This window comes from Enterobacter cloacae complex sp. IR53030 (assembly GCF_049238365.1).
Classification (GTDB): Bacteria; Pseudomonadota; Gammaproteobacteria; order Enterobacterales; family Enterobacteriaceae; genus Enterobacter; species Enterobacter kobei.
In genome coordinates, this window is sequence record NZ_JBMKHA010000010.1 from 115,344 (window position 1) to 165,732 (window position 50,389).

At 56.4% G+C, this 50,389-nt stretch carries 48 protein-coding genes (1 of these 48 running past the window's edge); 12 read left to right on the forward strand and 36 right to left on the reverse strand.

All coding sequences use genetic code 11. The annotated features are described in order from the left end of the window. Both pbpC and ACOTXR_RS12470 read right to left on the reverse strand, forming a co-directional pair. Positions 1 to 287 carry the 5' end (the start) of a peptidoglycan glycosyltransferase PbpC gene (gene pbpC / locus ACOTXR_RS12465; RefSeq protein WP_058691207.1) on the reverse strand. Its footprint begins 2,041 nt before the window's first position, so 287 of the gene's 2,328 nt are visible here — the first part of the coding sequence; the start codon lies at positions 285 to 287; its stop codon lies beyond the left edge, outside the window. 1 nt (position 288) lies between these two features. After that, positions 289 to 5,241 carry an alpha-2-macroglobulin family protein gene (locus tag ACOTXR_RS12470; protein WP_078309312.1) on the reverse strand — a complete coding sequence of 1,651 codons (4,953 nt, stop codon included), beginning with the start codon at positions 5,239 to 5,241 and terminating at the stop codon, positions 289 to 291. A 287-nt stretch (positions 5,242 to 5,528) separates the two neighbouring features. Here ACOTXR_RS12470 and ACOTXR_RS12475 point away from each other — a divergent pair, with 287 nt between their 5' ends. From ACOTXR_RS12475 to ACOTXR_RS12490, 4 genes are all read left to right on the forward strand, one after another. Further along, on the forward strand, positions 5,529 to 7,073 hold the full coding sequence (locus ACOTXR_RS12475) for a PTS transporter subunit EIIC (RefSeq protein WP_050862355.1): 1,545 nt from the start codon (positions 5,529 to 5,531) through the stop codon (positions 7,071 to 7,073). Between the two features lie 12 nt (positions 7,074 to 7,085). After that, positions 7,086 to 8,453 (forward strand): 6-phospho-alpha-glucosidase, encoded by a 1,368-nt coding sequence (locus tag ACOTXR_RS12480; protein WP_023331083.1) that lies wholly within the window; start codon positions 7,086 to 7,088, stop codon positions 8,451 to 8,453. Between the two features lie 90 nt (positions 8,454 to 8,543). Next, a complete protein-coding gene (gene sseA, locus ACOTXR_RS12485) occupies positions 8,544 to 9,389 on the forward strand; it encodes a 3-mercaptopyruvate sulfurtransferase (protein ID WP_058691205.1) in 846 nt (281 codons plus the stop codon). Beyond that, positions 9,389 to 10,159 carry a MurR/RpiR family transcriptional regulator gene (locus ACOTXR_RS12490; protein ID WP_014884822.1) on the forward strand — a complete coding sequence of 257 codons (771 nt, stop codon included), beginning with the start codon at positions 9,389 to 9,391 and terminating at the stop codon, positions 10,157 to 10,159. Before sseA ends, ACOTXR_RS12490 begins: the two co-directional genes overlap by 1 nt. Before the next feature lie 16 nt (positions 10,160 to 10,175). On the opposite strand, the gene sseB is transcribed toward ACOTXR_RS12490, so the two are convergent. From sseB to trmJ, 11 genes are all read right to left on the reverse strand, one after another. Next, entirely contained in the window at positions 10,176 to 10,952 is a 777-nt protein-coding gene (gene sseB / locus ACOTXR_RS12495; RefSeq protein ID WP_058691204.1) for an enhanced serine sensitivity protein SseB, read from the reverse strand. Between the two features lie 96 nt (positions 10,953 to 11,048). Continuing rightward, entirely contained in the window at positions 11,049 to 12,335 is a 1,287-nt protein-coding gene (pepB, locus tag ACOTXR_RS12500) for an aminopeptidase PepB (protein WP_045268352.1), read from the reverse strand. 53 nt (positions 12,336 to 12,388) lie between these two features. Beyond that, positions 12,389 to 12,589, reverse strand: a complete 201-nt coding sequence (gene iscX / locus ACOTXR_RS12505; protein WP_014171178.1) for a Fe-S cluster assembly protein IscX — start codon at positions 12,587 to 12,589, stop codon at positions 12,389 to 12,391. Position 12,590: 1 nt separating this feature from the next. Further along, a complete protein-coding gene (fdx, locus tag ACOTXR_RS12510; RefSeq protein WP_003860652.1) occupies positions 12,591 to 12,926 on the reverse strand; it encodes an ISC system 2Fe-2S type ferredoxin in 336 nt (111 codons plus the stop codon). A gap of 1 nt (position 12,927) precedes the next feature. Further along, positions 12,928 to 14,778 carry a Fe-S protein assembly chaperone HscA gene (gene hscA, locus ACOTXR_RS12515; protein ID WP_058691203.1) on the reverse strand — a complete coding sequence of 617 codons (1,851 nt, stop codon included), beginning with the start codon at positions 14,776 to 14,778 and terminating at the stop codon, positions 12,928 to 12,930. A 14-nt stretch (positions 14,779 to 14,792) separates the two neighbouring features. After that, positions 14,793 to 15,308 (reverse strand): co-chaperone HscB, encoded by a 516-nt coding sequence (hscB, locus tag ACOTXR_RS12520; protein WP_003860657.1) that lies wholly within the window; start codon positions 15,306 to 15,308, stop codon positions 14,793 to 14,795. Between the two features lie 76 nt (positions 15,309 to 15,384). Continuing rightward, positions 15,385 to 15,708, reverse strand: a complete 324-nt coding sequence (gene iscA / locus ACOTXR_RS12525) for an iron-sulfur cluster assembly protein IscA (RefSeq protein WP_003860659.1) — start codon at positions 15,706 to 15,708, stop codon at positions 15,385 to 15,387. A gap of 13 nt (positions 15,709 to 15,721) precedes the next feature. Then, positions 15,722 to 16,108, reverse strand: coding sequence for a Fe-S cluster assembly scaffold IscU (gene iscU, locus ACOTXR_RS12530; RefSeq protein ID WP_003860661.1), 387 nt, complete (start codon positions 16,106 to 16,108; stop codon positions 15,722 to 15,724). 24 nt (positions 16,109 to 16,132) lie between these two features. Further along, a complete protein-coding gene (iscS, locus tag ACOTXR_RS12535; RefSeq protein WP_008502157.1) occupies positions 16,133 to 17,347 on the reverse strand; it encodes a cysteine desulfurase in 1,215 nt (404 codons plus the stop codon). 116 nt (positions 17,348 to 17,463) lie between these two features. Next, a complete protein-coding gene (gene iscR, locus ACOTXR_RS12540) occupies positions 17,464 to 17,955 on the reverse strand; it encodes a Fe-S cluster assembly transcriptional regulator IscR (RefSeq protein ID WP_008502158.1) in 492 nt (163 codons plus the stop codon). Positions 17,956 to 18,191: 236 nt separating this feature from the next. After that, positions 18,192 to 18,917: a tRNA (cytosine(32)/uridine(32)-2'-O)-methyltransferase TrmJ gene (gene trmJ, locus ACOTXR_RS12545; protein WP_008502159.1), complete on the reverse strand. Its 726-nt coding sequence runs from the start codon at positions 18,915 to 18,917 to the stop codon at positions 18,192 to 18,194. 131 nt (positions 18,918 to 19,048) lie between these two features. Here trmJ and suhB point away from each other — a divergent pair, with 131 nt between their 5' ends. Continuing rightward, positions 19,049 to 19,852 carry an inositol-1-monophosphatase gene (suhB, locus tag ACOTXR_RS12550; RefSeq protein WP_003860668.1) on the forward strand — a complete coding sequence of 268 codons (804 nt, stop codon included), beginning with the start codon at positions 19,049 to 19,051 and terminating at the stop codon, positions 19,850 to 19,852. A 60-nt stretch (positions 19,853 to 19,912) separates the two neighbouring features. Here the strand turns inward: suhB and ACOTXR_RS12555 are convergent, their stop codons facing one another. Together ACOTXR_RS12555 and ACOTXR_RS12560 are read right to left on the reverse strand one after the other, a co-directional pair. After that, the gene (locus ACOTXR_RS12555) at positions 19,913 to 20,893 is read right to left on the reverse strand and encodes a nickel/cobalt transporter (RefSeq protein ID WP_058691202.1); all 981 of its coding nucleotides are present in this window, start codon (positions 20,891 to 20,893) and stop codon (positions 19,913 to 19,915) included. Beyond that, positions 20,884 to 21,522, reverse strand: a complete 639-nt coding sequence (locus tag ACOTXR_RS12560) for a DUF1007 family protein (RefSeq protein WP_058691201.1) — start codon at positions 21,520 to 21,522, stop codon at positions 20,884 to 20,886. Before ACOTXR_RS12560 ends, ACOTXR_RS12555 begins: the two co-directional genes overlap by 10 nt. A gap of 125 nt (positions 21,523 to 21,647) precedes the next feature. On the opposite strand from ACOTXR_RS12560, the gene csiE reads away from it, so the two are divergent. Further along, complete coding sequence (gene csiE, locus ACOTXR_RS12565; RefSeq protein WP_058691200.1) at positions 21,648 to 22,922, forward strand: stationary phase inducible protein CsiE; 1,275 nt, start codon at positions 21,648 to 21,650, stop codon at positions 22,920 to 22,922. Here the strand turns inward: csiE and ACOTXR_RS12570 are convergent, their stop codons facing one another. Then, the gene (locus ACOTXR_RS12570; RefSeq protein WP_023338677.1) at positions 22,923 to 24,062 is read right to left on the reverse strand and encodes a 3-phenylpropionate MFS transporter; all 1,140 of its coding nucleotides are present in this window, start codon (positions 24,060 to 24,062) and stop codon (positions 22,923 to 22,925) included. It lies immediately after the preceding gene. Positions 24,063 to 24,234: 172 nt separating this feature from the next. On the opposite strand from ACOTXR_RS12570, the gene ACOTXR_RS12575 reads away from it, so the two are divergent. Next, on the forward strand, positions 24,235 to 24,657 hold the full coding sequence (locus ACOTXR_RS12575) for a DoxX family protein (RefSeq protein WP_014884830.1): 423 nt from the start codon (positions 24,235 to 24,237) through the stop codon (positions 24,655 to 24,657). Positions 24,658 to 24,711: 54 nt separating this feature from the next. Here ACOTXR_RS12575 and glyA read toward each other — a convergent pair whose 3' ends face one another. Beyond that, positions 24,712 to 25,965: a serine hydroxymethyltransferase gene (gene glyA, locus ACOTXR_RS12580; protein WP_008502165.1), complete on the reverse strand. Its 1,254-nt coding sequence runs from the start codon at positions 25,963 to 25,965 to the stop codon at positions 24,712 to 24,714. 304 nt (positions 25,966 to 26,269) lie between these two features. On the opposite strand from glyA, the gene hmpA reads away from it, so the two are divergent. Continuing rightward, positions 26,270 to 27,460 (forward strand): NO-inducible flavohemoprotein, encoded by a 1,191-nt coding sequence (gene hmpA / locus ACOTXR_RS12585; protein WP_058691199.1) that lies wholly within the window; start codon positions 26,270 to 26,272, stop codon positions 27,458 to 27,460. An 83-nt stretch (positions 27,461 to 27,543) separates the two neighbouring features. Here hmpA and glnB read toward each other — a convergent pair whose 3' ends face one another. The 5 genes from glnB to purL form a co-directional block, all read right to left on the reverse strand. Beyond that, complete coding sequence (glnB, locus tag ACOTXR_RS12590) at positions 27,544 to 27,882, reverse strand: nitrogen regulatory protein P-II (protein ID WP_003860685.1); 339 nt, start codon at positions 27,880 to 27,882, stop codon at positions 27,544 to 27,546. A 65-nt stretch (positions 27,883 to 27,947) separates the two neighbouring features. Next, complete coding sequence (glrR, locus tag ACOTXR_RS12595; protein WP_014884832.1) at positions 27,948 to 29,285, reverse strand: two-component system response regulator GlrR; 1,338 nt, start codon at positions 29,283 to 29,285, stop codon at positions 27,948 to 27,950. After that, entirely contained in the window at positions 29,272 to 30,009 is a 738-nt protein-coding gene (qseG, locus tag ACOTXR_RS12600; RefSeq protein ID WP_023337635.1) for a two-component system QseEF-associated lipoprotein QseG, read from the reverse strand. The genes glrR and qseG overlap by 14 nt, the downstream gene beginning before the upstream one ends. A gap of 1 nt (position 30,010) precedes the next feature. Then, on the reverse strand, positions 30,011 to 31,438 hold the full coding sequence (qseE, locus tag ACOTXR_RS12605) for a two component system sensor histidine kinase QseE/GlrK (RefSeq protein ID WP_127341134.1): 1,428 nt from the start codon (positions 31,436 to 31,438) through the stop codon (positions 30,011 to 30,013). A gap of 532 nt (positions 31,439 to 31,970) precedes the next feature. Then, positions 31,971 to 35,858, reverse strand: a complete 3,888-nt coding sequence (purL, locus tag ACOTXR_RS12610; RefSeq protein WP_023331091.1) for a phosphoribosylformylglycinamidine synthase — start codon at positions 35,856 to 35,858, stop codon at positions 31,971 to 31,973. Between the two features lie 268 nt (positions 35,859 to 36,126). On the opposite strand from purL, the gene mltF reads away from it, so the two are divergent. After that, positions 36,127 to 37,677: a membrane-bound lytic murein transglycosylase MltF gene (gene mltF, locus ACOTXR_RS12615; protein WP_014884836.1), complete on the forward strand. Its 1,551-nt coding sequence runs from the start codon at positions 36,127 to 36,129 to the stop codon at positions 37,675 to 37,677. Here mltF and tadA read toward each other — a convergent pair. From tadA to murQ, 4 genes are read right to left on the reverse strand one after another with little or no spacing between them, the layout of a single operon-like run. Beyond that, positions 37,565 to 38,104 (reverse strand): tRNA adenosine(34) deaminase TadA, encoded by a 540-nt coding sequence (gene tadA / locus ACOTXR_RS12620; protein ID WP_072205429.1) that lies wholly within the window; start codon positions 38,102 to 38,104, stop codon positions 37,565 to 37,567. The genes mltF and tadA overlap by 113 nt on opposite strands. A gap of 24 nt (positions 38,105 to 38,128) precedes the next feature. Further along, positions 38,129 to 38,764: a phosphatidylglycerophosphatase C gene (gene yfhb / locus ACOTXR_RS12625; RefSeq protein ID WP_023331092.1), complete on the reverse strand. Its 636-nt coding sequence runs from the start codon at positions 38,762 to 38,764 to the stop codon at positions 38,129 to 38,131. Between the two features lie 3 nt (positions 38,765 to 38,767). Then, positions 38,768 to 40,129, reverse strand: a complete 1,362-nt coding sequence (locus ACOTXR_RS12630; protein ID WP_014884839.1) for a PTS transporter subunit EIIC — start codon at positions 40,127 to 40,129, stop codon at positions 38,768 to 38,770. 11 nt (positions 40,130 to 40,140) lie between these two features. Then, on the reverse strand, positions 40,141 to 41,034 hold the full coding sequence (gene murQ / locus ACOTXR_RS12635; protein ID WP_047344907.1) for an N-acetylmuramic acid 6-phosphate etherase: 894 nt from the start codon (positions 41,032 to 41,034) through the stop codon (positions 40,141 to 40,143). A gap of 118 nt (positions 41,035 to 41,152) precedes the next feature. Here murQ and ACOTXR_RS12640 point away from each other — a divergent pair, with 118 nt between their 5' ends. After that, complete coding sequence (locus ACOTXR_RS12640) at positions 41,153 to 42,001, forward strand: MurR/RpiR family transcriptional regulator (protein ID WP_014884841.1); 849 nt, start codon at positions 41,153 to 41,155, stop codon at positions 41,999 to 42,001. Between the two features lie 56 nt (positions 42,002 to 42,057). Further along, entirely contained in the window at positions 42,058 to 42,318 is a 261-nt protein-coding gene (locus ACOTXR_RS12645; protein WP_014884842.1) for a YfhL family 4Fe-4S dicluster ferredoxin, read from the forward strand. Here ACOTXR_RS12645 and acpS read toward each other — a convergent pair. From acpS to ACOTXR_RS12690, 9 genes are all read right to left on the reverse strand, one after another. Next, positions 42,315 to 42,695: a holo-ACP synthase gene (gene acpS / locus ACOTXR_RS12650; RefSeq protein ID WP_014884843.1), complete on the reverse strand. Its 381-nt coding sequence runs from the start codon at positions 42,693 to 42,695 to the stop codon at positions 42,315 to 42,317. The genes ACOTXR_RS12645 and acpS overlap by 4 nt on opposite strands. Further along, positions 42,695 to 43,426 carry a pyridoxine 5'-phosphate synthase gene (pdxJ, locus tag ACOTXR_RS12655; RefSeq protein ID WP_058691196.1) on the reverse strand — a complete coding sequence of 244 codons (732 nt, stop codon included), beginning with the start codon at positions 43,424 to 43,426 and terminating at the stop codon, positions 42,695 to 42,697. Before pdxJ ends, acpS begins: the two co-directional genes overlap by 1 nt. 54 nt (positions 43,427 to 43,480) lie before the next feature. After that, entirely contained in the window at positions 43,481 to 44,188 is a 708-nt protein-coding gene (gene recO / locus ACOTXR_RS12660) for a DNA repair protein RecO (protein ID WP_058691230.1), read from the reverse strand. A gap of 18 nt (positions 44,189 to 44,206) precedes the next feature. Then, the gene (gene era / locus ACOTXR_RS12665; protein WP_058691195.1) at positions 44,207 to 45,112 is read right to left on the reverse strand and encodes a GTPase Era; all 906 of its coding nucleotides are present in this window, start codon (positions 45,110 to 45,112) and stop codon (positions 44,207 to 44,209) included. Beyond that, a complete protein-coding gene (rnc, locus tag ACOTXR_RS12670) occupies positions 45,109 to 45,789 on the reverse strand; it encodes a ribonuclease III (protein WP_010434072.1) in 681 nt (226 codons plus the stop codon). The genes era and rnc overlap by 4 nt, the downstream gene beginning before the upstream one ends. A 222-nt stretch (positions 45,790 to 46,011) precedes the next feature. Then, a complete protein-coding gene (gene lepB / locus ACOTXR_RS12675) occupies positions 46,012 to 46,986 on the reverse strand; it encodes a signal peptidase I (protein WP_014884846.1) in 975 nt (324 codons plus the stop codon). A 16-nt stretch (positions 46,987 to 47,002) separates the two neighbouring features. Further along, positions 47,003 to 48,802: a translation elongation factor 4 gene (gene lepA, locus ACOTXR_RS12680; RefSeq protein WP_014884847.1), complete on the reverse strand. Its 1,800-nt coding sequence runs from the start codon at positions 48,800 to 48,802 to the stop codon at positions 47,003 to 47,005. 154 nt (positions 48,803 to 48,956) lie between these two features. Next, the gene (locus ACOTXR_RS12685; protein ID WP_042889558.1) at positions 48,957 to 49,346 is read right to left on the reverse strand and encodes a S24 family peptidase; all 390 of its coding nucleotides are present in this window, start codon (positions 49,344 to 49,346) and stop codon (positions 48,957 to 48,959) included. Continuing rightward, positions 49,346 to 49,585: a hypothetical protein gene (locus tag ACOTXR_RS12690; protein WP_421767039.1), complete on the reverse strand. Its 240-nt coding sequence runs from the start codon at positions 49,583 to 49,585 to the stop codon at positions 49,346 to 49,348. Before ACOTXR_RS12690 ends, ACOTXR_RS12685 begins: the two co-directional genes overlap by 1 nt. Positions 49,586 to 49,684: 99 nt before the next feature. Here ACOTXR_RS12690 and ACOTXR_RS12695 point away from each other — a divergent pair, with 99 nt between their 5' ends. Then, positions 49,685 to 49,951, forward strand: coding sequence for a DinI family protein (locus tag ACOTXR_RS12695; protein WP_023296458.1), 267 nt, complete (start codon positions 49,685 to 49,687; stop codon positions 49,949 to 49,951). Between the two features lie 179 nt (positions 49,952 to 50,130). Here the strand turns inward: ACOTXR_RS12695 and ACOTXR_RS12700 are convergent. Then, the coding region (locus ACOTXR_RS12700) for a hypothetical protein (protein ID WP_421767040.1) at positions 50,131 to 50,389 on the reverse strand (259 nt) is incomplete at its 5' end.

Genomic DNA, 50,389 nt, shown 5'->3' on the forward strand with positions numbered 1-50,389 from the left:
GGGTTTACGCCGGGATGATCCCAGAACCAGCGATCTTCATACTGGATTAGCGCCTCAAGATAGCGGGGAGAGACCTCTTCAATGGTCACCGGATAGCGCCAGATGCCCTCCGCGTCAGCAAAACGCCACAGCGGCGTGCCGTTCTCATCCACCACCACCCGGGCGGGGTTAACCTCTTTCAGAGGTAACGGCCACAGGCGGTCGGCGGCGAAAACCAGCCCCCATAAAATGAGAAGCGCTCCCGCCAGCCAGAGCCAGCGGGAGCGTGTCAGACGTGCTTTCAGCATATTACGGAACAACAATCAGCGGGCCGCTGGCCGCACCCGTTGCCCGCCACTGCGGAACGTACATAGACTCCACCATCGGGACCGGCACCTGGTAAATTCCCGGTGTGACGGCGCGCGCCAGGTAAACCAGTGTGACCGGCTGACCTTCGTTGACCGGCACAGCGGCCACAAAGCGGTCGTCGCGGAACTCCATATGCTGAATATCCGCCTGCTGCATCTGGCTCAGCAGGTTTTGCACCTCGCTGCCGCTGTCCTGCAGGCTGGCGCTGCTGCTCGCCAGGTTCTGGTTTTCCAGCTCCAGACCCGCCGGGAGAAGATCCACCACCAGTGCATCCGGCACGTTCTGGCTGGCTTTCACCTCAAGCCACACCAGTACCAGTTCACCGCTCTTCAGAGATGAGAGCGATTTACTGCTGCCGTCGGTTGCCAGGATATGACGTTCAACCTGCAGCACGTTCGAGCTCGGCTGAGGCGCATATTCCGGATAACCCGTGCTGTCCAGGCGAACCCACAGTGGCGAAGTGCCGGTATTGGTCACCTGCAGCGCACCAAGCTGGTCGCCGTTGACGTTTTGTACCAACGATGTATCACCGCCTGAGGCGGTATCAGACAGCGAGGTTTTCGCCTGCCATGCACCTGACAGAGTTTGCAGCGAACGTCCGGCCAGGAAGAGGGCATTACTCTCCTGAGTAGACAGCCAGCGCTGGCTGAAAGCCTGTTCAGACAGCGCATTCAGCAACGTATTTTGCGCATCCGGCAGCAGCTTGTACTCTTCCAGCAGGGAGAGCATCAACGCGTTATCGCGCAACTGACTACCGTAATCGGCCATCCAGTTTTTGCTGTCGTTACGCGGCGTTTTGAGCGCCAGGTCCAGTGCCTGCTGGCTGCGTGGGGCATCGCCCATCAGTTTGAGCGCCATACCCAGCTGCATCAGCGGCAGCCCGGAAGCAGCCTGAGCGTGACGATCCCAGATTTCGCGCAGCGCACCCAGCGGTGCTTTTTGCTGGCGCGCCAGCACCAGAGCGGCATAAGCCTGTACGGCAAATTTGCTGGCCTGGGTGTCGTCGCTGTAGCGAATGGACATCATGCCCGGATCCTGCAGGTAGCGCAGCAGGCGGCTATTGGCGTTATTCACGGCTTCGGCAGGCACGCTGTAGCCTTGCTCGCCTGCACGCACCAGGAAGTCAGTGACATAGGCGGTTAACCAGTACTCTTCCGGGCCGTTTTTATCCCACAACGCAAAACCGCCCTCCTCGCGCTGCATCTGCAGCAGACGCGAGATCCCAATATCAATGGCAGCACGGCGCTTGTCATCCGTGTCGCCCTTAATACCAAGCGCGGTGAGCTGCGCCGCGTTGGTGTAGAGCGACGGGAACAGGCCACTCGTGGTTTGTTCCAGACAGCCATACGGATACGCCTGCAGTTCACGAATATAGCGCGCCAGGTTGAGCGGTGGTTTACCGCTCAGCAGGAGTTGCCCCTCCAGAGTGGCGGGAGAGAAACCGCTACTATGCTGCGCCGGTGCGGTCCAGGATTCACCCGGGTTCAGCATCGCTCCGGTATTGACCGTCTGTGCCGGGAATGCCGGACGTACACCGATTTTCCAGCTTTTCTGCTGCGGTGCGAAGGTTTCGCCCGGAAGCTGCAGGCCGGTAACCTGTGCCGTCACCTCACCGTCGCCATAGCCTTCCAGCGCACGTACTGGAATAAACAGGGTGCTACGCGCGCCCGGCGGCAGCTGAACCGGCTGCGGCGGCGCGCCCTCCAGGGACAGTTTGCCTGTCGCAGTCAGGGCAACGTTCAGCGTTTGCGGCTGGTCGGTAAGGTTGGTCAGATCCAGCGTCAGGCGCGAGGTATCTCCACTCGCCAGGAAACGCGGGGTATTCAGCTCGGTAATGACCGGTGCGGCCACCACAACTTTGCTTTCACTGCTGCCAAAATCATCTTCCGTCCAGGCCTGTGCCATCAGGCGCAGCTCGCCGTTGAAGTCCCCAATCGGCAGCGTAACGGTACCTTCCCCGTTAGCATCCAGCATAACCGGCTGAGCCTGCTGGGCAATAATGGTGACGTGGTTCACCGGCGGTTTGCCGCCGCGCTTCAGTTCATCGCCATCACCGCCGAAGCGCAGCGCCGCCATGCGGCCCTGTCCTTCAATGACCTGGCCGTAGATATCGTAGATATCCGCGCCGTAGCGCTTCTGGCCGAAGAACGCCTGCCACGGATCTGGCGTAACGTAATCGGTAATGTTCAGCACACCGCTGTCCACTGCCGAAACCAGCACGTTCACTTTCTGTGGAACCGCCCCCTCTTTCACGCTGGCTTTCACCTTCACAGAGAGCGTCTGATTTGGCCGCATTTTCTGCGGGTTATCGAGCGCAATGTTCAGGCGACGATTTTCGTCTCCCATCGGCAGATGCAGCAGACCAACCGCGCGTTTCGGCGTAGCGGATTTCGATTTATCCCCAGGGCGCACCACCAGTGTGCTGAGGTAGAGATCGTGACGTTTCCAGGCTTTATCGACCGGAATCGAGAGATCGAGCCCGTTTGCCGGTACGTCGATCTCTTTCCACCACAGCGGCCCTTCGCTGGATTCGATCATGGCATAACCCTTGCCTGCGGCGGGTGCAGCGATATGCAGCTGGATGGTATCGCCTGGCTGATAAGCGGGTTTATCCAGCTTCAGCGTCACGCGGTCAGGGCGTGCTGCCCCCGTGCCATCGCTGTTATCCTGCCAGCTGTATCCCGCCCAGAAGCGCACGCTACTGACCATCTCATCAGGCGCTTTCACCTCCAGACGGTATGAGCCCCACTCCACCGGGAAAGTGACCTTGCCGGTTTCATCGGCCTTGAGGCTAAGCTCCTGTTCACCTTCAACCAGATCCTTTTGATCGAACTGAGACTGCCAGCCTTCGCTCTCAGACCAGTTCCAGAAGTAGTCGCGGCGCTCGCGGATCAGGCGCACCTGTAAGCCGGATACCGCTTTTTTCGCCCCGCTGGCATCGGCATAAACGATGTCAAAGCTGGCATTACCGTTTTCGTCAACAATGGGTTGGTTGACGGTGGTATCCGTGCGGTAGTCGTATACGGCCTTGCTGGCGAACTGAGGACGGATACCCGGCAGTTCAGCCGCCGGCCAGATGGCCTGCTCAGCGCGACGCGTCACCGGGCGACCGCCCGACTCCAGCAGGCTGGCCTGCAGGATCAGCTGTAGCGGCGAGTGCACTTCTTTCCACTGGCTTTCAGTCGTAACCTGCCCGCGCCCCTGTTCGTCCAGCGTAAGCTGCACTTCATCCAGACTGCGGCTCAGGTTTTCCTCAGCGATGTCCCCAAACTGGAAGCCTGGCAGTGCAGGCACGGCCTCACGCAGTGGGCGGAGGAAAAGCTGGCCCTGCAGTGAATTCCCATTAGCGGGCGCACCGTACAGGTAATAGCCCACTACGTTAAAGTCCACGTCATCCTGCGGGGAAACCGGTGCTTTTTGACCCGTCAGATTCAGCGCCATACGCTCAGGCATGAAATCTTCCACGTGGAAATCCCACAGACGCTGCTGGTTATCACCTGTGTTCGCGCGGATATGCCACATGCCGGTCTGCGCACCGCTATCCAGCGGATAGTTAAAACGATAGAGCCCGTTTTCTGGCTTAACGACCATCGTGCGCGCCACCTGTCCATCCGGACGCAACACGTCAAGCTTCACAGGCTGGTCGGGGAGCGGCTTTCCGTCGCTGTCGCGCAGTAAGCCGTTGAGGATCACGGTTTCACCCGGACGATAGAGATCGCGCGGACCAAACATAAAGAACTGCTTGCTGTAGCCCGGATTACCGGCGATATCAAACTCCGCCAGATCGAGCGCCGGAAGTTTGAGATCAAGCAGCGTGGTCTGGCCATCTTTGCTCGCCAGAATCAGCGCGGCCTCTTTGTCGGTTTCAAGCGTCGCATGACCGTCCGCATCGCTTTTCGCCTCGGCAAGGGTCTGCCCTTTGTCATTCAGCAGCGTGACGGTGACACCGGACTGCGCCGCACCGTTTTCCAGACTCTGGGTAAAGATGTCCAGGCGGTTGTGGTAACGGTGAGCGGATAACCCGACATCGCTCAGGGTAAAGAGGGTTGCGGCATTGCTGTAGTTGTAGTGTCCGGCCTGGTTCATGACCGCGATATAGACGCCAGACTGCTGGAGCGGCTTGATATCCTTGAGCGGCAGGAGCAGTTTTTCACGGGTATTGCGCGCCGGATTGAGATCAAAGCGACCGGTATAAACCAGTTCCGCCATCTTCAGCAGGTTGTCGGATTCCCAGTTGGTCAGGGAGTTACGGTACTCCCACTGACTGACAAAGGAAGCCAGCGATTCCGGCTTCACGCGGTAGAAATTGACGTCCACATTGTTGACGTTGAGCGCCATCACCGGCAGCCCTTCCACCACTTTGCCCGGCAGCAGCGATCCGCGGCTGGCAAAACCGACCGTCGGTTCGACATCCCGGGTGGTGATCGCTTTTTCATAATCAATGTCGAACGTTGCTTTGTTCAGCGCCTGTAAACCACGTTCGACGGTGACAACCAGATTACGGTTGGGCTCCAGATGACGCAGGCGAAGCTCTTTCAGGTTAGGCGCAAGTTCCCACGCCCCGTCAACCTTGCCACTTTTCTTATCCACGACATGCACTGTTTTCGCGAAATCCTGGTCGGGATTCAACGGAACAGAGAAGGTCAACACCAGCGTGGCGGCGCCGTCCAGCTGTACTTCAGAGGCATCCAGTAGGGTTAATGCTTTGCCCTGGCTCTGTGCCGCCAGTTTTGCCAGTTTTTCTGCATCAGGCTTTTCAGCCGCTTTCGGGGTTGATGTGGTGGATGCTGCGGGAGCCGCAGTCTGAGATTTATCGTCGCTGTTGTCACAGCCGACAAGCGTAAATGTGGTAAGCAGCGCGAGAGAGATCGCGGCTAAGCGAAACGGTTTCATCCTTTGTCCCTGGCCTGAGGGGGCCTGTTGGTCGTCGTCCGGATAAGTATTATCCGCAAGTTTCGTTTATACAAAAAGTCCAATTTTAGAATCTTGAAAGCGCCTCGCAGAATCGCCATGTCCGGCGGCGTGGAGGTGGAACCGCGATCACAGAGCATAACGTCACATGTTACCTTTCACGTCATTTGTTTTTAAAACAATAAGATAGCTGGATAAAAGCATCAGGAGCCTGCTAGTTTTATGACCATGACGCACCCCGAGTGCGCGGTTCAATAAGAGAGAAAGCCATGAAACGAGCCGTGAACGCCCTACAAAATTTCGGAAAATCATTGTACGGTCCCGTACTTATCTTACCGATCGTCGGTCTGTTTATCGCCTTTGGTAACGTATTGGGTAACGGCAACCTGGCCGAGTACCTGCCGTTTCTTGGCCATCCGCTCATTCAGAGTATCGGCCAGCTGATCGCCAAATCCGCCGTGTCGGTGCTGGTCAACCTGGCGCTGGTGTTTGCCGTCGGGATCCCGATTGGCCTGGCCACGCGCGATAAAGGCTACGCGGCGCTGATTGGTCTGGTGACCTTCGTGGTGTTTATCAACGCCATGAACGTAACGTTACAGCTTCAGGGTGAGCTGGCGCCTGCCGGGCAGATGAAAGCCGCGGGTCAAAGCATGGTGCTTGGCGTTCAGGTGCTGGAGATGGGTGTTTTCGCCGGGATCCTGACCGGGGCGCTCTCCGGCTACCTGTACAACAAATATTCCGGCGTACAGTTTAACGGTGCGATGGCGATTTACTCCGGCCACTGCTTTGTCGCGATTGTGATGCTGCCCGTCTCCATGCTGCTCGGCGTGGTAATGAGCGAACTCTGGCCGTACGCTCAGCACGGGATTAGCGCGCTGGCGCTGGCCATTAAAGGCTCAGGCCCGTTCGGCGTAGCCATTTACGGTTTCCTTGAGCGCATTCTGGTACCGACTGGCCTGCATCATCTGGTTTATACCCCGTTCCTCTATACCGAACTCGGGGGGACGCAGGAGGTGTGCGGCGCAACCTATCAGGGCGCGCGCAATATCTACTTCGCCGAAATGGCCTGCCCGGAGGTGAAGCAGCTCAGCAGCACTGTGGTGTGGGACGCGCGCGGCATCAGCAAAATGTTCGGCCTGCCCGCCGCCGCGCTGGCGATGTATATGACCGCAAAACCGGAACGCAAAGCCGTTGCGAAAGCCATTTTGATCCCGGCGGCGCTGACCTCGCTGCTGGTCGGCGTCACCGAGCCGATTGAGTTCTCCTTCCTGTTCGTCGCACCGCTGCTGTTCGTGGTTCACGCGGTGCTGACCGGCATCGGCATGATGCTGTTCTCGCTATTTGGCGTTCACGCCATCGGTGCCAACGGGATCATTGATTTCATTCTCTACAACCTGCCGCTCGGCACGGAGAAATCCAACTGGCCAATGTACATCCTGGTAGGGCTGATCATGTTTTCCCTCTACTTCACGGTGTTCCGCTTCCTTATTCTGCGCTTCAACATGAAGACCCCAGGCCGTGAGGATGAGGATCAGGAGACACGTCTCTACAGCAAGCAGGAGTACCAGGCGAGGGGCAATAACGACGGGCTGGGTGAGTCCATCGTAGTGGGACTCGGCGGCAGGGAGAATATTGAGGTTGTGGATAACTGCTATACCCGCTTACGCGTCACGGTGAAGGACGTCGACATCATCGACGAGCCGCGCCTGAAAGCGACCGGCGCGAAAGGGGTCATCAAACAAGGTAACAACGTTCAGGTGGTCTACGGGCTGCATGTCAAAAAAATGCGAGAAGCCGTTGAGACGTTTCTCTGAAAGGAGCTAAAGATGTTTACACCCCCCTTTATTCTGTCGATTGCCGGTGGCGGCAGCACCTACACGCCGGGTATTGTGAAAAGCCTGATGGTACGTCTGCATGACTTCCCGCTGGCCGAAATCCGCCTCTATGACATCGACGAGGCGCGTCAGAACACCATCGCGCCGGTGGTTGAGAAAGTGATTCGTGACCACAGTGAAAGCATCAAATTCACCGTCACCACTGACCCGGAAGTGGCGTTCAGCGGCGCACATTTCGTCTTCGCCCAGATGCGGGTCGGTCAGTATAAAATGCGCGAGCAGGATGAGAAGATCCCACTGCGGCACGGCGTGGTCGGCCAGGAGACTTGCGGTCCCGGCGGCCTGGCGTACGGACTGCGCACGATCCTGCCGATGGTCGAGCTTATCGATCGGGTGGATCGCTACGCGCATGAAAAAGCCTGGATCGTGAACTACTCCAACCCGGCAGCGATAGTGGCGGAAGGCGTGCGCCGCCTGCGCCCGAACGCGCGGGTGCTGAACATCTGCGATATGCCCGTCGCCGCAATGCGCAATATGGGCGCCATTCTGGGCGTGGATCGCCACAAGCTGGAGGTGGACTATTTCGGCCTGAACCACTTCGGCTGGTTTACCCGCGTGCTGGTGGACGGCGAAGACAAGCTGCCCGAACTGCGCAAACATATCGCGAAGTTTGGCCTGTTGACGGAAGACGCCGCCAAAACCGATCCGCAACATTCCGATCCCTCCTGGGTGAAGACCTGGCGCAACATCAAGCCCGTCATGGATAACTTCCCGGAGTACCTGCCGAACCCGTATCTGCAGTATTACCTGATGCCAAACCAGATTGTGGAGCATCAGAACCCGGACTATACCCGCGCTAACGAAGTGATGGACGGGCGTGAGAAAAAACTCTTTGCTGCTGCGCAAGAGTACAAGCGCACCGGGATCCTGCCGGATGCCTTCCACGTGGGCGTCCACGGCGAGTTTATCGTCGACGTGGCCTGCTCGCTGGCCTTTAACCTGCGCAGCCGCCATCTGGTGATGGTGGAAAACCGCGGGGCGATTACCAACCTGCCATACGATGCGATGGTGGAAGTGCCCGCCTATATCACCTCCGAAGGACCAGAGCCTGTGCGCATCGGTCGGGTGCCGCTTTTCCATCAGACCCTGCTGCAACAGCAGCTGGCATCCGAACAGCTGCTGGTGGAGGCGACCATCGAAGGCAGTTATGAGAAAGCCCTGCAGGCCTTCACCCTGAACCGCACCGTGCCGACCATGGCGCACGCGAAAGCAATTCTGGATGAGATGATCGAAGCCAACCGCGACTACTGGCCCGCGCTGCAAAAGGCCTGGCAGAATGGCGAAACGGTGAAAAAATAGGGGCTTGCTCGCGAGTTGAACGTGGTTTGCTTGTCGGTGTCATAAAAAACACCGACAATCCTTTTTTACGGAAAAGAATGGAGGCATCCCATGTCCACCTCATATTTTGTCGCCGCCGACTGGCTGATTGAGCACGGCGACGACCCGGAAGTCCAGATTATTGACGCGCGGATGGCCCCTCCGGGGCAGGAGCACCGCGATGTTCCCGGTGAATACCGTGCCGGCCATCTGCCTAGCGCGGTATTTTTTGATATTGAAGCCCTCTCCGATCACAACTCTCCCCTGCCGCACATGCTGCCGCGCCCGGAAGCCTTTTCCGTGGCGATGCGCGAGCTGGGCGTGAGCCGGGACAAGCATCTGGTTGTTTACGATGAGGGCAACCTCTTTTCCGCACCGCGCGCGTGGTGGATGTTAAAACAGTTTGGCGTAGAGAAAGTATCAATTCTGGCAGGCGGTCTGGCGGGCTGGAAGCGTGATGACCTGCCGCTTCAGCAGGGTGATGTCACGCTGCCGGAAGGTGATTTTGATGCCACATTTGACGCACACGTCGTCAAACGTCTGACTGACGTACTGGTCGTTAGCCACGAGAAGACGGCGCAAATTGTCGATGCCCGTCCTGCTCCTCGCTTTAATGCCGAAGCGGATGAACCGCGTCCGGGTCTGAAGCGTGGACATATTCCGGGCGCGCTGAACGTGCCGTGGGGCGATCTGGTTTTTGAAGGGGAGCTGAAAACCACCGATGAACTGCGCGCCATTTTTGACCGTGCGGGTGTGGATTTACATCGTCCGATCATTGCCAGCTGCGGTTCCGGCGTAACGGCCTGCGTGGTGATTCTGGCACTTGCCACCCTCGGGGTTAACGACGTCACTCTTTACGACGGCGCCTGGAGCGAATGGGGTGCGCGAGACGATCTGCCGGTTGAACCGGCAAAATAATGGATAACCGCCTGGCCACGCTGTTAACGCGCGGGGCGTCACTGACCCGCGCGGAGTATCGCGTCCTCGCCCACCTCACGGAGCATCCGCTGCTGGTGGGCAATATCACGGTGCGCGAGCTGGCGCAGGCGACATTTGTTTCTACCGCCACCATTATGCGGCTGTGTCAGAAGCTGGGGTTCAGCGGTTTTAGCGAGTTTATCTGGCACTGCAAGCAGCTGCTTTCTGACACGCCGCATATCGCCGTTCAGGGGCAATCGCTCCCTGAGCTGCCTGCCCTTTTTAATCAATTCATCGCCAACTATCAGCAAACTTTTCAGTGGGTCACCCAGGACAAACGCCAGCAGTTTGCCAATCTGCTGCGCCAGAAAGAGAGCTTTTTTCTCTACGGTGCCGGGTTTTCCTATCTGTTTGCCGAATACCTGACCAAGAAATTGCAGGTGTTGGGCAAAACGGCATTTATCTCCGGGCCGGGGGACAGCCGGAACATTTTTCTCAGCAACGCCGCCCGCTATCAGGTGTTCATTGCCGTTTCACGCAGCGGCGAAACGGAGCAGGTGCTGGATAAAGCGCGAATTGCCAAAAACGTCGGGATGACCGTCGTCGCGTTTACCCGCGCCTCGGCCAATACGCTGGCGGGGATGGCGGACGTACACTTTGCCCTCTATGACGAAGCGGTACATTTCGCTGCTGAAGCAGCAGGCGTGACGTCATTTGAGTCGAATCTGGTGCTGCTGATGGATTTACTGCTGCTGGAAGCAACGGGGTGAAGTTCACCCCGCGTCATCAGATAATGCGGTTGGTTTTGAGATCGCGCAGGAACCCGCCCCAGCGACGCTCATAAAACGGCGTGATGTGCTCGGTAATAAAATGGCTGATGCCCTTCTCACCTTTCGTCACCTGGCAGATATCAATCGGCTCGTCGCCCGGCAGCGTGTCGGTCGCCACGCTTCCCGCCGCCTGAATGATGTCGTCGATATCGCCATCTGCTTCAATACCGATCAGCAGCACTGGTTGCTCGTCGGCATTTTCTTTAATGGAGCAGAGGAATGCGCGCCTGACGGGCTTGAGCGTTTTGAAGAGCGTGGTCAGGGAATCAATCATCTGCGCGGGCGGCTCGGCCACTTCGGAGAGCAGCAGCGTTTCCCCCCCTTCCAGCACTTCCTGAGTGCTGAGCGGATTGCCCTCTTCACCCATCAGGTGACTGATTTCACGCGGGGTGAACTCTTTCCCGGTTGGCAGTTTGGCGTTGAGGAACAGGGTCTGGCCCAACGTCATTTCAAACAGCGTACGCACCGGCATCACCACGAATGCCTGTTCATCTTCCACAGCTTCCTGCAGCGCTTCCAGTGAGGAAAAGAACGGGATCACTGAAGAGCCGTCGTCTTTCTCCCAGTGCAGCAGATCCAGCGCGCTGTCTTCCACAACCTGCTCACCTTCCGCCGCGGTGCCTGGCACCCAGACGGTAGATTCCAGCAACGTGCGGAAAAATGCCGGACGGTGAGCGGGCTCGGTGGCCGCCTGTTCCAGCAGAGTTTCTAATTCGTTTTTGGTTTCGGACATAGTTTGGCTACTTCACAATTGCCCGGCGGCGCTACGCTTGCACGGGCCTACGGGTTTTGTAGGCCGGGTAAGCGTAGCGCCACCCGGCAAAAAAGGTTACTCAGCCGTCAGCAGGTTCGCCACGGTACGCACGCCCAGACCGGTCGCACCCGCGGACCACTGTTCTACCGCTGCTTTACGGTAGGTTGCGGAGCAGTCGATGTGCAGCCAGCCTTCGTGATAGTTCTCAACGAAGTGAGACAGGAAGCCTGCTGCGGTACTTGCCCCTGCCGGATACGCCGCGCTTGCGGTGTTATTCAGCTCGGCAAAGTTGGACGGCAGCTGGCTGCGGTGGAACTCGGCCAGCGGCAGACGCCAGAATGGCTCGTTTTCCGCAGCAGCGCTTGCCAGCAGGCGTGCGGCCAGCTTGTCATCGAAGCTGAACAGCGCATGGTAGTCGTTCCCCAGGGCGGTTTTCGCCGCACCGGTCAGGGTCGCCATGTCGATAATCAGCTCAGGTTTCTGCGCAGAGGCGTCAATCAGGCCATCAGCCAGCACCAGGCGGCCTTCGGCATCGGTGTTCATCACTTCAACATTTTTGCCGTTGCGATAGCGAATGATGTCGCCCAGCTTGAAGGCATTGCCGCTGACCATGTTGTCGGCGCAGCACAGGTAAAGCTTCACGCGCTTGTTCAGGCCGCGGGTAATCGCGAACGCCAGCGCACCAGTAATGGTTGCCGCGCCGCCCATGTCGGACTTCATGGAGTCCATGAAGGCGCTCTGCTTCAGGCTGTAGCCGCCGGTGTCAAAAGTAATGCCTTTGCCGACCAGGCAGGCAAAGACAGGCGCTTCTTTATCGCCGGTTGGGTTGTAATCCAGCGCCAGCAGGACCGGAGGTCGCTCAGAGCCACGGCCTACGGTGTGGATACCCATATAGTTCTGCTCGCGCAGGTCTTCACCTTTGGTAATACGGTAGGACATTTTGTCGCCCGCCACGCCGCACAGCAGGTCAACGGCGCGCTGCGCCAGCTGCTCAGGACCTAACTCTTCCGCCGGGGCGTTGATGGTGTCGCGTACCCAGTCGATGATCTGCAGGCGGCTTTCCAGCTCTTTCTGACCGGCTTCGTCGAGGTTTGCCCACTCAATTTTGCGGGTGCCTTTCGGACCTTTGTACCCCGCCCAGAATGCCCAGCTGCGGTCGGTGTCCCAGCCTTCGCCTTCCAGCGAGACATGTTTGATCCCCAGACCGTCGATTTTGCGCGCGGCGCGCTGGATCTGGCCCAAATCATCGTTGCCCGTCAGGTGCAGGGTAATACCGTCGTTATTGATGCTGTAGCTGGCTTTCTCGCCCCAGCGCGCGTCGGCAGGCTGCGTAGAGAGCGTAATCTTCATCGCTTCGGTCATTTTATTTATCCTTATTAGCAAACGGGCCGCCTGAAGGCAGCCCGTTAAGTGATTTACTCTGCTTCATCTAACCAGACTAACAGAATCGCCTCCAGAATTTTTTCATTGGATGCGTTTGGATCGTCGTCGAAATCGTCTAAATCGCAGATCCACTGGTGCATGTCGGTGAATCGTACGGTTTTCGGATCGAGATCCGGGTTCGCGTCGTAGAGCGCTTCGCCGATCTCACGGCTGTCTGTCCACTTCAGTCCCATATTAATGCTCGCGTGCGTGGTTGATAGTGTAGCGTGGGAATTCCACGACCAGATCTTCGTCGGTCACCGCGGCCTGGCAGCTTAAGCGGCTGTCTGGCTCCAGACCCCATGCTTTATCCAGCATGTCGTCTTCGTCTTCGGTGCTTTCGGCGAGCGAGTCAAAACCTTCACGCACGATGCAGTGACAGGTAGTGCAGGCACAGGATTTTTCACAGGCGTGTTCCACTTCGATACCTGCGCGCAGGGCAACATCGAGAATGGTTTCACCGGTCTTCGCTTCCAGAACAGCGCCATCCGGACACAGGTCCGCATGAGGCAAAATAACAATCTTTGGCATATTAAACCTCGTCCACGGACTGGCCTTTCAGCGCGACGCGGACGGATTTGTCCATGCGGCGAGCGGCGAAGTCCTGGGTTTGTTTATCAACGTTTTTAATGGCTTCTTCTATTGCGTCAGCATCACTGCCCATGGCGACGACGCTTAAGTGCGCGGCAGCCTCGTCAATCACCTGACGCTCAGCGGCGCTTAACAGCGCGGCATCGGCATTGAGTGCCCCGGTCAGGCTTTCCAGCACGCGTGCGGCTTCCACTTTCTGTTCCGCCAGCATACGCGCCTTCACATCCTGCTCGGCGTAGCTCATTGAGTCCTGAATCATGGAGGCGATCTCGCCATCGGTCAGGCCGTAGGACGGCTTCACCTGGATGGACGATTCCACGCCGGTGGATTTTTCCATCGCCGTGACGCTCAGCAGGCCGTCCGCATCAACCTGGAAGGTAACGCGAATATGCGCCCCGCCCGCTGGCAATGCCGGGATACCGCGCAGTGCAAAGCGCGCCAGAGAGCGGCAGTCCTGCACCAGTTCGCGTTCGCCCTGCATGACGTGGATGGACATCGCAGTCTGGCCGTCTTTAAAGGTGGTGAACTCCTGCGCGCGCGCCACCGGAATGGTGGTGTTACGCGGGATGACTTTCTCCACCAGGCCACCCATGGTTTCTAAACCAAGGGACAGCGGGATAACGTCCAGCAGCAGCATTTCACTGTCCGGCTTGTTGCCGACCAGAATATCGGCCTGAATGGCCGCACCCACGGCAACCACTTTGTCCGGATCGATGGCGGTCAGCGGCGTGCGGCCAAAGAACTCACCTACACGTTCGCGCACCAGCGGCACACGGGTAGAACCGCCGACCATGACCACTTCCAGCACCTCGTCAGCCTCAACGCCCGCATCTTTCAATGCGCGACGGCAGGCCAGCAGCGTGCGTTTCACCAAAGGTGCGATCAGATCGTTAAACTGGTCACGGGAGATTTCACCCTGCCAGCCCGCCACGTTCACGGTAACCGTCTGCGCATCGCTGAGGGCAATTTTGGCGTCGATGGCGGCATCCAGCAGTTCACGCTGGACGCGCGCATCGCTGCGATCGGCAATCCCCGCCTGCTCACGAATGTAATCCGCCAGCAGATGGTCGAAGTCATCGCCGCCCAGCGCGGAATCCCCGCCGGTCGCCAGCACTTCAAATACGCCACGGCTTAAGCGCAGGATGGAGATATCAAAGGTACCGCCGCCGAGGTCGTAAACGGCAATCACCCCTTCCTGACCGGAGTCGAGGCCGTAGGCAATGGCCGCCGCCGTCGGTTCGTTCAGCAGGCGTAATACGTGCAGGCCCGCCAGACGGGCGGCGTCCTTGGTGCCCTGACGCTGTGCATCGTCAAAATAGGCCGGAACGGTAATCACCACGCCGTCGAGATCGCCGCCGAGCGTCGCCGTAGCGCGCGCTGCCAGCACCTTCAGGATGTCCGAAGAAACACGGATCGGGTTCAGCAGACCAGCCTCGGTCGCGATCATCGGCAGGCCGTTTTCACTGGCCTGAAGCTGATACGGCAGATGCGGGTAACGGGTCTGAATATCGGCCAGCGAACGGCCCATCATGCGCTTAACCGAGCTGATGGTGTTGGCCGGATCGCGCGCGGCGTTGGCGCGCGCGTCGTAGCCTACCGCGTGACCCTGCTGCTGGTAGTGGACCACGGAAGGCAGCAGATGGCGGCCCTGCTCGTCAGCCAGCGTTTCCGCCTGGCCGCTACGCACGGTCGCCACGAGAGAATTGGTGGTGCCCAGGTCAATACCCACCCCCAGACGACGCTGGTGCGGTGCGGCACTTAAGCCAGGCTCACTAATTTGTAATAAGGCCATAATTGCTTCCGAAATTAAAAATCGAGCAGCTTTTCTTCGAGTTGTTCAGCACTGCTTCGCAGTTTATCGAGAAAACGGAGTTTGCGCACAGTGTCTGCCGCCACGTCCCAGGTCTCGTTGTTCAGTTGCTCCACCATCTGCTGATGGCGGGTATCAAACATACCCTTCACGCGCGTGATAAAGCTTTCCAGGCGCGCTTCGTCTTTGGCCTGTTCAATCTCATCCAGCTCTTCGCGCAGCTCCAGCTGTTCCATCAGAAACGCCGTATCGCGAACGGTATGCTGTTCGCTCGCCAGATCAAAACCGTGGAGCGAGAGCAGATATTCAGCACGCGCCAGCGGATGACGCAGCGTCTGCCAGGCCTGGTTAATGGTGGCAGAGTGCGAAACTGCAGCCAACTGCTCGGCCTGCGTCCCGCTGGCGAATTTATCCGGATGATACTGACGCTGCAAATCCTGAAAACGGACCGTCAGCGCCTGAAGATCGATCGGGTATTGAGCGGGTAGTCCGAAGAGAGTGAAGTAATCCATAACAATCTCAGGGGTAGCCTGTTAGAACAAACCCCACGCGCAGCAAAGCCACGGTGGGGTTTAGGATGACGCGCGGTTAAACGTGGAAGCTTTCGCCGCAACCACACTCGTCTTTGACGTTCGGGTTCGTGAATTTGAACCCTTCGTTCAGGCCTTCTTTGACGAAGTCCAGCTGAGTGCCGTTGAGGAATTGCAGGCTTTTGCCATCGACCACCACCTTCACGCCCTTGTCTTCAAACACGGTGTCATCAGACGCCGGCTCGTCAACAAACTCCAGTACGTAAGCCATACCAGAACAGCCGGAGGTACGTACGCCCAGTCGCAGGCCAAAGCCTTTACCACGGTTCGCCAGAAAAGAGCTTACTCGCGCGGCAGCGCTGTCGCTAAGGGTAATCGACATACTCAAACCTCAATTATTTTGCTTCACGTTTGCTTTTGTAATCCGCAATGGCGGCTTTGATCGCGTCTTCTGCCAGAATAGAACAGTGAATTTTCACTGGTGGCAGTTCGAGTTCTTCAGCAATATCCGTGTTCTTGATTGCCTGTGCTTCGTCCAGAGACTTGCCCTTCACCCATTCAGTGACCAGGGAGCTGGACGCAATGGCAGAACCGCAGCCGTAGGTCTTGAAGCGCGCGTCTTCAATGATACCTTCATTGTTGACTTTAATCTGCAACTTCATCACGTCGCCGCACGCCGGTGCACCCACCATGCCGCTACCAACAGATTCGTCGCTGTTGTCAAAAGAGCCAACGTTGCGCGGGTTTTCGTAATGATCGATGACTTTTTCGCTGTATGCCATGATTGAATTCTCCTTATGTACCGATTAGTGATGTGACCATTCAATGCTGTTCAGATCCACGCCCTGCTTAAACATTTCCCACAGTGGAGAAAGGTCACGCAGACGGCCGATGGAGTTACGAACCAGCTTGATGGTGTAGTCAATCTCTTCTTCGGTAGTGAAACGACCTAAAGAGAAACGGATAGAGCTGTGTGCCAGCTCGTCAGTCATACCCAGCGCGCGCAGCACGTAGGATGGCTCCAGGCTTGCAGACGTACAGGCAGAACCGGAAGAAACGGCCAGGTCTTTGAGGGCCATGATCAGCGACTCGCCTTCAACATAGTTGAAGCTGACATTGAGGATGTTTGGCGCGCCCTGCTCGAGATCGCCGTTCAGATACACTTCTTCCATATCCTTCACGCCGTCCCACAGACGGTTACGCAGCGTGCGCAGGCGTGCCATCTCGGTTTCCATCTCTTCTTTCGCAATGCGGTATGCTTCGCCCATGCCCACGATCTGGTGAACAGGCAGCGTACCGGAACGCATGCCGCGCTCGTGACCGCCGCCGTGCATCTGTGCTTCGATGCGGATACGTGGCTTACGACGAACGTACAGCGCGCCGATCCCTTTCGGGCCATAGATTTTGTGGCCGGAGAAGGACATCAGGTCCACTTTCAGCTGGCTCAGGTCGATAGGCAGTTTACCCACGCTCTGGGTCGCATCTACGTGGTAGATAATACCGCGCGCACGGCACATTTCGCCGATGGTGGCGATGTCCTGAACGACGCCGATTTCGTTGTTGACGTGCATGATGGAGACCAGAATGGTGTCATCACGCATCGCTGCTTCGAGCTCTTTCAGGTCGATGATCCCGTTGCTCTGCGGCGCCAGGTACGTCACTTCGTACCCTTCACGCTCCAGCTGACGGCAGGTGTCCAGCACGGCTTTGTGTTCGGTTTTGCTGGTGATAATGTGCTTGCCTTTTTTCTGATAAAAGTTGGCTGCACCTTTGATCGCCAGGTTGTCGGATTCGGTCGCACCGGAGGTGAAAACAATCTCACGCGGGTCGGCACCCACCAGGTCAGCAATCTGATTACGGGCGATATCAACCGCCTCTTCAGCATGCCAGCCAAAACGGTGTGAACGGGAAGCTGGGTTACCAAAGTTTCCGTCCAGGGTCAGACACTGCATCATTTTCTCGGCAACACGCGGGTCCACCGGCGTGGTTGCGGAGTAATCGAGATAAATCGGTAATTTCATTGCTCTATAAACTCCGTACATCGCTTCAATGCAAGGAATCAGGCAACCGGCTGGATGTACGACCGAGTACGCGGGGCGCTGTGCCCCGGCCTGATTCTGAAATACTTATCGTTTTATTACGCGCGCAGTTTGACGTCGATGGCGTCCTGCGCGCGGGTGCTGCGTTGGGAATCATGGCTGTGCTGACGGCCTGATACATCCAGAACTTCCTGGTTATTCACCAGCTCACCGAGGGTGATGTTGTTCAGGAAGCCGGTCAGACGGTCGCTCAGATCGCGCCACAGCGCGTGGGTCAGGCACTTATCGCCGCCCTGGCAGCCGCCTTTACCCTGGCAACGGGTCGCGTCGACGGATTCGTCAACTGCGCTAATCACTTCACCCACTGCAATACTGCCCGCGTCTTTACCCAGCAGATAACCGCCGCCCGGGCCACGAACGCTGGAAACCAGTCCATTTTTACGCAGTCTGGAGAACAGCTGTTCCAGATAGGAGAGGGAGATCCCTTGTCGTTCAGAAATATCAGCCAACGGAACCGGGCCCGCTTCGGAGTTGAGCGCAACGTCCAGCATCGCGGTCACGGCATAACGCCCTTTAGATGTCAGTCTCATGTCTTACTTAACCTCAAACTCGCCCCTGCCCGGGGTTTTTTATTGTAAAATGGGGGTATTGCATAGCAGGGCCAAGTCTGACATTCCTGACTAAAATGGTCAACTATTTACTTGACTGTTTTAGTCAGGTATTTAACCTTCTGTGCCGTATCCTTTTGCCCGGCGGCGCTGCGCTTGCACGGGCTACGGGTTTTGTAGGTCGGGTAAGCGAAGCGCCACCCGGCGAACAGACGACACTACTCTTTATTCTTCTGCTCAATCGACGCCAGAATGCCGCGCAGGATGTTTAGCTCCTGGCTTTCCGGGCGGGCGCGGGTGAACAGACGGCGCAGCTTGTTCATCACCTGGCCTGGATGGCCTTCACGAATAAAGCCGGTCGAAAGCAGCGTCTGCTCCAGGTGACCATAGAAACGCTCCAGGTCATCCACCAGCGGGTAGGCCGTCTCTTCTTTAGGCTCTACCTCTTTCTCCTGCGTCGCCAGCCACGCCATACGCACTTCGTAGGCGATCACCTGCACTGCCATCGCCAGGTTCAGCGAGCTGTATTCCGGGTTGGCGGCAATCGCCACATGGTAGTGGCATTTCTGCAGTTCGTCGTTGGTCAGGCCAACACGCTCACGGCCAAACACCAGCGCAACCGGCGCCTGTTCTGCCTCAGAGACACTCTTCAGACCGCATTCGCGCGGGTCCAGCATCGGCCACGGCAATGTGCGGGAGCGAGCGCTGGTGCCGACTACCAGGCTGCAGCCTGCCAGCGCTTCGTCGAGGGTATCGACGATCTGCGCGTTGCCAATCACGTCGCTGGCTCCGGCGGCCAGGGCGATGGCCTGTGAGTCTGGTTTCACCAGCGGGTTAACCAGCCACAGGTTCGTTAAGCCCATGGTTTTCATAGCGCGGGCAACGGAGCCCATGTTGCCGGTGTGCGATGTTTCGACCAGCACGATTCGAATGTTTTGCAGCATAATTTTTAGTGTCTGAATTCAGCGTCTGAAGAATATTCGGGCATATTATCATAAACGAGAGACATAATCCGATCCCGCTGCTATACTCTGCGCCGATTTTCCTGTTCTTTAACATCCAGTGAGAGAGACCGATGCATCCGATGCTGACCATCGCCGTGCGCGCAGCGCGCAAGGCGGGTAATGTAATTGCCAAACACTACGAAACGCCAGACTCCGTAGAAACCAGCCAGAAAGGCAGCAATGATTTCGTGACGAATGTCGATAAAGCCGCAGAAGCGATTATTATCGAAACGATCCGCAAATCTTACCCGCAGCACACCATCATCACCGAAGAAAGCGGTGAACATGAAGGTACCGATCAGGATGTTCAATGGGTTATCGATCCACTGGATGGCACCACCAACTTCGTCAAACGCCTGCCACACTTCTCTGTGTCTATCGCCGTACGCATCAAAGGCCGTACTGAAGTCGCTGTTGTCTACGATCCAATGCGTAACGAACTGTTCACCGCTACCCGCGGTCAGGGCGCACAGCTGAACGGCTACCGTCTGCGCTGCAGCAACGCTCGCGATCTGGACGGCACCATCCTGGCGACCGGTTTCCCGTTCAAGGCGAAACAGCACGCAACCACCTACATGAATATCCTGGGCAAACTGTTCACCGAATGCGCGGACTTCCGTCGCACCGGTTCTGCTGCGCTGGATCTGGCTTACGTGGCGACCGGCCGCGTTGACGGATACTTCGAGCTGTCTCTGAAGCCATGGGATTTTGCCGCGGGCGAGCTGATCGCACGTGAAGCAGGTGCCATAGTGTGTGATTTCACCGGCGGCCATAACTATATGTCTACCGGCAACATCGTTGCCGGTAACCCACGTGTCGTTAAAGCCATGCTGGCAAACATGCGTGATGAACTGAGCGACGCGCTGAAGCGTTAATCGAGCGTATTATGCCCGGTGGCGCTACGCTTACCGGGCCTACAAAATCCCTCAGGTACGTCAGAAAGGCCGCAATCCCCTTCCCACCGGCACCGCGCTCATCCACATCGTCACCGCCGCCACCAGCAGAATCACCCCGCCCGCCAGCGCGAACGTTGTCCATCCGACCTGTCGCCACAGCACCGGCGTTTTATTGCCGCTGAGTTTAACCGCCAGCTGACGGAAGCTGTGCACCAGCAACGCCAGCGAAGAAATCGTCAGTGACGTTCCAGCCGCCATCGCCAGCGCAGAAAGCATTCCCCAGCCAAACACGCCAATCACCTTGCTGAACAACAACACCATGATTGCCCCCGAGCACGGGCGCATCCCCATTGAGAGCACAATCATCAGCCGCGCACGCCAGTCATCACCGTTCTGTAGCTGTTCCTGCGTCGGCAGATGCTGATGTCCGCAGCCACAGTTTTCATCGTGAACGTGATGCGGCGTAAAAGTCCTGAATTGCGGTTTTTGCAGCAGCGCGCGCAGTTTTTTCAGCGCTCGCCAGCAGAGGATCAGCCCCAGCACGCCCACCAGCGCATAGCTCCCCTTTTCCAGCCAGAAGCTACTCATGTGCAGCTGCCGGGCTGGAAGCTGAAGAAGTGAAAGCACTACGACAACCAGCCCAATCGCCACGCCCCCCTGAAGCAGCGAGGAGGCCAGCGTAAGACCCATGCTCGATTTCAGCTTTGACGGATGGGTCGCAAGCCAGGTGGTGATAACGATTTTGCCATGCCCAGGCCCCAGCGCATGCAGCACCCCGTAGATAAAGCTGAACGCCAGCAGGGAACCGCCCGCTTTCTTTGGGTTCTCCGCCACCGCTTTCAGTAAACCACTCATCTGCTGGTTCACCTCGCGCTGCCAGATGATGCTTTTCATCATCACCTGCGGCCAGGCCTGCCACAGCCAGAGCGAACCGCCAATAGCTAACAGTATAAAAAGCGCAAGCGGCCAAAGATGAAGCCAGCGGCGAGATTTGCGGGACGGAGAAGCGATCACTGACATTGTAACGTCACCTCCTGCGCGAACTGTTTACCCAACTCCATGTCCTCCGGTGGCGCATCTTCTTTATCAAGAGAGACGGCAAAGTTCAGCGTCTCTTCGCTGGGATTCGGGGTGTGAACCGCCATTTTGCAGGTTTTCTGCAACGAGGCCGGAAGCTGTACATCGCTCTCGTCGGCGTAGTGCATGTCGACGTAGTAGGTTGGGTCAAAAGTGGAAAAAGTATATTTTTGCCCTGCCAGCGGCTGCGGGTGCGCCAGCGGAAGGACGAACGTCAGCACCGCCTGATGCCCGTCGCGTGACATACCATACTCCGTGGGTCGGTTAAGAAACTTCACCTTCTGGCCGTTATGCCAGAACTCGGTGAAGTAGTGCTGACCCAGCACGTTAGCCATCACTTCCGCCGCCAGCTTTTTCCAGATTTCATCGCCGGGCTTCGCATTTCCCGCATCATAAAGCAGGTCAGCCGAGGTGATTTCATCCATCGTCCAGCGCATCTTCAGGCCACTTAACTGCGTGCCGTCGGTGACCAGTTCGGTTTTCAGGCTGATAAAACTGTGAGGGTGCGCGCTGGTGGTGAAGGAGATAACCGCCAAAAATAACGCCATCGCACTGTGTTTAACTGTCTGCATCAATTCCTCACGTCAAAAATTCTGTGATGTTCTCCAGCAATCCTGAGTGAAAGGCCTGCCGGTGCGCTTTTCAGCCCCCATCCTTTAGCTATTCTTATCAAACATTCACACTGGATACCCGACAGATGACGACGCTTGAAATTCCATCTGTGCTTTCCAGTTCGCAGCGCCGTTGCCAGGTGCTTTTAATGCTTTACCTGCCCGATGCTGCCGTCACCGCACAGAGCATAATCGCAGCCAACGGCGTGGACGACGTCCTGGCACGGCAAGATATAGCCGAGACGCGCGATGAAATCCAGCGCTATCACCGGCTGGATATCGTCACGCACCACGACGGCAGCTACCGGATTGAAGGCACTGCCCTGAACCAGCGTTTATGCCTGCTGCACTGGCTGCGCAGGGCGCTCCGCCTTTGCCCGCAGTTTGTCTCGCACCAGTTTACGCCAGCGTTAAAAACCGCGCTTAAACAACACGGCATCGCGCGGCCACTTTACGACGATGCTAACCTGCGGGCGTTAATCAACTTCTGCTCGCGCAAGCTGCAGCGGCAGTTTGAGTGTCGCGACATCCAGTTCTTACAGCTCTACTTACAGTATTGCCTTATCCAGCACCACCTGGGGAATACGCCACAATTTTCCCATGCCCAGCGCAGCTGGACGCAGTCGCGGGGAGAGTATTTTACGGCGCAGGAGATCGTCCGTCACTGGAAGCGGCGCGTTCCTCAGGGCGCGCATGTGGATGAGCAGTTGTTTCTGGCGCTGCTGTTTATGATGCTCCGCACGCCCGATCCGGTGCTGGATAAGCACCAGCAGGATGAGCGTTTGCGTCGCGCCATCGTGCGCATGGTGGCCCGTTTTCGCTCGCAGACCGGGATGAACTTCAGCGACGAGCAAGGGCTGACCGATCAGCTGTATATCCATCTGTCTCAGGCGCTGGACCGTTCCCTGTTTGAAATTGGCATCGACAACAGCCTGCCAGAGGAGATCCATCGTCTCTATCCCCGGCTGTTACGCACCACGAAAGAGGCGCTGTTTGAGCTGGAAGCGGAGTTTGGCCTGCGTTTTTCCGATGAAGAGATGAGCCTGGTCGCGGTGATTTTCGGCGCCTGGCTGATGCAGGAGTCCGATCTCCATGAAAAGCAGGTGGTGCTGTTGACCGGGGAAGATAAATCCTGTGAGGAGCTGATTGAACAGCAGCTGCGCGAGTTGACGCTGCTGCCGCTCAATATTCGCTATCTGACGTTGCAGGCTTTTCAGAAAGAGGGCGCGCCGCGCGAAGCCGCGCTGGTGGTCACCCCCTATCCTGTTGCCCTTCCGCTGTTCTCGCCGCCGTTGATCCACGCGGTTGAATCACTGAATGCGCAGCAGCAAGAGCATATTCGCGCGATGCTGGAGTCGTAGTTACGCGCGTGCGGCCACTTTTGGTCGAACAAACATCGCCGGTAGCGCCACCAGCGCCATTACCCAGAAGACGCCGTGCCCGAGGTGTTGATACAGGAAACCGGCAAAGACCGTCATCACCGCAATACTGCCGCCCATTGCTACCGCGGAATAGACCGACTGCAGACGAATCACATCCCCGCCCTCACGCGCAGCGATATAGCGCATCGCCGCCAGGTGACATACGGTGAAGGTGCCGCAGTGCAGAATTTGCGCCACGATCAGCCATGGCAGATCCGTCGTCCAGCCCATAATACCCCAGCGTGCCACGCCGCAAATCGCCGAAAGCAGCAGCAGATCGCGCGCGCCAAAACGGCGGAACAGCTTTTTGCTCAGGGCGAAAATAATGACTTCGGCCACCACGCCCAGCGACCAGAGATAACCAACCGCAGAGGCAGAGTAGCCCGCCCCCTGCCAGTAGATAGCGCTGAAGCCATAGTACGCCGCATGCGCCCCCTGAAGCAGACAGACGCACGCCAGAAAGCGCCAGCTCTGTGCGACCAGGCTCCGCCAGGCTGGCCAGCCCGCGCTCTCCTGATGGCGACTTTCTCCCTGCGGCATCACGGATGGACGTAACAGCATTCCCAGCAGCATCGACGCTATCCCGATGCTCAGCAGAGCCAGAATCGCACGGTAGTCGTAAAGGCTGACCAGTTTCCCCACCAGCGCGGAACCGATAACAAAAGCAATAGAGCCCCACAGGCGCACGCGGCCATAGTCCATGGTGATCTGCTTTTGCCAGGTGTTCGCCAGCGCATCCGTCAGAGGAACCAGCGGAGAGAAGAACAGGTTAAAGCCGACCATCACCACCATCAGCCAGGCAAACTGATGGCTTACCCAGAAGCAGGCGACAAAGACCAGGGTGAGCAGCGCGAGAATGCGTACAGCCTTGATCAGCAGAGAGGGATCGCTGACGCGCGGGGCAATCAGCAGGCTGCCAAGAAAACGCGCCACCAGTCCGGCCCCCAGCAGAACGCCGATGGTCTCTGGAGTCAGGCCGATTCCCTTGAGCCAGACGCTCCAGAATGGCAGAAAAATACCGTAGCTAAAGAAATAGGTGAAATAGCTGAGCGCCAGCCAGCGCGTGGAATGCAAGACCATGAATCCCTCCCGAAATGGAGGCCATAGTCTGGCGAGAATAGAAAAATTAAGCAAGTAGATAGCCTGCTATAAATTAACGAAAAATTAACATATCGTGCAGTCGTCAGGCTTATGGCAGGGAATGAAAATGTGTATTACGTTTAAATTACTCCACTTGCAGAGGTTTTCTGCCATGAACTCACTACGTTATCTCGATTTTGGTCAGTCACGCCATCTGTTGTTGTTGATTGCCCGTATCGCGCTTGTCGTCCTGTTTATTATCTTTGGTTATCCGAAACTGACGGGGTTTAGCGGCACCGTACAATATATGACCTCGCTGGGGACACCGATGCCCATGCTGGCGGCCATTATTGCGGTGGTGATGGAAGTGCCAGCCGCCATCCTGATCGTACTGGGCTTTTTCACCCGCCCTCTTGCCGTGCTGTTTGTGTTCTACACGCTGGGCACGGCGGTGATTGGTCACCATTACTGGAATATGACCGGTGACGCGGTCGTACCGAATATGATTAATTTCTACAAGAATGTCAGTATTGCGGGCGCATTTATATTGCTGGCGATTGTAGGTCCAGGCGCAATATCCCTTGACCGCCGTTAAGCCATAAAAAAAGGCCGCACGCGCGGCCTTTTAACGTTCTGCTGAGCAGAGGAATTATGCGTATACCGGGAAGCGTGCGCAGATATCCAGAACTTTACCTTTGACGCGCTCGATAACCGCTTCGTCATTGATGTTGTCCAGAACGTCACACATCCAGCCAGCCAGCTCTTTCACTTCCGCTTCTTTAAAGCCGCGACGCGTCACAGCCGGAGAACCGATACGGATACCGGACGTCACGAACGGGCTCTTCGGATCGTTTGGCACGCTGTTTTTGTTCACGGTGATGTTAGCGCGGCCCAGGGCAGCGTCAGCTTCTTTACCGGTCAGGTTCTTATCAACCAGATCCAGCAGGAACAGGTGGTTTTCAGTACCGCCAGAAACCACTTTGTAGCCACGGTTCAGGAACACTTCCACCATCGCTTTGGCGTTCTTAGCAACCTGCTGCTGATAAACCTTGAACTCTGGCTCCATCGCTTCTTTCAGCGCTACCGCTTTTGCCGCGATAACGTGCATTAGCGGGCCGCCCTGCGCGCTTGGGAACACGGCAGAGTTCAGTTTTTTGTACAGCTCTTCGTCACCGCCTTTCGCCAGGATCAGGCCACCGCGTGGACCCGCCAGGGTTTTATGGGTAGTGGTGGTCACAACGTGAGCGTGCGGAACCGGGTTCGGGTAAACGCCGGCGGCAATCAGACCCGCTACGTGCGCCATGTCGACGAACAGGTAAGCACCGATGCTGTCTGCGATTTCACGCATTTTTGCCCAGTCAACGATACCGGAGTAAGCAGAGAAGCCACCGATGATCATCTTCGGTTTATGCTCTTTAGCCTGCTTCGCCATGTCTTCGTAGTCAATTTTACCGGACTCATCGATACCGTAAGGGATGATGTTGTACAGTTTGCCGGAGAAGTTCACCGGGGAGCCGTGAGTCAGGTGGCCGCCCTGCGCCAGGTTCATACCCAGCACCGTATCGCCCGGCTGCAGCAGCGCGGTGTAAACGGCGAAGTTAGCCTGAGAGCCGGAGTGCGGCTGCACGTTCGCGTAGTCAGCGCCAAAGAGTTCTTTCGCACGGTCGATTGCCAGCTGCTCAACGATATCAACGTACTCGCAACCGCCGTAGTAGCGCTTGCCTGGATAACCTTCAGCGTATTTGTTGGTCAGCTGAGAACCCTGTGCCTGCATGACGCGCGGGCTGGTGTAGTTTTCGGAGGCGATCAGTTCGATGTGCTCTTCCTGACGTACTTTTTCCTGCTCCATAGCCTGCCACAGTTCGGCATCATAATCGGCAATGTTCATTTCACGCTTTAACATCCGCATCTCCTGACTCAGCTAACAAGTAAATTTTGGCCTGAAAAGGCAGTCCTGTTGGACGACGGGCAACAGTATAACTGAATAGTTGTGTGATAACAGGTCTTGACAAACGATTTTACGCAAACGTTTTCCTTCACGCCACGCAAGGGTTTGAGGAATAAAGCGCTCCCCTGTTTCAACGGATTTCTTTTCAGGTTTGTGATGCATATTTTTCATCTTGCAAAGAACCATTTACAACGCAGGGGTATTTTTTATAAGATGCATTTAAAATACATCATTAAAGTCACATAAAAAGGACGCGCTCATGCTCGACGCTCAAACCATCGCTACCGTTAAAGCCACCATCCCCCTGCTGGTGGAAACCGGTCCTAAACTCACCGCCCATTTTTACGATCGCATGTTCACGCATAACCCAGAGTTGAAAGAGATTTTCAACATGAGTAACCAGCGTAATGGCGATCAGCGTGAAGCCCTGTTCAACGCCATCGCGGCCTACGCCAGCAACATTGAAAACCTGGCGGCATTACTGCCTGCGGTGGAAAAAATCGCGCAGAAGCACACCAGCTTCCAGATCAAACCCGAGCAGTACAGTATTGTGGGCGGCCACCTGCTGGCAACGCTGGACGAAATGTTCAGCCCGGGCCAGGAGGTACTTGACGCCTGGGGTAAAGCCTACGGCGTGCTGGCAAACGTCTTCATCAACCGTGAAGCGCAGATCTACAGTGAAAACGCCAGCAAGAACGGCGGCTGGGAAGGCACGCGCGCCTTCCGCATCGTTGAGAAAACACCGCGCAGCGCATTGATCACCAGTTTTGAATTTGAACCGGTGGATGGTCAGCCGGTAGCGGATTATCAGCCAGGCCAATATCTCGGCGTGTGGCTGAAGCCTGAAGGTTTTCCGCATCAGGAGATCCGCCAGTATTCCCTGACCCGCAAACCCGACGGCAAAGGCTATCGCATTGCGGTGAAACGCGAGGACGGCGGCCAGGTTTCCAGCTGGCTGCATAACGAAGCCAGCGTGGGTGACGTCGTTCACCTGGCCGCACCGGCGGGTGACTTCTTCATGGCGGTAGACGCTACTACCCCGGTAACGCTGATCTCGGCTGGTGTCGGCCAAACGCCAATGCTGGCGATGCTGGATACGCTGGCGAAAGCAAACCACAGCGCACAGGTCAACTGGTTCCATGCCGCAGAGAACGGCGAGGTGCATGCCTTTGCGGACGAAGTGAAAACGCTGGGCGCGACGCTGCCCCGCTTCACCGCGCATACCTGGTATCGCTTGCCAACGGAAGCAGACCGCGCAGCTGCACGTTTTGACAGCGAAGGGTTGATGAATTTAAGCCAGCATGAAGGGGCGTTCAGCGCGCCGGATATGCAGTTCTACGTCTGCGGACCGGTGGCGTTTATGCAATATGCCGCGAAGCAGCTGGTGGCGCTGGGTGTGAATAAAGACAACATTCATTACGAATGTTTTGGCCCGCATAAAGTGCTGTAATGCAAAAAGCCCCTCGAACGAGGGGCTTTTTTTTCGCCGGGTGGCGGCTACGCCTTACCCGGCCTACAAAACCGTTGGCATCATTAAATCGCGGCGTCGTCTTCTTCGCCGGTACGGATACGGATTACGCGCGCCACGTCAAAGACGAAGATTTTACCGTCGCCAATTTTGCCCGTCTGCGCCGTGCGGATGATGGTATCCACGCAGGTATCGACGATGTCATCGCTGACCACGATTTCAATTTTCACTTTCGGCAGAAAGTCGACCATGTACTCTGCGCCACGATAAAGCTCGGTGTGGCCTTTCTGACGACCAAAACCTTTCACTTCCGTCACGGTCATCCCGGTGATGCCGACTTCCGCCAGCGCTTCACGCACATCATCCAGTTTGAAAGGTTTAATAATCGCATCAATCTTTTTCATGGTGGGTCCTTAAACGCTTGCCTGTAAGCTGCCTCGTAATCGATTGCTCACAGTACCATACGGCATTACTCTTTAAAATCGTTTGCTTCCAGCTCGTGGCGTGAGAGCAGCTTGTAAAACTCGGTGCGGTTGCGTCCGGCCATTCGCGCTGCGTGGGTCACGTTGCCTTTGGTGATCTGCAGCAGCTTGCGCAGATAGTTCAGCTCGAACTGGTTACGCGCTTCGGCGAACGTCGGCAAGGCCGTGTTTTCCCCTTCCAGCGCTTGCTCCACCAGCGCATCGCTGATAACGGGCGATGACGTCAACGCCACACACTGCTCAATCACGTTTACCAGCTGGCGAACGTTACCCGGCCAGCTGGCCGCCATCAGCCGTTTCATCGCATCGGTGGAAAACGCGCGGACAAACGGTTTATGGCGATCGGCCGCCTGACGCAACAGGTGATTCGCCAGCAGCGGAATATCTTCAGCACGCTCCGCCAGTGCCGGGATTTTGAGATTCACCACGTTCAGACGGTAGTAGAGGTCTTCACGAAACTCGTTGCGCGCCATCACTTTTGGTAAGTCGCGGTGGGTGGCGGAAATAATTCGTACGTTAATATCAATATCGCGGTTGCTGCCCAGCGGGCGCACTTTACGCTCCTGAAGCACGCGCAGCAGTTTGACCTGTAGCGGCGCAGGCATGTCACCAATCTCGTCGAGGAACAGCGTGCCACCTTCCGCGGCCTGGAACAGCCCTTCCCGGCTGCTTACCGCGCCGGTGAAGGCGCCACGGGCATGACCAAACAGTTCGGACTCAAGCAATTGTTCCGGAAGCGCGCCGCAGTTAATGGCAATAAAGGCATTTTTGCTGCGCGGGCTGGCGTTGTGGATCGCCTGCGCCAGGATCTCTTTCCCGGTTCCGCTCTGGCCGTTAATCAGCACGCTGACGTCGGACTGGGCGACCATCCGCGCCTGCTCAAGCAGACGTAGCATGATCGGGCTGCGGGTTACAATGGATTCACGCCACGCGTCGTCGCCAGAGGGTGCCGCGTGCTCCAGCGCGCTGTCGATGGCTTTGTAGAGTGCGTCTTTATCTACCGGCTTGGTGAGGAAGCTGAATACGCCCTGCTGGGTTGCGGCGACGGCATCCGGAATTGACCCGTGTGCCGTCAGGATAATCACCGGCATGCCCGGCTGCTGCTTCTGGATCTCCGCGAACAGCTGCAGACCGTCCATTTCGTCCATCCGCAGATCGCTGATGACCAGATCAATTTTCTCGCGGCTAAGGACTTTCAGCCCTTCCTGTCCGCTTTCCGCAGTCACTACGCTGTAGCCTTCACTCACCAGACGCATCCCCAGCAGCTTTAACAGCCCGGGGTCGTCATCCACCAGTAAGAGATGGGCAGGTTTACGGCTCGTCATGCTTCACATCCTCTTGTTTCTGCGTGTCGCTGTCCGGTGCTGCGGATGCGCTACCAGGCTGATATTTGCGCGACGAGAGCTGTCTTTCGATATCGGTCAGGTTTTCCAGCTTGCGCGTCGTGGTATCCAGCTGAGTGCGTAAATGCTGTTGCTGTTGACGCAGCGTATCAAGTTCGCTGTCGGTGGACTGCTGGAGCTTGCTGTAGCGAGAGCGCTCTTCAGACAGCTGAAGCTGTAAGGTCTGACCATCCCGCCAGAGCTGGTATACCGGTCGTACCTGTACCGGGAGCGCGATCGTAAAGGTATCCAGCCGGGTCACATTAGCCCGACGTTCGACGGGGGTGATTTTCGCATCGGCCAGTAGAATTCCACGCTTGAAAGCGTCCTGCCAGGTGTCGTCATCCAGCATCGCCGCTTTCGAACGGGCATCCACCGGCGCAAGACGCTGGGCACAATCTATTCCGCGCAGCCAGAACAGCGGATTATTTTCGACATCATGCCCTGACAAATTCCAGATATCGTCACAGCGGGTAGAGAGGAAATCCGCCAGCTGGTTATCCGGCCATTTATCTTCTTGTTTACCGCTTATCGCACTTTGTGGCGCATGGGAAACGCACCCTGCCAGAAATAAACAGGGTAAACCCAGGCGAAATGTGTTGCTGGAAAACACCGCGCGTACGGCGCGGAAAAAGACGTGTGACATACTCACCAGACTTAGATTCATTTTATTGGTTTTTCCGGCTCAGGGGCAGTTCAATACGGAAGCAAACATCCGCACGTTCGTCCGTGGCAATGTTTAGCTCACCCTGCATGCGTCGTATGCAGTCCCGGGCGATGCTTAAGCCCAGACCACTTCCTTTTACCGCACCCTTCCGCTGATGACTCCCCTGGAAAAAGGGTTCGAAGATCATGGTTTTTTCGTCATCAGGGATCGGGGTGCCGGTGTTAGCGACGTCAATAAACACCCGGGAACCCATCGTATAACTTCGGATATAAATGTTACCGGATTCAGTACCATAGTGCACCGCATTGGAGTAAAGATTATCCAGAACGCTCATTAAAAGCCTCGGTTCAGCGAGACAGGCAGGCGCACTCAACTCCACCCCGGTATGCATCATTTTAGCTCTTGCTGGCAAGCTATGGGCGGAGATCACCATATCCACCAGCGGCGCAATCTCGACCTCTTCAAGAACGACCGCTCCGTCAGCCAGCTTGCGGTTGTAATCCAGCAGCTGTTCAATTAGCTTTTGCAGGTTGCGGCTGCTGGCATCCAGAATCTCAACAATTTCTTTCTGTTCTGGCGTTAGCGGCCCTGCCACCTCGTCTGCCAGCAGCTCCGTTCCTTCACGCATGCTGGCGAGCGGCGTTTTCAGTTCATGGGAAATATGGCGCAGGAACTGATGACGCTGGGATTCCAGCCACGCCAGACGCTCAGACAGCCAGATAATACGCTGACCAACGGAGCGCAGCTCGCGCGGGCCTTTAAAGGAAACCGAATCCCCGAGCGATTTCCCCTCTCCAAGACGGTTGATCATACGCTGAATGCCCTTCACCGGGCCGATGATCATACGGGTAAAGAGCAGAACCAGCCCGAGACTCACCAGGAAAAGCACCAGTGCCTGCCAGCCGAAGAACTGCCCGCGTTCGGCTATCTCCTGCTGCAGCTGCTGACCGCGAGAGAAAATGACCGTGCGGGTTGACTGCACCATCTCGGTGTTGGCGGCAGCAAACGCTTCAAGACGCGCGGCAGCGGCGGCATCCGGCCCGCTATTGTGGCATTGCAGCTGCGCAAGATCGTTCAGATCCTGACGCAATGCCTGATACAGCTTGTCGTCGGGCAACACGCCCGCATGCGCGTCCAGCATCTCGCTGTAGCGCTTGCGTTGACTCTGGTAAACCTTTTCCAGCGTCCGATCGTCAAGCACGCAGTACTGGCGATAGCTACGCTCCATCTCCAGCGCCGCGTTGGTCATCGCTTCACTGCGTCTGGCGTCGATAAGCGTGGTGCGGTTAGTCAGTGCGGCCTGAGCGCTCAGCGCGTTAAGGCTTTGCCACGCCTGCCAGGCGAGGATCAGCAATGGCAGCAGGATTAGCAGGAAGGCCATCATCACGAGCTGTCGCAGGGAGCGGGGAAAAACGGGCCAGCGTTTCAACGCATTACTCTCTTCATGGGGGTTTACGCAGAGCGTAACTGAGTCTGCCCTTCAGATACAACAAAGCCGGGTAAAAACCCGGCTTTGTTATGGAATAAGGCGGTGCCTAACTCGACGTTTCGCCCTGGCCTGATAAAGCATCGCTATGATCAGTAGTTGGACGGCAGGCACCTTTTTGTGCGTCATTCGAAGTTTATGTAGCACGTCCCGAAGGGGCTGACATAAGAAGATGAATGAGCCACTGGTTAATATTATGCAACACCCGTGCCAGAATGCAAAACAAAACATTAACACATTGATATATATACATTTTACCAACTCCACCTGTTCATTATCGTTTGAATGATTTCCAGGCTAAGTGTCGCTATTAAGCAACACCTTAACAGGAACCTGTTCTGGCATATATAAATCAATGAGTTAAATGTCTCCTTTTGGAGACAGTCGCAAACCGTCTTTGTCGCAATTTTGCGACACACATAAAAAAGCCCGGTGCGCTACGCTTACCGGGCCTGGAAGGTACCTGCTTTACATCTTAACCCAACTGTTTACGCGCATTGCGGAAGATACGCATCCACGGGCTGTCCTCGCCCCAGTTTTCCGGGTGCCAGGAGTTGCTCACGGTACGGAACACGCGCTCCGGGTGCGGCATCATAATGGTTGCACGACCACTTTCGCTGGTGACTGCCGTAATACCGTTGACCGAGCCGTTCGGGTTAGCCGGATAGGTTTCGGTGACCTTGCCGAAGTTATCGACAAAGCGCAGCGCCACCAGACCTTTGCTTTCAAGCTGAGCCAGATGTGCTGCATCACGCACTTCTACCTGACCTTCACCGTGGGACACGGCGATTGGCATCTGTGATCCGACCATGCCCTGCAGCAGCAGAGATGGGCTTTGTGTCACTTCCACCAGGCTGAAGCGCGCTTCAAAGCGGTCAGACTGGTTACGCACAAAGCGCGGCCAGGCTTCGCTGCCCGGGATAAGCTCGCGCAGGTTGGACATCATCTGGCAACCGTTACACACGCCCAGCGCCAGCGTTTGCGGACGGTGGAAGAAGGTTTCGAACTCGTCGCGCACGCGGCTGTTAAACAGAATGGACTTCGCCCAGCCTTCACCGGCGCCCAGTACGTCACCGTAAGAGAAACCACCGCAGGCCACCAGCGCCTGGAAATCTTCCAGACCGGTACGCCCGGCCAGCAGATCGCTCATGTGAACGTCGATGGCGTCAAAGCCCGCACGGTGGAAGGCAGCCGCCATTTCAACGTGGGAGTTAACGCCCTGCTCGCGCAGCACGGCCACCTTCGGACGTGCACCCGTCGCAATGTACGGCGCGGCGATGTCTTCGTTGATGTCGAAGGAGAGCTTCACGTTCAGGCCTGGATCGCTGTCGTTAGCCTTCGCGTTATGCTCCTGATCGGCACATTCCGGGTTATCACGCAGGCGCTGCATCTGCCAGGTCGTTTCCGCCCACCACATACGCAGCGTGGTGCGGCTTTCGCTGAAGACAGCATGACCGTCAGCTTCAATGACAAAGCGGTCGCCCTGTACGGCTTTACCCAGATAATGTACGCAGTCTGCCAGACCGTGCTGCGCAAGAATGGCTTCAACCGCATCGCGGTCTGCCGCACGCACCTGAATCACCGCGCCCAGCTCTTCATTGAACAGCGCTGCCAGGCGGTCTTCACCCAGAGAGGCAATATTCGCCTCCACACCACAGTGGCCGGTGAAGGCCATCTCTGCCAGCGTGACCAGCAGTCCGCCGTCGGAGCGGTCGTGGTAGGCCAGCAGCTTACGCTGCGCGACCAGCGCCTGAATTGCATCGTAGAAGCCTTTTAACTGGGCCACGTCACGCACATCGGCCGGTGTATCACCCAGCTGACGATAAACCTGCGCCAGCGCCGTGGCACCCAGCGCGTTGTGACCTTTACCCAGGTCAATCAGCAACAGGGCGTTGTCTTCGGTCGCAAGCTGCGGCGTCACGGTGTGACGTACGTCTTCCACGCGCGCAAAGGCGGAGATGATCAGCGACAGCGGAGAAGTGATCTCGCGCTGCTCGTTGCCTTCCTGCCAGCGGGTTTTCATCGACATGGAGTCTTTGCCCACCGGAATGGTCAGCCCAAGCGCAGGACACAGCTCTTCGCCCACCGCTTTCACGGCTTCATACAGGCCCGCATCTTCGCCAGGGTGACCGGCAGCGGCCATCCAGTTAGCGGAGAGCTTGATACGTTTGATATCGCCAATCTGCGTCGCGGCAATGTTGGTCAGCGCTTCACCCACAGCCAGACGGGCGGACGCGGCGAAGTCCAGCAGCGCCACAGGCGTGCGTTCGCCCAGGGCCATCGCTTCACCGTAGTAGCTGTCGAGACTCGCGGTGGTTACGGCACAGTTCGCGACCGGGATCTGCCACGGGCCGACCATCTGATCGCGCGAGACCATACCGGTTACGGTACGGTCGCCAATGGTGACCAGGAAGGTTTTCTCTGCCACCGCCGGCAGGTGCAGCACGCGGTTGACCGCTTCTGCAACGGTGATGCCCTGGCGATCCAGCGCTTTGCCCGCTGCTTTACGCGTTTGCACGTCGCGGGTCATCTTCGGCGTTTTACCGAGCAGAACGTCCAGCGGCAGATCGATCGGCTGGTTGTCGAAATGGGTGTCGCTCAGGGTCAGGTGCTTCTCTTCGGTCGCTTCGCCGATGACGGCATACGGCGCGCGCTCACGGCGGCACAGCTCGTCAAACAGCGGCAGTTGATCCGCTGCAACCGCCAGAACATAACGTTCCTGGGATTCGTTACACCAGATTTCCAGCGGGCTCATGCCTGGCTCATCGCTCAGGATATCGCGCAGGTTGAAGCGGCCACCGCGTCCGCCATCGCTCACCAGCTCCGGCATGGCGTTAGACAGACCGCCCGCGCCCACGTCATGGATAAAGAGAATCGGGTTCGCGTCGCCCAGCTGCCAGCAGCGGTCGATGACTTCCTGGCAGCGACGCTCCATTTCCGGGTTGTCGCGCTGAACGGAAGCAAAGTCGAGATCCGCATCTGACTGACCGGAGGTCATGGAGGATGCCGCGCCGCCGCCCAGGCCGATGTTCATCGCCGGGCCGCCCAGCACGATCAGCTTCGCGCCAACCACGATCTCGCCTTTCTGGACGTGATCGGCACGGATATTGCCGATCCCACCCGCCAGCATGATCGGTTTGTGATAGCCACGCAGCTCTTCGCCGTTATGACTGTCCACTTTCTCTTCATAGGTACGGAAGTAGCCGTTCAGTGCCGGACGGCCAAATTCGTTGTTGAATGCCGCGCCGCCCAGTGGACCGTCGGTCATGATATCCAGCGCGGTCACAATGCGCTCTGGCTTGCCGAAATCCTCCTCCCATGGCTGCTCAAAGCCCGGGATGCGCAGGTTGGAGACGGAGAAACCAACCAGACCCGCTTTTGGTTTCGCACCACGTCCCGTTGCACCTTCATCACGGATTTCACCGCCTGAACCGGTGGCCGCACCCGGCCACGGGGAAATTGCCGTCGGGTGGTTGTGGGTTTCCACTTTCATCAGGATATGCGCAGGCTCCTGATGGAAGTCGTAACGACCGGTAGCGTGGTCAGCAAAATAGCGCCCAACCTCGGAGCCTTCCATCACCGCGGCATTGTCTTTATAGGCAGACAGCACGTGGTCGGGGGTTTGCTCCATGGTGTTTTTGATCATTTTGAACAGCGATTTAGGCTGCTGTTCGCCGTCAATAATCCAGTCGGCGTTGAAAATTTTATGGCGGCAGTGCTCGGAGTTGGCCTGCGCGAACATGTAGAGCTCGATGTCGTTCGGGTTGCGGTTCAGCTTAACAAACGCATCCTGCAGGTAGTCGATTTCGTCTTCTGCCAGCGCCAGGCCGAGACGCAGGTTAGCGTCAATCAGCGCCTGACGGCCCTGCCCCAGCAGGTCTACGCTTTGTACCGGCGCAGGCTGATGGTGGGAGAAGAGCTTCTGTGCGTCATCAAGAGAAGCAAACACGCTTTCCATCATGCGGTCATGCAGCTCGGCGGCAACCGCCTGCCACTGCGCGTCGCTCAGGGTCGAGGCGTCAACGTAGTAGGCCACGCCGCGCTCCAGACGGTTAATCTGGCTCAGGCCGCAGTTGTGGGCAATGTCGGTGGCTTTAGAAGACCAGGGGGAGATGGTGCCCGGACGCGGCGTCGCAAGGATCAGTTTGCCGGTTGGCGTATGGCTACTCAGATTTGGGCCATACTTGAGCAGGCGTTCCAGCTGTACGCGCTCCTCTGCATTCAGGGGGGCATTCAGGTCAGCAAAATGGACATACTCAGCGTAAATATTGCTTACCGGAAGGTCGGCCGCCTGAAAACGTGCCAGCAGTTTGTTAATACGGAAGGCAGACAGTGCAGGCGAACCACGCAGAATTTCCATCATAAGTCTCTCGTCTTCGAAGCGCCGGGGCGCTTTCAGTGTGCGCAAGGGGGGAAAACGGGCGTCATTATAGAGAATCCTGAGCGCCGACGAAACCGTTTGCGTGGAAATAAAATTGGCGGAGACATTTAGCAATAGATGTGACCTGTCTCTCTAATTGGTTGCCAAGTGGCGCAAGTTTACGCAAAATGCCGCTCATTCAATGGCAAACCTGATTATCAAACATGGCTACAGCATACTGAGGCAACCGGCGTCGCAGAGAATTAACTAATTGAAAAAATTAAAGATTAATTATCTGCTCATCGGCATTGTTACGTTGCTGCTGGCAGTGGCCCTCTGGCCTTCCATCCCCTGGTTCGGCAAAGCCGAAAACCGTATCGCCGCCATTCAGGAGCGGGGGGAGCTGCGCGTCAGTACGCTCAACTCTCCGCTGATTTACAGCGACATTAACGGCAAAATTATTGGCCTTGATTATGAACTGGCGCAGCAGTTCGCCGATTATCTTGGCGTGAAGCTTAAAATTACCGTTCGCCAGAATATCAACCAGCTGTTCGACGACCTTGATAACAACGATGCCGACATACTGGCAGCCGGTCTGGTCTATAACAGTGAGCGTAGCAAAAACTATCAACCGGGCCCGACCTATTACTCCGTTTCGCAACAGCTGGTCTATCGCGTCGGGAGTCTGCGGCCACGCACGCTGGCCTCCATTAACGATCAACAGCTGACCATTGCGCCCGGCCATGTGGTGATTGAGGATCTGCGTGAGCTGAAAGAGAAGAAATACCCCGACCTGAGCTGGAAGGTTGATCCGAAACTGGGCACAACGGAGCTGCTGGAGCAGGTAAAAGATCAGAAACTGCCCTACACCATTGCCGATTCGGTTGCGATCAGTCTGTTCCAGCGCGTGCATCCTGAAATTGCCGTAGCGCTCGACGTTACCGACGAGCAGCCGGTGACCTGGTTTAGCCAGCTCGATGACGATCAGACTCTTTCTGCGGCCATGCTCGATTTCTATAACACCATCAATGAAGACGGCACGCTGGCGCGCCTGGAGGAAAAATATCTCGGCCACGGTGATGATTTTGACTATGTTGACACCCGCAGCTTCCTGCGCGCGGTAGATAGCGTCCTGCCAGACCTGCAGCCATTATTCGAAAAATACGCCCAGGAGATTGACTGGAAACTGCTGGCGGCTATTTCGTATCAGGAGTCCCACTGGGACACCCAGGCCACCTCCCCGACCGGCGTGCGTGGCTTAATGATGTTAACCAAAAATACCGCGCTGAGCCTGGGCGTGAATGACCGTACCGATGCGGAACAGAGCATCAGCGGCGGGGCTCGCTATCTGCAGGATATGATGGCCAAAGTGCCGGAAACGGTGCCGGAAGAGGAACGGATCTGGTTTGCGCTGGCAGCCTACAATATGGGCTACGCGCATATGCTTGACGCGCGGGCGCTGACCGCGAAAACGAAAGGTAACCCGGACAGCTGGTCAGACGTAAAGCAACGTCTGCCGCTGCTAAGCCAGAAGCCGTGGTATAACAAGCTGACTTACGGCTACGCGCGCGGACATGAAGCCTACGCCTACGTGGAAAATATCCGTAAGTATCAGATTAGCCTGGTCGGCTATCTGCTCGAGAAAGAAAAAGAGGCGACAGAGGCAAGACAGCTGGCTGAGAGTTATCCGGTTGTGGCGCCGGACGAGCTTAATCGTCCGACAACTTCAATTCTGCCTTTTGTTGCTTTTTCTGCTGACGGCGCATTCGAAAGAAATCGCTTAATAGCGCCGAACACGCTGGTGCAAGTACCCCACCGATAGTTTTCACCTGGTGATTCATCCCTGGATGACCCAGCACGTCCAGCAGAGAACCGGCCGCACCGGTTTTTTCATCCCGCGCACCAAAGACCAGCGTACCGATCCGGCTATGCACCATCGCCCCAGAACACATCACGCACGGCTCAAGCGTCACATACAGCGTAGTATCGAGCAGGCGATAGTTTTGCAGCACCAGCCCCCCCTGACGAAGCGCCATGATTTCAGCGTGCGCGGTAGGATCGTGACGACCAATCGGCCGATTCCAGCCTTCACCTATCACCTGGTTATTATGCACCAGCACCGCGCCCACAGGCACTTCCCCCTCATCCCAGGCACGTTGAGCCAGCGTCAGCGCGTAGCGCATCCAGTATTCATGATTGTGTTCGGGATTGGACAACGGTAGATACTCCAGTCGAAAAGCGGGCGGCATTATACACACCCGTAATGGATAAGACTATTCGAGTTGCTGAAGTTCGCCTGCGGGCGTGACGCGCCAGCGATGCTGGCAAAAATAGAGCAGCGGGTTGTCCTGTTTGCTGTCGCTGTAGCCGCTGTAAAGACGCAGCGGCGTGCCGATGCGTTTCTCCAGCTGCACCACTTTTTCATGCCCCAGACAGCGCATACTCAGTACCCAGCCGCCGTAACCACGGGCAATTTGTGTGGCGATAAGATTCACGCGCGGCAGCCAGGGCGTATCAAAATAAACCTGTTCAACCAGCGTCTGCGGGGAGCCCGTGATCAACCAGATGTCGGCATCGTTGGCGTCGAGGTAACTGGTGAGGCGCGCCTGTACAACCGGGAACGCGGCGACATGACCGCGAAACCAGTGCGCAAACTCCTTTTCTAGCTGTTTGAGCCGCGCTTCGCTGTGGCCAAACGTACATCCCCAGAGCAGAAGGCTCATCGGCCAGCGCGCCGCCCGGCCTTTCACCAGCAGCGCGATGCCGATCGCCGGTAACAGCGGTAAGACGAGCAGCGCATTCAGAGGCTGGCGCCGCAGCAGGTAGCGCATAAACGTACCAAACATATCCTGCTGATGCAGCGTTCCATCCAGATCGAAAAAGACAACGCGACGCTCGTGATTTGCCAAACCTTACTCCTCTGGGTCGTTGAATCCTAACAGCCAGGTAAACAGGAACCCGGCGATCACCGCTACAGAATAGCCTAACAGATAGAGCATCACTTTTCCGGTCACGATAGTTAACGCCAGCGGCAAACCGGAGAGACCAAACGTAATGACGGTAGCAACTTTCCAGTAGCTGATGAGCGCCCCGCCGACCGCGCCGCCCAGACAGGCAGCCAGGAACGGTTTACCCAGCGGCAACGTGACGCCAAAAATCAGCGGTTCGCCAATGCCGAGCAATCCAACCGGAAGCGCGCCTTTAATCACTTTTTTCAGGCGTGCGTTGCGGGTTTTCAGCAGTACGGCAATCGCCGCACCGACCTGCCCCACCCCCGCCATTGAGAGTATAGGCAACAGCGCGTTGTAACCGTGCGCCTGCACCAGTTCGACGTGGATCGGCACCAGTCCCTGATGCAGACCGGTCAGCACCAGCGGCAGGAAGGTGCCTGACAGCACTGCCCCCACTAACAAACCGCCGCGGTCAATGGCCAGAGACGCGCCATGGGCGATGGCATCAGAGATCCATCCCCCTAATGGCTGAAGAACCACAATCGCCACACTACCGGTAATTAACGTGGTCAGCAGGGGGTTGAGGATGAGTTCAATCGAGCCGGGCAATACCGCGCGAAGTCTTTTCTCAATCCAGCACATCAGGATGACCACCAGCAGCACGGCAATCACCCCGCCGCGACCAGGCTGGAGCGCCTCGCCAAACAGCGTAATTTGCGCCAGCTGCGGACTGGAGAGAATGCCCGCCATCACGCCCCCCATCGCCAGCGAACCGCCAAACACTTTGGCAGTATTCACCCCGACCAGAATGTTCATAATGGCAAACACCGCGCTGCCGAAGATCCCCAGAATACCTAACAGGTTCGGATACTGGGTGGCAAAGTCCCCGACGATATCCGGACGCTTGAGAATATTGATAATCCCGGTGATCAAGCCGGAAGCAATAAACGCCGGGATCAGCGGGATAAAGACATTTGCCAGCTGTCGTAGCGCGTCGCTCATGGGGGCTTTGTATTTCGCCTTCGCCTGCGCTTTGGTGCGCGCAGCATCGTCGAGCGTCACACTCGCGCCGCCGCCCATCAGCGCGCGCATGGCATCAACCACCTGCGCCGCTTTCCCCGGCCCGACGATCAGCTGGTGTTGCTGCCCCTGCTTCACGTAACCGCTGACACCGGAAAGCTTCTTCAGGCCCGGCACATCCAGCTGGTCGTCGTTATGCACCTCGACGCGCACGCGCGTCATGCAGTTTTCCAGACGCTGAATATTCTCTTCTCCGCCGATCCCTCGCAGGATATCGCTGGCGAGCGCTGCTGTTTTGTCCATACACGCCTCTGTTAGTTTTCTAATGCCGCCCGTAAGAAGCCATTATGCGCATCGAGTCTGGCTCGCGCGGCCGCCGCATCCAGCCCACTTAAGATCATCAATATGGCGGGTTTAACATCGTGATCGGTCTGTTGGAGTACCGCTTGTGCCTCTTCACGGCTTGCGCCTGTCGCCTCCATCACCATACGGCAGGCTCTGTCCACCAGCTTGACGTTAGTGGCCTGCATATCCACCATCAGGTTCTGATACACCTTGCCGAACTTCACCATCGCACCGGTGGAGATCATATTGAGCACCAGCTTTTGCGCGGTACCGGATTTCAGGCGCGTGGAGCCGGTGAGCGCTTCTGGCCCGACAACCGGGGAGATGGCGATGGCGGCCACCTGAGCGATTGGAGAGCCGGGGTTACAGGAGATGGCGACCGTCGTGCAGCCGGTCTGGTTGGCGTATTCCAGACCGCCAATGACGTACGGCGTGCGCCCGGATGCCGCCAGCCCGACGACCAGATCCTTCGCCGTCAGAGTAAGTGCCTTCAGGTCATCCTCACCCAGCTGTTTGTTATCTTCCGCCCCTTCAACGGCTTTCAGCAGTGCACCAGGCCCCCCCGCAATCAACCCGACCACCAGCCCATGCGGCACGCCAAACGTTGGCGGACATTCGGAGGCGTCCAGCACGCCGAGACGGCCGCTGGTACCGGCGCCCATATAGATAATGCGGCCACCCGCTTTGAGGGCTTCCGCCGCCGCATCGACCGCTTTCGCTACCTCAGGTAATGTCTCTTTCACTGCCTGCGCGACCAGCGTATCCTGTTGATTAAAGCGGTTAACCAGCTCCAGAGTAGAGAGCGCATCCAGATCCATGGTTTGCGGGTTACGCGTTTCAGAAACAAGTGAGCCAAGATTCATTTTTTGTACCTCAAGAATTTTTAATTCATAATAATCACACTATAATGGAATATAAAATTCATTCAGGCGAGCAAAATTCGTATTTGCGTAGACAATCACATTTCCGCCGGGAGTACTTATGAACTGTTTAATTCGCATTCGCCAGCGCTACGCCGGCTTTGCTCAAAGCGACAAAAAACTGGCGGACTTTCTGCTTTCTCAGCCTGACCGCGCCCGTCATCTCAGCTCGCAACAGCTGGCAAGCGAAGCCGGGGTAAGTCAGTCAAGCGTTGTGAAATTTGCCCAGAAGATCGGTTTTAAAGGCTTCCCTGCCCTTAAGCTGGCAATTAGCGAAGCGCTGGTGAGTAATCCCAATCCGCAATCTATGCCGGTGCATAACCAGATCCGCGGGGATGATCCAATGCGTGTGGTCGGGGAAAAGCTGATTAAAGAGAACGTCGCGGCCATGCATGCCACCCTCGACGTGAATACCGAAGAGAAGTTACTGGAAAGCGTGGCGATGCTGCGAGCGGCGCGGCGTATTATTTTAACCGGTATTGGCGCATCCGGCCTGGTGGCGCGTAATTTTGGCTGGAAGCTGACCAAAATCGGTTTTAACGCGATTGTCGAGCAGGATATGCACGCCCTGCTGGCGACCGTGCAGGCGATGGATCCTGAAGATCTGCTGCTGGCCATCTCCTATTCCGGTGAGCGCCGCGAGATTAACATGGCAACGGACGAAGTGCTGCGCGTCGGCGGCAAAATCCTCGCCATCACCGGGTTCACCCCGAATGCCCTGCAACAGCGGGCCACGCGCTGTCTGTATACCATTGCCGAAGAGCAGGCCACGCGCAGCGCGGCGATCTCGTCAACCAGTGCGCAAATGATGCTGACGGACCTGCTGTTTATGGCGCTGGTGCAGCAGGATTTAGAGCGGGCGCCAGAGCGCATTCGCCATAGTGAAGAGCTGGTAAAAAAACTGGTCTGAGTAAGGAATGAGCGTATAATGCCCGCCCTGTTTGTGATGTTTCTGAGAATTTCCTGATGGCGCTGCTAATTACCAAAAAATGCATCAATTGCGATATGTGCGAACCGGAATGCCCGAACCAGGCGATTTCGATGGGCGACAGCATTTATGAGATTAACAGCGACCGCTGCACCGAATGCGTCGGCCACTATGAAACGCCGACCTGTCAGAAAGTGTGCCCGATCCCGAATACCATCCTGAAGGATCCGGCACACGTTGAGAGTGAAGAGCAGCTGTGGGATAAGTTTGTCCTGCTGCACCACGCGGACAAACTCTAGCTTTCAATAATCACCGTTGCGCAGGCGTAGTGACGTTCGTCCGCGAGCGTCACATGCATGTGATTCACGCCCAGTTTCTCCGCAAGCTTTTGCGCCTCGCCCCATAACCGCAGGCGCGGCTTGCCCAGTTCGTCGTTAAATACTTCAAACTGATTAAACGCCAGGCCGTTACGAATGCCCGTACCGAACGCTTTGGCTGCCGCCTCTTTTACCGCAAAACGTTTTGCCAGAAAGCGCACCGGCTGCTGATGCGCTTCCCAGATGGCCCATTCGTTATCGCTGAGCACGCGTCTTGCCAGGCGCTCGCCGCTACGGGCGATCACCGCTTCTATGCGGGCTATCTCAACGATATCAGTGCCTAAGCCCAGAATGGCCATTACTGACGCGCTTCCAGCATCAGGCGTTTCATTTCTGAGACCGCCTCTTTCAGGCCGCTCATCACCGCACGACCAATAATCGCATGACCGATATTCAGCTCATGCATCTCCGGCAGGGCAGCGATAGCCTTAACGTTATGGTAGGTCAGGCCGTGTCCGGCGTTAACCTTCAGCCCCAGGCTCGCCGCGTAGGTGGCCGCTTTGGCAATACGCTCCAACTCTTTGGCTTGCTCAGCATCGTTTTTGGCATCGGCATAGCAGCCAGTGTGAATTTCGATATACGGCGCGCCAACGTCCGCTGCGGCTTTGATCTGCGCGAAGTCGGCATCGATAAACAGGGAAACCAGGATACCGGCATCCGCCAGACGTTTGCAGGCATCGCGCATTTTATCGATCTGCCCAGCCACATCCAGACCGCCTTCGGTGGTCACTTCCTGACGCTTTTCCGGCACCAGGCAGCAGAAATGGGGTTGAGTCTCGCAGGCAATGGCCAGCATCTCTTCCATGACCGCCATCTCCAGATTCATGCGCGTATCCAGCGTCTGACGCAGAATACGCACGTCGCGGTCGGTGATGTGGCGGCGGTCTTCACGCAGGTGAACGGTAATGCCGTCGGCGCCAGCCTGTTCGGCGATAAATGCCGCCTGAACCGGATCGGGATAAGCCGTGCCGCGTGCGTTACGCAGCGTGGCAATGTGATCAATATTGACGCCTAACAGTAATTCAGCCATGACAATCCTCGGTATTTTGGTTCATTTCCCTTCCCCCTCCGGGAGAGGGCAACGTTAACGTTTTGGCATAAACTGCCTGAATAATTCGCGGCTCTTTAAGGGCTTGCCGCCAAGATACGGCTTGAGGGCGATCCGGGTAAAGCGTTTTGCTGCGCGCAGGGTGTCCTGATCGGGAAACTCGCGCGCATAAAGCGCCCGAAGCTGGCGCCCGGTAAAGGTACTGTTATCAATCACGATACTGGCGATAAACCCTTTTTCTTCCCGATAGCGGTAGGTCATCGCTTCTTCGACCTCGTCTCCGCTTCCCGCACAATGCAGAAAATCGACGCCGTATCCCAGATGCCCCAGCAGCGCCAGTTCAAAACGTCGCAAGGCAGGTTCAGGCGTGCCGGTTGCCCCAGCGAGGGCCTGGATACAGTGCAGATAATCGAAGAAAAGTTCAGAGAAGCGAGTCTCATGTTCAAGAACCCGCGAGATGAGTTCATTGACATACAGACCGCTGTACAGGGTGATACCAGAAAGAGGAAGCGCCAGGGAGACGGCTTCAGCGCTGCGCAGGGTTTTCACTTCCCCTCGCCCACCAAAGCGGACCAGCAGCGGCGTGAAAGGCTGTAGGGCACCTTTCAGATTAGAACGTTTGGAACGTGCGCCTTTCGCAACAAGGCGCACGCGACCGGACTCTTCCGTGAAGACGTCCAGCATCAGGCTGGTTTCGCTCCAGGGACGACTATGCAGGACGAAGGCGCGCTGCCATCCTTCCATCATACTCGTCGTCTTAGGTTACTGGTCTTCGCCGTAACCGAGGCTGCGCAGAGCACGCTCATCATCGGCCCAGCCAGATTTCACTTTCACCCACAGCTCCAGGTGAACCGGCGCCTCAAACATCTCCATCATGTCTTTACGGGCTTCAATACCGATGGTTTTGATCTTGGCACCTTTGTTGCCGATCACCATCTTCTTCTGCCCCTCACGCTCAACGAGGATCAGACCGTTAATGTCGTAGCCGCCGCGCTCGTTGGTCTGGAAACGCTCGATCTCCACCGTCACAGAGTACGGCAGTTCCGCGCCCAGGAAACGCATCAGCTTTTCACGGATGATTTCAGACGCCATAAAGCGCTGAGAACGATCGGTGATGTAGTCTTCCGGGAAGTGATGAATCGCTTCCGGAAGATGCTTACGCACGATGCCCGCGATGGTATCGACGTTCAGGCCAGTCTCTGCAGATAGCGGAACGATATCGAGGAAGTTCATCTGGCTGCCCAGCCACTGAAGATGCGGCAGCAGGTCAGCCTTTTCCTGCACGTTGTCAACTTTATTGACCGCGAGGATGACCGGCGTTTTGCCGTCACGTAGCTTGTTCAGCACCATTTCGTCGTCCGGTGTCCAGCGGGTGCCTTCCACAACGAAAATGACCAGTTCTACATCACCAATCGAGCTGCTCGCCGCTTTGTTCATCAGACGGTTAATGGCACGCTTCTCTTCCATGTGCAGGCCCGGAGTATCGACGTAGATCGCCTGATACGCGCCTTCAGTATGGATGCCGACAATGCGGTGACGCGTGGTCTGCGCCTTACGCGAGGTAATAGAAATCTTCTGCCCAAGCAGATTATTCAGCAGGGTGGATTTACCGACGTTCGGACGTCCGACGATGGCAATAAATCCGCAATACGTTTCTTCTTCGCTCATTCCAGCTCCAGCATTTTTAACGCCTGTTCGGCGGCAGCCTGTTCAGCCTTACGACGGCTTGAACCTGTGCCCACCACCGGTTCACTCAGGCCACTGACCTGGCAATGGATGGTAAATTCCTGATCGTGCGCTTCACCACGTACCTGCACCACCAGATAAGATGGCAGCGGCAGATGACGGCCCTGCAAATATTCCTGCAGACGCGTTTTCGGATCTTTTTGTTTATCGCCCGGGCTGATTTCGTCCAGACGGCTCTGATACCAGTTGAGGATCAGCTTTTCTACGGTCTGGATATCGCTGTCCAGGAACACACCACCAATTAATGCTTCGACCGTATCGGCAAGAATAGATTCACGACGGAAGCCGCCGCTTTTCAGTTCACCCGGCCCAAGACGCAGACATTCGCCCAGTTCAAATTCGCGCGCGATTTCCGCAAGGGTATTCCCCCGAACCAGCGTGGCACGCATGCGGCTCATATCCCCCTCGTCAACACGCGGGAAACGATGATAAAGCGCATTCGCAATCACGAAACTTAAAATTGAGTCGCCTAAAAACTCAAGACGCTCATTATGCTTGCTGCTGGCACTGCGGTGGGTTAATGCCTGTTGCAACAACTCCTGATGATGAAAAGTGTAGCCCAGCTTCCGTTGAAGCCGATTAATTACGATGGGGTTCATGCGATACCAATAAATGAATGCGTCAAAAATGCAGCACACGAAACCGACCTGAGAAAACCAACGCGGTTTCGTGTGCCGTGGCACCCTTGCAGGGCCAACCTTAAACTTCGGGGGAATATTCTATACACAACGACAGGGGATGTCGTTAGTTCAAAGAGATTTATCGAGGAAATAATTCACGTAGCCGCTAATTAAAGCGGCTACGCGTTCATTTATTGAGAATTAATGGATTCCGCCAATGCGATTCAGGCGTACACCGGTAGGCCATTCGCCTTCCTGTTTCTCAAAACTCATCCAGATTGCGGTGGCTTTACCGACCAAATTCGCCTCAGGCACAAATCCCCAGTAACGGCTGTCCGCAGAATTATCGCGGTTATCCCCCATCATGAAGTAATGTCCCGGCGGTACAATCCAGCTCGCCAGCTGCTGACCCGGCTGCTGATAATACATACCCACCTGATCCTGCGCGATTGGCACCGTGAGGATACGGTGAGTCACATCACCCAGCGTCTCTTTGCGCTCGACCAGACGAATACCGTTCTCTTTGGTTTCGCCTTTTGGCACCTGGAAGAACCCGCTGGTCGCTTCACCGCCGTTACGACGGGCAAAGGTCTGCACAAAATCACTCGGCTCAACGTTTGAGTAGGTGATGGGCAGTGCGTTTTCACACGCGGTGCCAGAACTGCAGCCCGGCTGAACGGTAACTTCCTTGGCGACCGGATCGTAGGTCACTTTATCACCCGGCAGGCCAACCGCACGCTTGATGTAGTCCAGACGCGGATCTTCCGGGTATTTGAACACCACGATGTCGCCACGCTTCGGATGACCGGTTTCGATCAGCGTTTTCTGGTAGATAGGATCTTTAATGCCGTAGGCAAACTTCTCTACCAGAATAAAATCACCAATCAGCAGCGTTGGCATCATTGAACCGGATGGGATCTGGAACGGCTCGTAAATAAACGATCGCACCACCAGCACAATGGCCAGCACCGGGAATACCGAGGCGCCCGTTTCCAGCCAGCCCGGTTTCGGGCCGACTTTTTTCAGGGTTTTCGCATCCAGCTGGTCGCCAGTGGCTGCCTGTGCGGCAGCCTGACGCTCACGGCGTTTTGGGGCGAAGATAAACTTATCCAGACACCACAGCAGACCTGTCACCAGGGTAGCAATGACCAGGATCAGGGCAAACATGTTCGCCATGCCAACTCCTTAAAGGTTATTTGCCGTCTTTACCAACATGAAGAATGGCAAGGAATGCTTCCTGTGGCAGCTCAACGTTACCGACCTGCTTCATACGCTTCTTACCTTCTTTCTGCTTCTGCAGCAGCTTTTTCTTACGACTGACGTCACCGCCGTAGCACTTCGCCAGAACGTTTTTACGCAGCTGTTTCACCGTAGAACGCGCGATAATGTGGTTACCAATGGCCGCCTGAATCGCGATGTCGAACTGCTGACGCGGAATCAGATCTTTCATTTTCTCAACCAGCTCGCGACCACGGTACGGCGCATTGTCGTTGTGGGTGATCAGGGCCAGCGCATCCACACGCTCACCGTTGATCAGCACGTCCACACGCACCATGTTGGAGGCCTGGAAACGCTTGAAGTTGTAATCCAGGGACGCATAGCCACGGGAGGTAGACTTCAGGCGATCGAAGAAGTCGAGTACCACTTCCGCCATCGGGATTTCATAGGTCAGCGCCACCTGGTTACCGTGGTAGACCATGTTGGTCTGCACGCCACGCTTCTCAATACACAGCGTAATGACGTTGCCCAGGAACTCCTGTGGCAGCAGCATGTGACACTCTGCAATCGGCTCACGCAGTTCGTGGATATTGTTCAGCGGCGGCAGCTTGGACGGGCTATCGACGTAGATCACTTCTTTCGAGGTGGTTTCTACCTCATACACAACGGTCGGTGCGGTGGTGATCAGATCCAGATCGTATTCACGTTCCAGACGCTCCTGAATGATCTCCATGTGCAGCAGGCCGAGGAAGCCACAGCGGAAACCGAAGCCCAGCGCCGTTGAGCTTTCTGGCTCGTAGAACAGGGAAGCATCGTTCAGGCTCAATTTACCGAGCGCATCACGGAAGTTTTCATAGTCATCTGAGCTGACCGGGAACAGACCCGCGTAAACCTGCGGTTTCACCTTTTTAAAGCCTGGCAGCGCTTTATCTGCCGGGTTACGCGCACCGGTCAGGGTATCGCCCACTGGCGCGCCGAGGATGTCTTTAATGGCACAAACCAGCCAGCCTACCTCGCCGCATTTCAGCTCGGTACGGTCAACCTGTTTTGGCGTAAAGATACCCAGACGGTCGGCGTTGTAGACCTGTCCGGTACTCATCACCTTGATTTTGTCGCCTTTACGCATGGTGCCGTTTTTAATACGCACCAGAGAGACAACACCAAGGTAGTTATCGAACCAGGAGTCGATGATCAGCGCCTGCAGTGGGCCATCCGGGTCGCCTTCCGGGGCCGGGATGTCACGCACCAGGCGTTCCAGCACATCGGTCACGCCCACACCGGTTTTCGCGGAGCAGCGCACGGCATCCGTCGCGTCAATGCCGACAATATCTTCAATCTCTTCCGCGACGCGTTCAGGGTCGGCAGCTGGCAGGTCGATTTTATTCAGAACCGGCACAACCTCGAGATCCATTTCCATCGCGGTATAGCAGTTTGCCAGGGTCTGGGCTTCAACACCCTGCCCTGCATCGACGACCAGCAGCGCACCTTCACAGGCCGCCAGCGAACGTGATACTTCATAGGAGAAGTCAACGTGGCCTGGGGTGTCGATAAAGTTCAGTTGATAGGTTTCTCCATCAGCCGCTTTGTAATCCAGCGTAACGCTTTGCGCCTTAATGGTGATACCGCGTTCGCGTTCCAGGTCCATGGAGTCCAGAACCTGGGCTTCCATTTCACGATCAGACAGGCCACCGCAAATCTGGATAATACGGTCAGACAGCGTCGACTTACCGTGGTCAATGTGAGCAATAATGGAGAAGTTTCTTATGTTCTTCATAAATATGAATTTTTTAACTCGCTATGCAGATAATTGGTTCTTGATGGACACAGCGGTGGACATCCCACAGTAACTACCCCATCAACGACTGGCCTGCATATTACACTGTAGCGCCGAAATCGTCAGCATACGATCTCTTCATTAACATACGATGTTACATCACCGGGCAGTCGTCGAACTCGCCAGACCGCGCGTCGTTGATGATATACGTGATCACCCCAAATACCGGACGCGAAGTGTCGGATACCTCATCCTTATCTGGCAAACTCTCCCGTTTACCGTTCTCAAGGTTTTCCAGGTGTGGCCGCGGGTGTGTGCGATACCGCTTAATCCTAAACTCACCGCTATCTGTGCAAACCAGCAATGAACCATCACATGGAGACAGTGACGCGTCGACAACCAGCAAAGCACCGTTGAGGATACCTTCCCGGTAATGCGTTGCACCGGCCCGCATAAAGTACGTAGCCGCTGGCCTGGTGATGATGCGCTCGTCAAGCGATATACGCTGTTCAACGTAATCCGTAGCTGGCGAAGGAAAGCCCATTAGAAAACCCTCCCCATGTTACGTAGGATCCAATAACGGTTGTCGCTTCCGTCGGTCGTCTTATCTGCGAAGTCCGGCTGGTATCGCTCGATCCATGAATTTGCATCCTCCTGGCTGAAATGCCAGTGCCTCTCCTGCAGTTCGGCGATGAATTTGTCTGTATGCAGGCAGAGATAGCCCTTCGGGTTTTGCTGTATGGCCGCAATAAAAGCGGCACGAATATCTGGTTGACGAGGCATGAACGAACCCTCATTCGCACATTGACTGTATGCATATACAGTAGTATTTTTATGAAAACAGATCAAGCACAGGCAATTTTCACTTAAGAGGGGATCGGTATGTTTGTTGAACTGGTTTATGACAAGCGAAATGTTGAAGGGCTAGAAGGGGCCAGAGAAATCATACTGGCAGAGCTGACGAAGCGGGTGCATCAGATTTTCCCTGATGCCGAAGTGAAGGTGAAGCCGATGCAGGCAAACGGCCTGAATAGCGACGCCAGCAAAAGCGATCGGGAAAAACTGAACCGCATGCTGGAGGAGATGTTTGAAGATTCTGACATGTGGCTGACCTCTGAGTCTCCTACTGTTCGCCAGGTTGGGCTTTAACTATCTATCGTGTAATATTCCCCACGTTTGCTCGGGCATGAACACTGAGCAACCAGCCGCTGCCCGTTCTTGCATACGATGGGTGGCGGTTTTCTTTACGTATCTGGTTCCTGCAATGCCACGCCCCTCACCTCTTTCTGAGGTTGATTCGGTATGTTGTCCTGAGCCTTACCCATCTATTACAGGTTAATAACAGAAGCTACTTTTTCGCTCTCTTCGGCGTCAGGCCCGTAAAAGTGGAGTGCAGAAACAACTATCCCCTCATCTGCCCTCTTAACAAAGAGTAGAGGGCAGATTGGAAACGATGATGCGAACTCAGTAAGAGTCTCGGCCTGTAGATCGGAGAAATCGAAAGAATGTACTTTTCCGTCCACCGTAACTGTAAGCACATCGCCCTGTGCTGAATAAGTGACTGTGGCATCTGCACGTTGTGGGCTA

Bases quoted from the DNA above. Each gene is read 5' to 3' on its own strand.
- recO (WP_058691230.1), bottom strand. From the start codon at position 44,188: ATGGAAGGATGGCAGCGCGCCTTCGTCCTGCATAGTCGTCCCTGGAGC.
- glnB (WP_003860685.1), bottom strand. From the start codon at position 27,882: ATGAAAAAGATTGATGCGATTATTAAACCTTTCAAACTGGATGATGTG.
- lepA (WP_014884847.1), bottom strand. From the start codon at position 48,802: ATGAAGAACATAAGAAACTTCTCCATTATTGCTCACATTGACCACGGT.
- era (WP_058691195.1), bottom strand. From the start codon at position 45,112: ATGAGCGAAGAAGAAACGTATTGCGGATTTATTGCCATCGTCGGACGT.
- ACOTXR_RS12690 (WP_421767039.1), bottom strand. From the start codon at position 49,585: ATGCCTCGTCAACCAGATATTCGTGCCGCTTTTATTGCGGCCATACAG.
- ACOTXR_RS12490 (WP_014884822.1), top strand. From the start codon at position 9,389: ATGGATAACCGCCTGGCCACGCTGTTAACGCGCGGGGCGTCACTGACC.
- sseA (WP_058691205.1), top strand. From the start codon at position 8,544: ATGTCCACCTCATATTTTGTCGCCGCCGACTGGCTGATTGAGCACGGC.
- acpS (WP_014884843.1), bottom strand. From the start codon at position 42,695: ATGGCCATTCTGGGCTTAGGCACTGATATCGTTGAGATAGCCCGCATA.
- iscR (WP_008502158.1), bottom strand. From the start codon at position 17,955: ATGAGACTGACATCTAAAGGGCGTTATGCCGTGACCGCGATGCTGGAC.
- ACOTXR_RS12695 (WP_023296458.1), top strand. From the start codon at position 49,685: ATGTTTGTTGAACTGGTTTATGACAAGCGAAATGTTGAAGGGCTAGAA.
- ACOTXR_RS12685 (WP_042889558.1), bottom strand. From the start codon at position 49,346: ATGGGCTTTCCTTCGCCAGCTACGGATTACGTTGAACAGCGTATATCG.
- ACOTXR_RS12480 (WP_023331083.1), top strand. From the start codon at position 7,086: ATGTTTACACCCCCCTTTATTCTGTCGATTGCCGGTGGCGGCAGCACC.
- suhB (WP_003860668.1), top strand. From the start codon at position 19,049: ATGCATCCGATGCTGACCATCGCCGTGCGCGCAGCGCGCAAGGCGGGT.
- fdx (WP_003860652.1), bottom strand. From the start codon at position 12,926: ATGCCAAAGATTGTTATTTTGCCTCATGCGGACCTGTGTCCGGATGGC.
- glyA (WP_008502165.1), bottom strand. From the start codon at position 25,965: ATGTTAAAGCGTGAAATGAACATTGCCGATTATGATGCCGAACTGTGG.
- rnc (WP_010434072.1), bottom strand. From the start codon at position 45,789: ATGAACCCCATCGTAATTAATCGGCTTCAACGGAAGCTGGGCTACACT.
- iscX (WP_014171178.1), bottom strand. From the start codon at position 12,589: ATGGGACTGAAGTGGACAGACAGCCGTGAGATCGGCGAAGCGCTCTAC.
- ACOTXR_RS12575 (WP_014884830.1), top strand. From the start codon at position 24,235: ATGAACTCACTACGTTATCTCGATTTTGGTCAGTCACGCCATCTGTTG.
- ACOTXR_RS12570 (WP_023338677.1), bottom strand. From the start codon at position 24,062: ATGGTCTTGCATTCCACGCGCTGGCTGGCGCTCAGCTATTTCACCTAT.
- tadA (WP_072205429.1), bottom strand. From the start codon at position 38,104: ATGCCGCCCGCTTTTCGACTGGAGTATCTACCGTTGTCCAATCCCGAA.
- qseG (WP_023337635.1), bottom strand. From the start codon at position 30,009: ATGAATCTAAGTCTGGTGAGTATGTCACACGTCTTTTTCCGCGCCGTA.
- ACOTXR_RS12640 (WP_014884841.1), top strand. From the start codon at position 41,153: ATGAACTGTTTAATTCGCATTCGCCAGCGCTACGCCGGCTTTGCTCAA.
- murQ (WP_047344907.1), bottom strand. From the start codon at position 41,034: ATGAATCTTGGCTCACTTGTTTCTGAAACGCGTAACCCGCAAACCATG.
- purL (WP_023331091.1), bottom strand. From the start codon at position 35,858: ATGATGGAAATTCTGCGTGGTTCGCCTGCACTGTCTGCCTTCCGTATT.
- csiE (WP_058691200.1), top strand. From the start codon at position 21,648: ATGACGACGCTTGAAATTCCATCTGTGCTTTCCAGTTCGCAGCGCCGT.
- ACOTXR_RS12560 (WP_058691201.1), bottom strand. From the start codon at position 21,522: ATGCAGACAGTTAAACACAGTGCGATGGCGTTATTTTTGGCGGTTATC.
- ACOTXR_RS12645 (WP_014884842.1), top strand. From the start codon at position 42,058: ATGGCGCTGCTAATTACCAAAAAATGCATCAATTGCGATATGTGCGAA.
- hscA (WP_058691203.1), bottom strand. From the start codon at position 14,778: ATGGCCTTATTACAAATTAGTGAGCCTGGCTTAAGTGCCGCACCGCAC.
- iscU (WP_003860661.1), bottom strand. From the start codon at position 16,108: ATGGCATACAGCGAAAAAGTCATCGATCATTACGAAAACCCGCGCAAC.
- ACOTXR_RS12470 (WP_078309312.1), bottom strand. From the start codon at position 5,241: ATGAAACCGTTTCGCTTAGCCGCGATCTCTCTCGCGCTGCTTACCACA.
- ACOTXR_RS12630 (WP_014884839.1), bottom strand. From the start codon at position 40,129: ATGGACAAAACAGCAGCGCTCGCCAGCGATATCCTGCGAGGGATCGGC.
- sseB (WP_058691204.1), bottom strand. From the start codon at position 10,952: ATGTCCGAAACCAAAAACGAATTAGAAACTCTGCTGGAACAGGCGGCC.
- pdxJ (WP_058691196.1), bottom strand. From the start codon at position 43,426: ATGGCTGAATTACTGTTAGGCGTCAATATTGATCACATTGCCACGCTG.
- ACOTXR_RS12555 (WP_058691202.1), bottom strand. From the start codon at position 20,893: ATGTCAGTGATCGCTTCTCCGTCCCGCAAATCTCGCCGCTGGCTTCAT.
- lepB (WP_014884846.1), bottom strand. From the start codon at position 46,986: ATGGCGAACATGTTTGCCCTGATCCTGGTCATTGCTACCCTGGTGACA.
- pepB (WP_045268352.1), bottom strand. From the start codon at position 12,335: ATGACCGAAGCGATGAAGATTACGCTCTCTACGCAGCCTGCCGACGCG.
- trmJ (WP_008502159.1), bottom strand. From the start codon at position 18,917: ATGCTGCAAAACATTCGAATCGTGCTGGTCGAAACATCGCACACCGGC.
- hmpA (WP_058691199.1), top strand. From the start codon at position 26,270: ATGCTCGACGCTCAAACCATCGCTACCGTTAAAGCCACCATCCCCCTG.
- iscA (WP_003860659.1), bottom strand. From the start codon at position 15,708: ATGTCGATTACCCTTAGCGACAGCGCTGCCGCGCGAGTAAGCTCTTTT.
- ACOTXR_RS12475 (WP_050862355.1), top strand. From the start codon at position 5,529: ATGAAACGAGCCGTGAACGCCCTACAAAATTTCGGAAAATCATTGTAC.
- hscB (WP_003860657.1), bottom strand. From the start codon at position 15,308: ATGGATTACTTCACTCTCTTCGGACTACCCGCTCAATACCCGATCGAT.
- glrR (WP_014884832.1), bottom strand. From the start codon at position 29,285: ATGACGAGCCGTAAACCTGCCCATCTCTTACTGGTGGATGACGACCCC.
- iscS (WP_008502157.1), bottom strand. From the start codon at position 17,347: ATGAAATTACCGATTTATCTCGATTACTCCGCAACCACGCCGGTGGAC.